Source organism: Methylocystis silviterrae (assembly GCF_013350005.1).
Lineage (GTDB): Bacteria > Pseudomonadota > Alphaproteobacteria > Rhizobiales > Beijerinckiaceae > Methylocystis > Methylocystis silviterrae.
The window spans coordinates 167552-221764 of the sequence record NZ_JABVWW010000005.1 but is presented as its reverse complement, the minus strand read 5'-3'; the positions used below and the strand labels follow the sequence as shown (position 1 = coordinate 221764).

Annotated in this window: 60 protein-coding genes and 1 riboswitch (2 of these 61 only partly in view); of the genes, 40 read left to right on the top strand and 20 right to left on the bottom strand. The window is 63.7% G+C overall.

Annotation, left to right across the window (positions count from 1 at the left end; genetic code table 11):
* The 3 genes in view from HUN39_RS08085 to HUN39_RS08075 are tightly spaced (at most 57 nt apart) and all read right to left on the bottom strand, a layout consistent with a single transcriptional unit that may run on beyond the window.
* Window positions 1-437, bottom strand: the 5' portion of a protein-coding gene (locus HUN39_RS08085; RefSeq protein ID WP_175093945.1) for an FTR1 family iron permease. It extends 397 nt beyond the left edge of the window; 437 of the gene's 834 nt are visible here — the first part of the coding sequence; the start codon lies at window positions 435-437; its stop codon lies off the left edge, out of view.
* A 2-nt stretch (window positions 438-439) separates the two neighbouring features.
* On the bottom strand, window positions 440-847 hold the full coding sequence (locus tag HUN39_RS08080; RefSeq protein WP_232365980.1) for a cupredoxin domain-containing protein: 408 nt from the start codon (window positions 845-847) through the stop codon (window positions 440-442).
* 57 nt (window positions 848-904) lie between these two features.
* Window positions 905-1246 carry a hypothetical protein gene (locus HUN39_RS08075; RefSeq protein WP_175093944.1) on the bottom strand — a complete coding sequence of 114 codons (342 nt, stop codon included), beginning with the start codon at window positions 1244-1246 and terminating at the stop codon, window positions 905-907.
* A 161-nt stretch (window positions 1247-1407) separates the two neighbouring features.
* Here HUN39_RS08075 and HUN39_RS08070 point away from each other — a divergent pair, with 161 nt between their 5' ends.
* The 3 genes from HUN39_RS08070 to nusG all read left to right on the top strand — a co-directional run bounded on the left by HUN39_RS08070 (window position 1408) and on the right by nusG (window position 3541).
* A complete protein-coding gene (locus HUN39_RS08070; protein ID WP_175093943.1) occupies window positions 1408-2607 on the top strand; it encodes a DUF2235 domain-containing protein in 1200 nt (399 codons plus the stop codon).
* Window positions 2608-2794: 187 nt separating this feature from the next.
* A complete protein-coding gene (gene secE / locus HUN39_RS08065) occupies window positions 2795-2986 on the top strand; it encodes a preprotein translocase subunit SecE (RefSeq protein WP_175093942.1) in 192 nt (63 codons plus the stop codon).
* 24 nt (window positions 2987-3010) lie between these two features.
* Entirely contained in the window at window positions 3011-3541 is a 531-nt protein-coding gene (gene nusG / locus HUN39_RS08060) for a transcription termination/antitermination protein NusG (protein ID WP_018406586.1), read from the top strand.
* 3 nt (window positions 3542-3544) lie between these two features.
* On the opposite strand, the gene HUN39_RS08055 is transcribed toward nusG, so the two are convergent.
* Entirely contained in the window at window positions 3545-3805 is a 261-nt protein-coding gene (locus HUN39_RS08055) for a hypothetical protein (RefSeq protein ID WP_175093941.1), read from the bottom strand.
* Between the two features lie 99 nt (window positions 3806-3904).
* Here HUN39_RS08055 and HUN39_RS08050 point away from each other — a divergent pair, with 99 nt between their 5' ends.
* The 7 genes from HUN39_RS08050 (at window position 3905) to HUN39_RS08020 (ending at window position 11520) form a co-directional block, all read left to right on the top strand.
* Window positions 3905-4252: a hypothetical protein gene (locus tag HUN39_RS08050; RefSeq protein WP_232365979.1), complete on the top strand. Its 348-nt coding sequence runs from the start codon at window positions 3905-3907 to the stop codon at window positions 4250-4252.
* Between the two features lie 219 nt (window positions 4253-4471).
* On the top strand, window positions 4472-4918 hold the full coding sequence (gene rplK / locus HUN39_RS08045) for a 50S ribosomal protein L11 (RefSeq protein WP_123174332.1): 447 nt from the start codon (window positions 4472-4474) through the stop codon (window positions 4916-4918).
* A 4-nt stretch (window positions 4919-4922) separates the two neighbouring features.
* Window positions 4923-5627, top strand: coding sequence for a 50S ribosomal protein L1 (gene rplA / locus HUN39_RS08040; RefSeq protein ID WP_175093939.1), 705 nt, complete (start codon window positions 4923-4925; stop codon window positions 5625-5627).
* Window positions 5628-5883: 256 nt separating this feature from the next.
* Entirely contained in the window at window positions 5884-6768 is an 885-nt protein-coding gene (sucD, locus tag HUN39_RS08035; RefSeq protein WP_175093938.1) for a succinate--CoA ligase subunit alpha, read from the top strand.
* A 69-nt stretch (window positions 6769-6837) separates the two neighbouring features.
* Complete coding sequence (locus HUN39_RS08030) at window positions 6838-9825, top strand: 2-oxoglutarate dehydrogenase E1 component (protein ID WP_175093937.1); 2988 nt, start codon at window positions 6838-6840, stop codon at window positions 9823-9825.
* Between the two features lie 26 nt (window positions 9826-9851).
* Entirely contained in the window at window positions 9852-11147 is a 1296-nt protein-coding gene (gene odhB, locus HUN39_RS08025) for a 2-oxoglutarate dehydrogenase complex dihydrolipoyllysine-residue succinyltransferase (protein ID WP_175093936.1), read from the top strand.
* Window positions 11148-11250: 103 nt separating this feature from the next.
* Window positions 11251-11520, top strand: coding sequence for a BQ00720 family protein (locus HUN39_RS08020; protein ID WP_175093935.1), 270 nt, complete (start codon window positions 11251-11253; stop codon window positions 11518-11520).
* 68 nt (window positions 11521-11588) lie between these two features.
* On the opposite strand, the gene HUN39_RS08015 is transcribed toward HUN39_RS08020, so the two are convergent.
* Both HUN39_RS08015 and HUN39_RS08010 read right to left on the bottom strand, forming a co-directional pair.
* Window positions 11589-12899 carry a hemolysin family protein gene (locus HUN39_RS08015; protein WP_175093934.1) on the bottom strand — a complete coding sequence of 437 codons (1311 nt, stop codon included), beginning with the start codon at window positions 12897-12899 and terminating at the stop codon, window positions 11589-11591.
* Window positions 12900-13058: 159 nt separating this feature from the next.
* Window positions 13059-13484 (bottom strand): Hsp20 family protein, encoded by a 426-nt coding sequence (locus HUN39_RS08010; RefSeq protein ID WP_124739604.1) that lies wholly within the window; start codon window positions 13482-13484, stop codon window positions 13059-13061.
* A 173-nt stretch (window positions 13485-13657) separates the two neighbouring features.
* Between HUN39_RS08010 and HUN39_RS08005 the strand changes: the two genes are divergently transcribed.
* Window positions 13658-14092, top strand: coding sequence for a hypothetical protein (locus HUN39_RS08005; protein WP_175093933.1), 435 nt, complete (start codon window positions 13658-13660; stop codon window positions 14090-14092).
* Between the two features lie 36 nt (window positions 14093-14128).
* Complete coding sequence (locus HUN39_RS08000; protein ID WP_175093932.1) at window positions 14129-14539, top strand: DUF6460 domain-containing protein; 411 nt, start codon at window positions 14129-14131, stop codon at window positions 14537-14539.
* 22 nt (window positions 14540-14561) lie between these two features.
* Here HUN39_RS08000 and HUN39_RS07995 read toward each other — a convergent pair whose 3' ends face one another.
* On the bottom strand, window positions 14562-15521 hold the full coding sequence (locus tag HUN39_RS07995) for an extensin-like domain-containing protein (protein ID WP_175093931.1): 960 nt from the start codon (window positions 15519-15521) through the stop codon (window positions 14562-14564).
* Between the two features lie 1387 nt (window positions 15522-16908).
* Between HUN39_RS07995 and HUN39_RS07990 the strand changes: the two genes are divergently transcribed.
* Complete coding sequence (locus tag HUN39_RS07990; RefSeq protein ID WP_175093930.1) at window positions 16909-17394, top strand: SH3 domain-containing protein; 486 nt, start codon at window positions 16909-16911, stop codon at window positions 17392-17394.
* Between the two features lie 117 nt (window positions 17395-17511).
* Here the strand turns inward: HUN39_RS07990 and HUN39_RS07985 are convergent, their stop codons facing one another.
* Complete coding sequence (locus HUN39_RS07985) at window positions 17512-17922, bottom strand: DUF2852 domain-containing protein (RefSeq protein WP_232365978.1); 411 nt, start codon at window positions 17920-17922, stop codon at window positions 17512-17514.
* 511 nt (window positions 17923-18433) lie between these two features.
* Here HUN39_RS07985 and HUN39_RS07980 point away from each other — a divergent pair.
* Complete coding sequence (locus HUN39_RS07980) at window positions 18434-19474, top strand: Fic family protein (protein WP_210266886.1); 1041 nt, start codon at window positions 18434-18436, stop codon at window positions 19472-19474.
* Window positions 19475-19570: 96 nt separating this feature from the next.
* Here the strand turns inward: HUN39_RS07980 and minE are convergent, their stop codons facing one another.
* From minE to HUN39_RS07955, 5 genes are all read right to left on the bottom strand, one after another.
* Window positions 19571-19891, bottom strand: a complete 321-nt coding sequence (gene minE, locus HUN39_RS07975) for a cell division topological specificity factor MinE (protein WP_175093928.1) — start codon at window positions 19889-19891, stop codon at window positions 19571-19573.
* Complete coding sequence (minD, locus tag HUN39_RS07970) at window positions 19888-20703, bottom strand: septum site-determining protein MinD (RefSeq protein ID WP_014891484.1); 816 nt, start codon at window positions 20701-20703, stop codon at window positions 19888-19890. Before minD ends, minE begins: the two co-directional genes overlap by 4 nt.
* A gap of 13 nt (window positions 20704-20716) precedes the next feature.
* Window positions 20717-21517, bottom strand: a complete 801-nt coding sequence (gene minC / locus HUN39_RS07965) for a septum site-determining protein MinC (protein ID WP_175093927.1) — start codon at window positions 21515-21517, stop codon at window positions 20717-20719.
* Window positions 21518-21622: 105 nt separating this feature from the next.
* Window positions 21623-22243, bottom strand: a complete 621-nt coding sequence (locus HUN39_RS07960) for a TetR/AcrR family transcriptional regulator (protein WP_123174345.1) — start codon at window positions 22241-22243, stop codon at window positions 21623-21625.
* Between the two features lie 43 nt (window positions 22244-22286).
* A complete protein-coding gene (locus HUN39_RS07955; protein ID WP_175093926.1) occupies window positions 22287-23033 on the bottom strand; it encodes a YebC/PmpR family DNA-binding transcriptional regulator in 747 nt (248 codons plus the stop codon).
* Window positions 23034-23137: 104 nt separating this feature from the next.
* Between HUN39_RS07955 and HUN39_RS07950 the strand changes: the two genes are divergently transcribed.
* The 8 genes from HUN39_RS07950 (at window position 23138) to HUN39_RS07915 (ending at window position 30557) form a co-directional block, all read left to right on the top strand.
* The gene (locus tag HUN39_RS07950) at window positions 23138-24076 is read left to right on the top strand and encodes an LOG family protein (protein ID WP_175093925.1); all 939 of its coding nucleotides are present in this window, start codon (window positions 23138-23140) and stop codon (window positions 24074-24076) included.
* Between the two features lie 133 nt (window positions 24077-24209).
* Window positions 24210-24554: a YidB family protein gene (locus tag HUN39_RS07945; protein ID WP_175093924.1), complete on the top strand. Its 345-nt coding sequence runs from the start codon at window positions 24210-24212 to the stop codon at window positions 24552-24554.
* Between the two features lie 212 nt (window positions 24555-24766).
* A complete protein-coding gene (gene gmd, locus HUN39_RS07940) occupies window positions 24767-25750 on the top strand; it encodes a GDP-mannose 4,6-dehydratase (protein ID WP_175093923.1) in 984 nt (327 codons plus the stop codon).
* Between the two features lie 19 nt (window positions 25751-25769).
* Complete coding sequence (locus tag HUN39_RS07935; protein ID WP_175093922.1) at window positions 25770-26759, top strand: NAD-dependent epimerase/dehydratase family protein; 990 nt, start codon at window positions 25770-25772, stop codon at window positions 26757-26759.
* Complete coding sequence (locus HUN39_RS07930) at window positions 26756-28177, top strand: glycosyltransferase family 4 protein (RefSeq protein WP_175093921.1); 1422 nt, start codon at window positions 26756-26758, stop codon at window positions 28175-28177. The genes HUN39_RS07935 and HUN39_RS07930 overlap by 4 nt, the downstream gene beginning before the upstream one ends.
* Window positions 28178-28364: 187 nt before the next feature.
* On the top strand, window positions 28365-28895 hold the full coding sequence (locus HUN39_RS07925) for a hypothetical protein (protein ID WP_175093920.1): 531 nt from the start codon (window positions 28365-28367) through the stop codon (window positions 28893-28895).
* Between the two features lie 160 nt (window positions 28896-29055).
* Entirely contained in the window at window positions 29056-30057 is a 1002-nt protein-coding gene (locus tag HUN39_RS07920) for an adenosine kinase (RefSeq protein WP_175093919.1), read from the top strand.
* 62 nt (window positions 30058-30119) lie between these two features.
* A complete protein-coding gene (locus HUN39_RS07915) occupies window positions 30120-30557 on the top strand; it encodes an FKBP-type peptidyl-prolyl cis-trans isomerase (protein WP_175093918.1) in 438 nt (145 codons plus the stop codon).
* 141 nt (window positions 30558-30698) lie between these two features.
* Here the strand turns inward: HUN39_RS07915 and ubiB are convergent, their stop codons facing one another.
* Together ubiB and ubiE are read right to left on the bottom strand one after the other, a co-directional pair.
* On the bottom strand, window positions 30699-32264 hold the full coding sequence (gene ubiB / locus HUN39_RS07910) for a 2-polyprenylphenol 6-hydroxylase (protein WP_175093917.1): 1566 nt from the start codon (window positions 32262-32264) through the stop codon (window positions 30699-30701).
* A gap of 125 nt (window positions 32265-32389) precedes the next feature.
* Window positions 32390-33160, bottom strand: a complete 771-nt coding sequence (ubiE, locus tag HUN39_RS07905; RefSeq protein ID WP_175094027.1) for a bifunctional demethylmenaquinone methyltransferase/2-methoxy-6-polyprenyl-1,4-benzoquinol methylase UbiE — start codon at window positions 33158-33160, stop codon at window positions 32390-32392.
* A gap of 110 nt (window positions 33161-33270) precedes the next feature.
* Here ubiE and mutM point away from each other — a divergent pair, with 110 nt between their 5' ends.
* The 7 genes from mutM (at window position 33271) to HUN39_RS07870 (ending at window position 39699) form a co-directional block, all read left to right on the top strand.
* A complete protein-coding gene (mutM, locus tag HUN39_RS07900; protein WP_175093916.1) occupies window positions 33271-34140 on the top strand; it encodes a bifunctional DNA-formamidopyrimidine glycosylase/DNA-(apurinic or apyrimidinic site) lyase in 870 nt (289 codons plus the stop codon).
* A 40-nt stretch (window positions 34141-34180) separates the two neighbouring features.
* Complete coding sequence (locus HUN39_RS07895) at window positions 34181-34945, top strand: ABC transporter ATP-binding protein (RefSeq protein WP_175093915.1); 765 nt, start codon at window positions 34181-34183, stop codon at window positions 34943-34945.
* On the top strand, window positions 34942-35754 hold the full coding sequence (locus HUN39_RS07890; protein ID WP_175093914.1) for an ABC transporter permease: 813 nt from the start codon (window positions 34942-34944) through the stop codon (window positions 35752-35754). Before HUN39_RS07895 ends, HUN39_RS07890 begins: the two co-directional genes overlap by 4 nt.
* Window positions 35755-35756: 2 nt before the next feature.
* Window positions 35757-36485, top strand: coding sequence for a TlyA family RNA methyltransferase (locus tag HUN39_RS07885; protein ID WP_175093913.1), 729 nt, complete (start codon window positions 35757-35759; stop codon window positions 36483-36485).
* A gap of 183 nt (window positions 36486-36668) precedes the next feature.
* A complete protein-coding gene (locus tag HUN39_RS07880; protein WP_175094026.1) occupies window positions 36669-37937 on the top strand; it encodes a class I SAM-dependent RNA methyltransferase in 1269 nt (422 codons plus the stop codon).
* A gap of 152 nt (window positions 37938-38089) precedes the next feature.
* The gene (locus HUN39_RS07875) at window positions 38090-38239 is read left to right on the top strand and encodes a hypothetical protein (protein WP_175093912.1); all 150 of its coding nucleotides are present in this window, start codon (window positions 38090-38092) and stop codon (window positions 38237-38239) included.
* Between the two features lie 35 nt (window positions 38240-38274).
* Complete coding sequence (locus tag HUN39_RS07870) at window positions 38275-39699, top strand: FAD-binding oxidoreductase (RefSeq protein ID WP_175093911.1); 1425 nt, start codon at window positions 38275-38277, stop codon at window positions 39697-39699.
* On the opposite strand, the gene HUN39_RS07865 is transcribed toward HUN39_RS07870, so the two are convergent.
* Together HUN39_RS07865 and HUN39_RS07860 are read right to left on the bottom strand one after the other, a co-directional pair.
* Window positions 39696-39980, bottom strand: coding sequence for a hypothetical protein (locus HUN39_RS07865; protein WP_175093910.1), 285 nt, complete (start codon window positions 39978-39980; stop codon window positions 39696-39698). The genes HUN39_RS07870 and HUN39_RS07865 overlap by 4 nt on opposite strands.
* Window position 39981: 1 nt before the next feature.
* Window positions 39982-40431: an RT0821/Lpp0805 family surface protein gene (locus HUN39_RS07860; RefSeq protein ID WP_175093909.1), complete on the bottom strand. Its 450-nt coding sequence runs from the start codon at window positions 40429-40431 to the stop codon at window positions 39982-39984.
* Between the two features lie 101 nt (window positions 40432-40532).
* Here HUN39_RS07860 and pdxH point away from each other — a divergent pair, with 101 nt between their 5' ends.
* The 4 genes from pdxH to HUN39_RS07840 all read left to right on the top strand — a co-directional run bounded on the left by pdxH (window position 40533) and on the right by HUN39_RS07840 (window position 43498).
* Window positions 40533-41147, top strand: coding sequence for a pyridoxamine 5'-phosphate oxidase (gene pdxH / locus HUN39_RS07855; RefSeq protein ID WP_175093908.1), 615 nt, complete (start codon window positions 40533-40535; stop codon window positions 41145-41147).
* Complete coding sequence (locus HUN39_RS07850; RefSeq protein ID WP_232365977.1) at window positions 41144-41737, top strand: TIGR02301 family protein; 594 nt, start codon at window positions 41144-41146, stop codon at window positions 41735-41737. The genes pdxH and HUN39_RS07850 overlap by 4 nt, the downstream gene beginning before the upstream one ends.
* 187 nt (window positions 41738-41924) lie before the next feature.
* On the top strand, window positions 41925-42179 hold the full coding sequence (locus tag HUN39_RS07845; protein ID WP_018406540.1) for a hypothetical protein: 255 nt from the start codon (window positions 41925-41927) through the stop codon (window positions 42177-42179).
* 224 nt (window positions 42180-42403) lie between these two features.
* Entirely contained in the window at window positions 42404-43498 is a 1095-nt protein-coding gene (locus HUN39_RS07840; RefSeq protein ID WP_175093907.1) for a histidine phosphatase family protein, read from the top strand.
* A gap of 205 nt (window positions 43499-43703) precedes the next feature.
* Here HUN39_RS07840 and HUN39_RS07835 read toward each other — a convergent pair whose 3' ends face one another.
* Window positions 43704-44810 (bottom strand): cupin domain-containing protein, encoded by a 1107-nt coding sequence (locus HUN39_RS07835; protein WP_175093906.1) that lies wholly within the window; start codon window positions 44808-44810, stop codon window positions 43704-43706.
* Between the two features lie 365 nt (window positions 44811-45175).
* Here HUN39_RS07835 and HUN39_RS07830 point away from each other — a divergent pair, with 365 nt between their 5' ends.
* The 7 genes from HUN39_RS07830 (at window position 45176) to gcvPB (ending at window position 52951) form a co-directional block, all read left to right on the top strand.
* On the top strand, window positions 45176-46507 hold the full coding sequence (locus HUN39_RS07830) for an Nramp family divalent metal transporter (RefSeq protein ID WP_175094024.1): 1332 nt from the start codon (window positions 45176-45178) through the stop codon (window positions 46505-46507).
* A gap of 85 nt (window positions 46508-46592) precedes the next feature.
* Entirely contained in the window at window positions 46593-47636 is a 1044-nt protein-coding gene (locus tag HUN39_RS07825; protein ID WP_175093905.1) for an HpcH/HpaI aldolase/citrate lyase family protein, read from the top strand.
* A 93-nt stretch (window positions 47637-47729) separates the two neighbouring features.
* The gene (gene hspQ, locus HUN39_RS07820) at window positions 47730-48062 is read left to right on the top strand and encodes a heat shock protein HspQ (RefSeq protein WP_175093904.1); all 333 of its coding nucleotides are present in this window, start codon (window positions 47730-47732) and stop codon (window positions 48060-48062) included.
* A 105-nt stretch (window positions 48063-48167) separates the two neighbouring features.
* Window positions 48168-48258, top strand: a riboswitch (glycine riboswitch).
* Between the two features lie 154 nt (window positions 48259-48412).
* Window positions 48413-49570 carry a glycine cleavage system aminomethyltransferase GcvT gene (gene gcvT, locus HUN39_RS07815; RefSeq protein ID WP_175093903.1) on the top strand — a complete coding sequence of 386 codons (1158 nt, stop codon included), beginning with the start codon at window positions 48413-48415 and terminating at the stop codon, window positions 49568-49570.
* Entirely contained in the window at window positions 49567-49941 is a 375-nt protein-coding gene (gene gcvH / locus HUN39_RS07810) for a glycine cleavage system protein GcvH (protein ID WP_175093902.1), read from the top strand. The genes gcvT and gcvH overlap by 4 nt, the downstream gene beginning before the upstream one ends.
* Window positions 49942-50069: 128 nt before the next feature.
* On the top strand, window positions 50070-51410 hold the full coding sequence (gene gcvPA, locus HUN39_RS07805) for an aminomethyl-transferring glycine dehydrogenase subunit GcvPA (protein ID WP_175093901.1): 1341 nt from the start codon (window positions 50070-50072) through the stop codon (window positions 51408-51410).
* A complete protein-coding gene (gcvPB, locus tag HUN39_RS07800; protein ID WP_175093900.1) occupies window positions 51410-52951 on the top strand; it encodes an aminomethyl-transferring glycine dehydrogenase subunit GcvPB in 1542 nt (513 codons plus the stop codon). Before gcvPA ends, gcvPB begins: the two co-directional genes overlap by 1 nt.
* Window positions 52952-52954: 3 nt before the next feature.
* Here the strand turns inward: gcvPB and HUN39_RS07795 are convergent, their stop codons facing one another.
* Together HUN39_RS07795 and HUN39_RS07790 are read right to left on the bottom strand one after the other, a co-directional pair.
* Window positions 52955-54037 carry a cytochrome-c peroxidase gene (locus HUN39_RS07795; RefSeq protein ID WP_175093899.1) on the bottom strand — a complete coding sequence of 361 codons (1083 nt, stop codon included), beginning with the start codon at window positions 54035-54037 and terminating at the stop codon, window positions 52955-52957.
* A gap of 104 nt (window positions 54038-54141) precedes the next feature.
* Window positions 54142-54213 carry the 3' portion of a S24 family peptidase gene (locus tag HUN39_RS07790; protein WP_175093898.1) on the bottom strand. It continues 573 nt past the right edge of the window, so the window shows 72 of its 645 coding nt (coding positions 574-645); the start codon falls outside the window, past its right edge; the stop codon is at window positions 54142-54144.

Sequence of the window (54213 nt, the reverse complement as noted above, 5' to 3'; positions counted from 1 at the left end):
CAGCCGGATTCGCCCGAGGCCAGAATGCCGTAAAGAAACAGCGCCACCTCGGCGCCTTCGCGCAGCACGGCGAGTCCCACGACGGCGGTCAGCGCGAAGAGCGTCTCGTCGCCGCGCGCGACCGCCCGCCCGACATCGGAAAGGTTCTGCGCCAGCTCGCGCCCATGCTGCGCCATCCAGATATTGTGCCAGACGAGCATGACGACCGCGACCGCGAGGATGGCGGCGTTAAAGAGTTCCTGGCCGCTGCCGGCGAAGGCTTGCGAGAGTCGATCGGCGAAGGCGGCGACGACGATTGCGCCGAGCGCGCCGATTCCGACGCCGGCGGCGACGAAGCCGCGCGACCCGGCGACGCCGCGCGTCACGGCCAGAACGACGCCAACGATGAGGCCGGCCTCGATGGCCTCGCGAAAGACGATGATGAGCGCGCCGAGCATGGCTATTCCGCGATGACCTCGCCCTTGGCGGCGTCCTCGTGGAACTCGCCGACGAATTTGTAGCGGCCGGCTTTCAGCGGCCGAAGCGTGAAGGTCGCCTCGCTGTTGCCGGGGATCACTTTCTCGATCCGCAGGCTCTTGCTTTCAAACTCTTCGGGCGTGGCGTCGAGATTCTTCACGGTCAGCGTCGCCGGCTGATTGGCTGGAACGCGAAGTTCCGCCGGTTCGAAGCGGTGATCCTTGATCGTGAGCGTGAAGGCGTTCTCAGCCGCAGCGGCGGCGGAAATGCCCAAGACCGAGGCCACGAGGACCCCCACAAAATGGTCGCGCTTCAAAAACCGCATCTCCCGAGTTTGCTGGGCGCCGACGGTCCCGCCGCGTCCATATCGAAAGTAAGAAGGCCAAAACATGAGGTCAATCAATCTAGTCTGGAGCGCTTCCAAGCTGATGTCGCAGGGGCGCGCGCCTTACCCTGGATAGCCATGCCGAGATTTCGAGGCGCGCAGCAGCGACAGCGCGCGGCCGTCCTGGCCGTTGGAACAGGCTGACGCCGCCTCGCCGATCTCATTCGAGATCTGGGCGTGGACGCTCCTGTTGACGTGTCCCATCGCGAGATCATTGTCGATGACGGAGCGATAGCGCGCCACGGCGCCGGCGCACCCGGGGGCGTCCGGCGGAGGCGCTTCGCCCATCCGCGCTGGCGGCGGGCCCGCTGGTCCGGAAGGAACGATCTGCGGTTGGCGCGCGGCGTTGCAGCTGGCGAGGCCAGCCGCGGCGCATGCGGCCAAGAATAGCAAACCTGCGCGCATCCGTTTCTCCAATGCTTGGCTGAAGTTTGGCTTCTCATAACGGCGAGCGCCCTTCCTGGGCAAATATTTCCTCTTCGCTTGCCGGGGCCGCCAAACCGCGTCAGCATCGCAAAGCGCCTTGACGCCCTTTGTCCGCAGTTGCTTAAGCTGTTGGAGGAAAAATGATTCGCAACATTGTCTTGCTCGACGGCACATGGAATACGCCGCACGATTTCACCAGCATCTGCAAGAAGTCCTGGGACGAGAAAGTCTCCGAAAAGCTCATCCCTCCGGAAGGCGCGGACGGCGTCGAGCAGAACGTCCGCTACTTCTCGGGCGTCGGCGCCGAAGGATTCAAGATCGTCGGCGGCGCAGCCGGCCTCGGGCTGCGGACCATCGTCCAGGACGCCTACAATTGGGTCGTCGACAATTATCGGGACGATCAGGAGCTGTATATCTACGGGTTTTCGCGCGGCGCCTATGCCGCCCGCGCCTTGGCCGGCCTGATCGGCGACTGTGGCATCCGAAAGACCAGAGACAAAAGCATCTTCGACATCGCGCGCGCCAACAAGAGCGCGAAAAAAGCCTCGCAGTTGGGCGCGCCGCCGAACGGCGCCGACATTCAAGCGAACAATCGCATCAAGCTGCTCGGCGTGTTCGACACCGTCGGCTCCTATGGGGTGCCCGCGGGGTTTAGCGGACTGGCCCCGCTCGGCCGCTACGTCACGCTGATGGTGTTCGGCGGGTTCGAGGACACGCAGCTCGGGGCGCATGTCGACCACGCGCTGCACGCAATCGGGGTCGACGAGCGCCGCCGTCCGTTTACGCCGACCTTCTGGACGGTGAAGAAGGGGGCGCCGCATCCCTCGAACGTCGAGCAGAACTGGTTTCCCGGCGTTCATTGCAACGTCGGCGGCGGCTATCCGGAATCGGGGCTTTCCGACATTGCGCTGATCTGGATGATCGCGCGCACGCAGGCGCTGACGGGACTTTCCTTCGACGCGGCCGCAATTAAGCGCGCGCTGAAGCCCAACATCGACGGCGACATTCCAGACTCGGCCGAGAAGTTTCCCATCGACAGGAATTTTCCGCGCGCGCGAGAGATGTTTCCTGCCGGCGCGCCGGCGAATAGTTTTGTCAGCGCCGGCGGGGATCCCGCGGAGGAGCAGGTCAACGAAAAGGTCCATTGGAGCGTGCTCGCCAAGCTCGGCCGGAGCTGCAACATCTATGGCGCGGCGAACGCCCGTTACGACCCTCCGAATCTGAGGGAGGCGATGGCGCGGCTTGGCCCCGACCTCGCGGGAAAGATCGCCGCAATCACGCCCGAAGAGCAGGACCTGCTGCCGCCGGAGCTGGCGTCGCTCGCCCGAGTCAGCGCGTGACCCCTTCGGCTCGATCGTCGCGACCGAGCGTTTTTCCGCTTGGCGGCGTGGCGGCGAGAGGTTATAAGCGCAGGAATTCGTGGCGCGCGGCCGGCAGGTCCCGCGCCGCGATCGTTTTGCGGCGCGAGTCATTCGCGACGCGAGTCAGAGGGGCGGATCGCACGCCCCAGCACAGCCCGGTAGCCGAATGGTCAATCCGTTTCAATTCCTGCAGGGAGTCCGCGCCGAAGCGGGCAAGGTCACCTGGCCTTCGCGGCGCGAGACGCTCATCACGACCGGCCTCGTCATTCTGATGGTGCTATTCGCAAGCCTGTTTTTCGTCGTCGTCGATTCGGCGCTGCGTTTCGGCGTTGGGCTGATGCTGGGCGTCGGTCAATAGACAATTGGAGCTAGTCGCGCCGCTATGAGCATGCGCTGGTATATCGTTCACGCCTATTCGAACTTCGAAAAGAAGGTCGCCGAGGCGATACGCGAGGGCGCGGCGCAGCGCGGACTCGCCGACCAATTCGAAGAGATTCTGGTCCCGACCGAACAGGTCATGGAAGTGCGGCGCGGACGCAAGGTCTCTGCCGAGCGCAAATTCTTCCCCGGCTATGTGCTGGTGAAATGCGAACTGACCGATCAGGTGTTCTCGCTCATCAAGAATACGCCGAAGGTCACGGGCTTTCTCGGCGCCGACAACAAGCCGATGCCGATCAGCGAGGAAGAGGCCCTGCGCATCAAGGGCCAGGTCGCCGATGGCGTCGAGCGGCCAAAGCCGACGATCATGTTCGAGGTGGGCGAGACGGTGCGCGTCGCCGACGGGCCTTTCGCCTCTTTCAACGGCCTCGTCGAGGAGATCGACGAGGCGCGTTCGCGCCTCAAGGTCGCCGTGTCGATCTTCGGCCGGCCGACGCCGGTCGAGCTGGAGTTCGCCCAGGTCGAGAAGGTTTAAGGCCTATCGCGCGGGCGATCTATCCGGCCCGCTTTCTCCCTTGGCGCCGCCGTCCGCGGGCGCATCATTCCGCTCAGGGGGCGCCACGGCGCAACGCTGAGCTCGGCACGCCGGGCAAACGCCGCGCCATCCGTAATAATAGAAGCCGATCCCAGCGAGCAGGCCAGCCCAGCCGAGCAGCGTCTCTCCCATGTATAAATTGGAGAAGATCATCGCCGCGAGTCCGGCGGCCATGAAGGCGAGGCGCTTTGCGTAATCTGACATGCAGGCTTCCTTTCCTCGATGGAGGTGGGAAGCCGGAGACAAAGGCGCAATGCGGCGCTATGTTGGGTCGGCGGATTGCCGCAGTCGATGGGAGCCGCGATGAGCGACGAGCCCGAGAATTTCACGCTGGCGCTGCTGCGCAAGATCGACGGCAAGGTGGACAGCCTTCGCGAAGAGATGGCGACGAAGAGCGACGTCGCTGACGTCCGCTCCGAGGTCCATTCGCTGCGCGCGGATGTCGCTTCCGACCTGATCAATCTGGAAGAGCGCATCGATGAGCGCTTTATGGCGCAGGAGAAGCGCCTGAGCGATCAGATTTCCGGACTGCGCCGTTCGGTGATGGAATATCACTCCTCCGCCATCGGCCACGGCGTTCTGCTGACCGAATTCAAAGAGCGCCTGCGCCGCCTCGAACAGCATGTAGGACTCACGCCCGAGGGGCATTGAGGCTCGCGTCAGCAGCAATCAGTTGCTTTTCCCAGTCTCGTCAGTATAAGTCGCAGGCCCTCTCGCCGAGGGCTTTTTTCGTTTCCTCCAATGGAGACGAAAAACCATACGTGGCGGGTCTGCCCTGACGCCATCGGGGAGCTCCAGACCGGACCACGAACTGCAACCGGCGCCGACGCGTGAAAAATCGCGGCGGGCGCCTTTCGTTGGAGAAAGCAAATGGCGAAGAAAATCGCCGGCTATATCAAACTGCAAGTGCCGGCCGGCGCGGCCAATCCGTCGCCGCCGATCGGACCCGCGCTCGGCCAGCGCGGCCTCAACATCATGGAGTTCTGCAAGGCGTTCAACGCCAAGACGGGACAGATCGAGAAGGGGACGCCGATCCCCGTCGTCATCACCGCCTATCAGGACCGCTCCTTCACCTTCGAGATGAGGCAGCCGCCGGTCAGCTTCTTCCTCAAGAAGGCGGTGGGCCTCAAGATCGGCAAGAAGCCGGCCTCCGGCTCCAAATTGCCGGGCCGCAACGTCGTCGGGAAGATCACACAGGCGCAGATCCGCGACATCGCGGAAAAGAAGATCGTCGATCTCAACTGCGCCTCGATCGAATCCGCGATGTCGATGATCGCCGGCTCCGCCCGCGCGATGGGCCTCGAGGTGGTGGAGTAAGACCATGGCGCACATCGGAAAACGCATTGCCAAGTCCCGCGAGGGCATTGAACGCACCAAGCTCTATCCAATCACCGACGCCGTGAAGCTGGTGCGCGAGCGCGCCAAGGCGAAATTCGACGAATCCGTCGAGATCGCCATGAATCTCGGCGTCGACCCCAAACACGCCGACCAGATGGTGCGCGGCGTCGTCAATCTGCCGAACGGCACCGGCCGCGTTCTGCGCGTCGCGGTCTTCGCGCGCGGCGCCAAGGCGGACGAAGCCAAGGCGGCGGGCGCCGACGTCATCGGCGCCGAGGATCTCGTGACGACGGTGCAGGGCGGAACGATCGACTTCGACCGCTGCATCGCGACGCCGGACATGATGCCGCTCGTCGGCCGGCTCGGCAAGGTGCTCGGCCCGCGCGGGCTGATGCCGAACCCGAAGGTCGGCACGGTGACGATGGACGTCGCCGGCGCGGTCAAGGCCTCAAAGGGCGGCGCGGTCGAGTTTCGCGTCGAGAAGGCCGGCATCGTTCAGGGCACCGTCGGCAAGGCCTCTTTCGACGACGGCAAGCTCGTCGAGAACATCAAGGCCTTCGTCGACGCCGTGGCCAAGGCGAAGCCGCAGGGCGCCAAGGGCACCTATATTCAGCGCGTCGCGCTCAGCTCCACCCAGGGGCCGGGCGTGAAGGTCGACGTGTCGAGCCTGGGCGCAGCCCCGCACTGAGCGGAGGCCTTTCGACAAAAAAGCCGGCGGGTGACCGCCGGCTTTTTGTTTTGGTTCATCCAACGTAAAGACTCGCCGCGCCAAAACAGACGGCGAGAACGCGTCGCGGCCCCCTGTCGCAGGGGCTTTCGCCGCCTTGTGCGGCTGAGCTTTTGTCAATAGGTTCCGCGCGGGCGACGACGGGCGGCGGCTCCGGTTTTTCGCTTCATTCAAAGGCGCGCGCGCCGTTTTCGCTTGCTTTCGGGATTTGCGCTTCATGTCCGTGCTGATCGACAAGAACACCAAAGTCATCACTCAAGGCTTCACCGGCAAAACCGCCACCTTCCACTCCGTCCAGGCCCTCGACTACGGCACCAAAATGGTCGGCGGCGTCTCGCCCGGCAAAGGCGGCTCGATCCATCTCGATCTCCCGGTCTTCGACACGGTTCTCGAGGCGCGCGAAAAGACCGGCGCCGACGCCTCCGTGGTCTATGTGCCCCCGCCGGGCGCCGCCGACGCCATCTGCGAGGCGATCGAGGCGGAGATCCCGCTGATCGTCTGCATCACCGAGGGCGTCCCCGTTCAGGACATGATCCGCGTCAAGCGCGCGCTTTGCGGCTCGAAGTCCCGCCTCATCGGCCCCAACTGCCCCGGCGTCGTCACCGCCGGCGAGAGCAAGATCGGCATCATGCCCGGCAATATTTTCTCGCCCGGCTCGGTCGGCGTCGTGTCGCGCTCCGGCACGCTCACTTATGAGGCCGTGTTCCAGACGACGCGCGAAGGCTTAGGTCAGACGACAGCCGTCGGCATCGGCGGCGATCCCGTCAAAGGCACGGATTTTATTGAAGTGCTGGAGTTGTTTCTCGCAGACGAGGCAACTAAGTCCATCATCATGATCGGCGAGATCGGCGGGGCGGCGGAGGAAGACGCGGCCCAATTCTTGAAAGACGAAGCGAAGCGCGGCCGCAAGAAGCCGGTGGTCGGGTTCATCGCAGGCCGCACCGCGCCTCCCGGCCGCCGTATGGGCCACGCCGGCGCGATCGTCTCGGGCGGCAAAGGCGACGCCGAAAGTAAAATCGCGGCCATGGAGTCGGCGGGCATCAAAGTGTCGCCCTCGCCTGCGAGGCTGGGAAAGACCTTGGTCGAAGCGCTGAAGGGCTAGCGCTGGCCCGCTCATCGCTTCGAAAGTCGTCGGCGGCCTTGAGCGCCGGCGCTTTTGGGAAAGATTGAGATGGCGCGTTTTGAAACCAATGGCGGCGCCGGACCCGCCGCGCCGGTGGGCGCGCGCTCGCCGCAAAATGACTTTCTCGCGTCGACATCCTTTCTGCAAGGCGCGAACGCCGGCTATCTCGAGAGCCTGCTTGCGGCCTATGAGGCTGATCCCTCCTCGGTCAGCGCCGATTGGCGCAATTTCTTCGCTGAGATGGGCCTGCGACCGCAGGAGCAGGTCGCCGCCCACGGCCCGAGCTGGGCGCGGCGCGACTGGCCGCAGCCGCAAAACGGCGAGTGGGTGAGCGCGATCATCGGCGAGGCGCCGACGCCTGTTAAATCGCCAGTTGCCGTCCCCGCGCCGACGCCCGGCGGCGAGGACGTGTTGCGGGCGACGCGCGATTCCGTCCGCGCCCTGATGATGATCCGCGCCTATCGCATGCGCGGCCATCTGCACGCCAATCTCGATCCGCTCGGATTGGAGCAGCGCTACGATCACGGCGAACTCAATCCGCAGACCTACGGGTTCACCGACGAGGACTACGAGCGCAAAATCTTCCTCGATGGCGTGTTGGGGATGCGATACGCCACGCTCTTTGAAATGGTGACGATCCTGCGCCGCACCTATTGCGGGACGATCGGCTTCGAATTCATGCATATCTCCAATCCGGAGGAGAAGGCCTGGCTGCAGGCGCGCATCGAAGGTCCGAAAAAGGAAATCGTCTTCACGCCGGAAGGCAAGCGCGCGATCCTGAACAAGCTCGTCGAGGCGGAAGGTTTCGAGAAGTTCCTCGACGTCAAATACACCGGCACCAAGCGTTTCGGTCTCGACGGCGCTGAGTCCATTGTCCCGGCGCTGGAGCAGATCATCAAGCGCGGCGGCGCGCTCGGCGTGAAGCAGATCGTGCTCGGCATGGCGCACCGCGGCCGTCTCAATTTGCTTTCGCAGGTCATGGGCAAGCCCCACCGCGCCCTCTTTCACGAATTCAAGGGCGGCTCCTTCCTGCCCGACGAAGTCGAAGGCTCCGGCGACGTCAAATATCACCTCGGCGCGTCGTCGGATCGCGTGTTCGACGACAACAAGGTGCATCTCTCGCTCACCGCCAATCCGTCGCATCTCGAGATCGTCGATCCGGTCGTGCTCGGCAAAGTGCGCGCCAAGCAGGACCAATATCATTGCGCAGACGGCGACCGCCGCGCGGTGATGCCGCTGCTCATCCACGGCGACGCGGCCTTCGCCGGCCAGGGCGTCGTCGCGGAATGTTTCGGCCTTTCCGGATTGAAGGGGCATCGCACCGGCGGCTCGATCCACTTCATCATCAACAATCAGATCGGCTTCACCACCTACCCACGCTACTCGCGGTCCTCGCCCTACCCGTCCGACGTCGCAAAGATGGTCGAGGCGCCGATTCTTCACGTGAACGGCGATGACCCGGAGGCGGTCGTCTTCGCCGCGCGCGTCGCCGCCGAATTCCGTCAGCAGTTCCAAAAGCCCGTCGTCATCGACATGTGGTGCTATCGCCGCTTCGGCCATAATGAGGGCGACGAGCCGGGATTCACCCAGCCGCTGATGTATAAGAAGATCCGGGCGCACCGCACGGCGCTCGATATCTATGCGGACCGTCTGATCGCGGAAGGCGTGACGACTCGCGACGACGTCGATCGCATGAAGGAAGACTGGCGCACGCGGCTCAACGAAGAGTTCGAAGCGGGCCAGAGCTACAAGCCCAACAAGGCGGATTGGCTCGACGGCCGCTGGGCGGGAAAAAAATCCGGCTGGCAACTCTCGGAGAACGAGCGGCGCGGGCAGACCGGCGTGGCGCTCGAGACGCTGCAGCACATCGGCGCCGAGATCACGTCGACGCCGCCCGATTTTCACGCCCACCGCACGATCCAGCGTTTTCTCGATAATCGGAAGGCGGCCATCGAACATGGCGGGCCGATCGACTGGGCCACGGCCGAAGCGCTGGCGATCAGTTCACTGCTCTATGAAGGCTACAATGTGCGGCTCTCCGGGCAGGACAGCGAGCGCGGCACCTTTTCGCAGCGTCACAGCGTGCTCATCGATCAGGAGAACGAAGCGCGTTATCTGCCCTTCAATCACATCGCCGAAGGCCAGGGCCGCTACGAAGTCGTCAACTCGATGCTTTCTGAAGAGGCGGTGCTCGGCTTCGAATATGGCTATTCGCTGGCCGAACCGGACGCGCTGGTGTTGTGGGAGGCGCAATTCGGCGATTTCGCCAATGGCGCGCAGGTGGTCTTCGACCAGTTCATTTCATCGGCCGAGCGCAAGTGGCTGCGCATGTCGGGACTCGTCTGCCTCTTGCCGCATGGCTACGAAGGTCAGGGTCCGGAACATTCCTCCGCGCGGCTCGAGCGCTATCTGCAGCTGTGCGCCGAAGACAATATGCAGGTGGCCAATTGCACGACGCCCGCGAACTACTTCCACATCCTTCGCCGTCAGCTGCACAGAAGCTTCCGCAAGCCGCTGGTGCTGATGACGCCGAAATCGCTGCTGCGCCATAAGCGCGCCGTCTCGCGGCTCGGCGAAATGGGCATGGCCTCGAGCTTTCAGCGACTGCTCCTCGACGACGCCGAGACGGCGCCGAACGAGACTTTCGTTCTTCAGGCCGACGAGAAGATTCGCCGCGTCATTTTGTGTTCGGGCAAGGTCTATTACGATCTCCTGGATGAACGCGAGAAGCGCGGCGTCGACGACGTGTATCTGCTGCGGGTCGAGCAGCTCTATCCTTTTCCGCTCAAAGGCCTTGTCGCGGCGCTCGGGCGCTTCAAGAACGCCGACGTCGTGTGGTGTCAGGAAGAGCCCAAGAACATGGGCGCCTGGTCCTTCGTCGACTCCTATCTCGAATGGGTGCTGACGCAGATTGGCGGCAAGTCGAAGCGCGCCCGCTATGTCGGACGCCCCGCTTCGGCCTCGACCGCGGCGGGCACGATGTCCCGGCACCTCGCACAGCTGAAATTGTTCCTGGAGGAAGCGTTCGCGCCGTAGACGCGACGCGAGCGAAGAGAGAGCCGATGGCTGAAATACGCGTGCCGACCTTAGGCGAATCGGTGACTGAAGCGACGATCGGCCGCTGGTTCAAAAAGGCGGGCGACGCGGTGCGCGCGGATGAGGCGCTCGCCGAGCTTGAAACCGACAAAGTCACGCTCGAAGTCAACGCCCCCGCCGCCGGCGTGCTCGCCGAGATCGTCGCCAAGGAGGGCGAAACTGTCGCTCCTGGCGCGCTGCTCGGACAGATCGCCGAGGGCGCCGTCGCGCCGGCGAAGAGCGGCCAGACCGCCGGCAAAAGCCCCGCGCCTAAACCGGCGCCAGCCCCCGCAGCGCCTGCGCCCAAATCGGCTCCGGCGCCGGCTGCGCCCGCGCCCGCCGCGACCGAGATGCCGCCCGCGCCGTCAGCCGCCAAGATCGCCGTCGAGCAAGGGATCGACATTGCTCAGGTTCCGGGCAGCGGCAAGCGCGGCCAGGCGCTGAAATCGGACGTCGTTCAATTCGCCGCGCGTCAGGCGGCTGCGCCGCAGCCCGCGCAAGAAGGCCGCGTCCAGGAGCTTCCGGCGCAGGAAGCGCGAATCGAGGCGCCCGCGCCCCGCGTCCCGATTCCGCAGGAAGACGCCCGCCGCGAAGAGCGGGTGAAGATGACGCGCTTGCGTCAGACGATCGCGCGCCGGCTGAAAGAAGCGCAAAACACCGCCGCCATGCTGACCACGTTCAATGAAGTCGACCTGTCGGCGCTCATCGAATTGCGCAAACGCTACAAGGAGGCGTTTGAGAAGCGGCACGGCGTGAAGCTTGGCTTCATGGGCTTTTTCGTGAAGGCCTGTTGCCAGGCGCTGGAAGAGATCCCCGCCGTCAATGCGGAGATCGACGGGACGGACATCATCTACAAGCGCTTCTGCCACATCGGCGTCGCCGTCGGCACGGAGAAGGGACTCGTCGTGCCGGTGGTGCGCGACGCCGACCGTCTGTCGCTCGCCGAGATCGAAAAAACCATCGCCGAACTCGGCCGCAAGGCGCGCGAGGGCGCGCTCGACATCGCCGATCTGCAGGGCGGCACCTTCACGATTTCGAATGGCGGCGTCTATGGTTCGCTCATGTCCACGCCGATCCTGAATGCGCCGCAATCGGGCATTCTCGGCATGCACAAGATTCAGGAGCGCCCTGTGGTCGTCGACGGCAAGATCGAAGCGCGGCCGATGATGTATCTGGCGCTGTCTTACGATCACCGTGTCGTCGACGGGAAGGAGGCCGTGACTTTCCTGGTGCGCGTCAAAGAGTTGCTCGAAGATCCTGCGCGGCTGGCGCTCGGCCTGTAGCCGCGACCCCTTCAAAATCTCCAAAGGCTACACATCTAATTTCAGACGGCGCGCCGCCTAAGGGCGCCGTCGGCGGGGCGAAAGGACCGCCATGGAGGTAGAGATGGAAATGAAAACCGCCACCGAAACCAGAGAGTCTCCGCTGACGCCCGAGCAGTTCGCGCAGCTTGGCGATGGCCTCATCGCTTATGTGCGGTCAATGCGCTCGGAAGACGTCAACCGGCTTTACCCGCAGGCGCCGCAGATTGCGCCAGGGCTGACGATCTTTGCGCTTTTCGGCGCGGATGGCGCGCCGATCGTGCTTGCGGATTCGGAAGAAGGCTGCATCGGCAACGCCCGCGAAAACCATCTCCAGATGGTGAGCCTGCACTAACCGCCCCACGCAGAGGCGCGCCGCCGGCGCGCCTGCCCGCCCGGCCCAAATTAAGCGCAACTCATCCGTTAGCTTCTCTGCTGTGCGCCGGTGTGGCTCTCGGCGGTGAGCTTGGACGCGAGCACCTTGTCGAGTCGGCGTCCGTCGAGGTCGATGACCTCGAAGCGCCATCCGAGCTTCTCCACCGTTTCGCCGAGAGTCGGAAACCGAATGAGCCCGTCGAGGACAAGGCCGGCCACCGTTTCAAAGCTCCTGTTCTCGGGGAGCGCAACGTGCAGGAGCTCGGCCATTTCGTCGACCGGCATCCAGCCGGCGAGCAGCCAGCTGCCGTCTTCGCGCTGAAGCGCCTCGGGCTCCTCGTGCCCCTCGTCGGACCTGAACGCGCCGGCGATGGCGTCGAGAATATCCGCCGGCGTCACCACGCCTTCGAAATGGCCATATTCGTCGTGCACGAGCGCCATCGGCGTCTCGGCTTCGCGCAAAACATTCAGCGCGTCGAGCGCGTCGATCGAATCTGGCACGACCGGCGCAGACCGGACATGGGATTCAAGGTCGAGCGGCTCGCCGCGTAAGGCAGGCCCTAGCAGGTCTCGGATCAGCAGGACGCCGATCATGTCGTCCATATCGCCCCGGCTGACGGGCAGGCGCGCATGGGAGGTCTCGATGAGCTTCTCCCGCAGAAGGTTCTCCGGCTCGCCGAGATTGAGCCAGTCCACCTCGGTGCGCGGGGTCATCAACGCACGCGCGGCGCGGTCGCCCAGCCGCAGCACGCCAGCGATCATCTGCTGTTCGTCGGCCTCGATCGCCCCCGCGGAATGCGCCTCGGCGACGAAGGTCTTGATTTCCTCGTCGGTGACCGAGGACTGAAGCTCGTTGGCTTGGCCGATGAACAGCAAGATGAGCTTCGTCGACTCATCGAGCAGCCAGACCACCGGCGTGACCAGAGTGGAAAGCAACGCCATCGGCGCCGCCATGCGGCAGGCGATGGCTTCCGCATGGCGCAGCGCGATGTTCTTGGGCAGCAATTCGCCGATGACGACGGAAAGATAGGTGATGACGCCGATGACGCCGCCATAGCCGATCCAATCCGCCGCAGGTTCCGATAGGCCAAGCGCACGCAACTCTTGCGAAAGCCGCTGACCAAGCGCGGCGCCGGAAAAGGCGCCCGCGAGGATTCCGACGAGCGTGATCCCGATCTGCACGGTGGAGAGGAAGCGTCCCGGATCTTCCGCCAGCGCCAGGGCGGCGGCGGCGCCGCGGCGACCTTCGGCGACCAAAGTCTTCAGCCGCACTTTGCGCGACGAGACGATGGCGAGCTCGGACAACGAGAAAATCCCGTTGATGACTATCAACACAAGCGCGACGGCTAGCTCGAACATGACACCTGATAGGGCTTTCTGCGCAGGCTCTCAAGCAAATGGCGTCGGCAAGCGGTGACGGCGACGACATTTGTCCCCTGGGCGTCGATCCTGCCGAAAAGGAGGGCAATCGAGCGGTCTGAAAACTACATCACAGGATACCATGTGATCGGGAAGCGCTCAGTCGCGGGCCGCGATTTCGATCTTCTTGATGACCCGCTCCGGCTCGGGCCGCGCCAGATCGATGGAGAGCAGCCCGTTGACGAGATCGGCGCCGAGCACCTGCATCCCTTCGGCCAGGAGAAAGGCGCGCTGAAACTGCCGTGCGGCGATGCCGCGATGCAGGAAATGGCGCTCTCGATCCTCGGTTTGGCGCCCGCGAATGACGAGCTGATTTTCTTCGAGCGAGACGTCGAGCTGGTCGCGGGTGAAGCCCGCGACGGCCAGGGTGATCCGAAGCCGCTCCGGCGCGCTCTCGACGCGCGGAATGCGCTCGATATTATAGGGCGGGTAGCCGTCGGAGGCGGTGCGGGCGACGCGGTCGAGCGCCCGTTCGATCTCATCGAAGCCGAGCAGAAACGGCGAATTGAGCGGCGGACGCGACATGTCTCTGAAGCCCTGTTGGCGCCTCTTCGGCCAGAGCCCGTGAAGCGCTCCGGCTACAGCTATATGATCGAGCCGGCCGCGCCATTCAAGCGCGGCCGATGCGCGCGGCCGCCATTGACGCGAGAACGACAAACGCCCATGTGCGAGCAAGCTTCCCCTTAAGAGCGGCGACCATGGGCAAAGCACAGCATCTCTTCCTCGCGATCGTCCTTGCCGCGTCTTTCGGAGCGCCGGCGGTCGCCGAAACGCCGCCGCCGATCATCGCGCCGGACGGCGAACGCTTCACGCTGACCCCCGCCGAGGGCGGCTACGTCCGGCTGAATAAAGAGACCGGCGCCCTGTCCTATTGTTCGGTGAAGGACGGCGTCACGGCGTGTCGGCTCGGCGCCGAGGAGCGCGCCGCGTTTGAGGCGGAGATCGAGCGTCTGCGCAAGGAGAACGCCGCGCTCAAAGCGCGCGCCGAGGCTGCGCCCGTCCCGCCCACGGCAAGACCGAACATGGCGCCGAGCGAAGAGGAATTCGAGCGCGCGCTCTCCTTTACCGAGCGCTTTCTGCGCCGCATAATGCGCCTCTTCCGCGAAGAGACGTCGCCTGGAGGCGCTCTGTGAGGGCCAGAGGGAAGATGCATCCGCAGGAGCGCCCCAATGGCTGATCAGGGACCTTTCGCCAATTGGCCGCATCTCGACAAGCCGCGCCGGCCTGAGCGGCCGGAGGCCCCGCGCGACGTGCTGCTCCTGCCGAGTTCCGACAAAATATCACAGGAAACTAACCAGATGGCGTCGAACAATACGCTTGAAAACTTCCTCGGCGGCTCGCCGCTCAACACTTTCGCGCGGTTGCTCGTCATTTCGCTGGTCGTGGGCGCCCTGCTGATGTGGCTGGAACTGCGGCCGATCGACATTTTTCGCGGCGTCCAGGCTTTCTTCGACCGCATCTATCAGCTGGGGTTCGGCGCGGTGCGGGAGCTTGTCAGCTATGTGCTCGCCGGCGCCATTTTCGTCGTGCCGGCGTGGCTCGTTCTGCGGCTCATCAATGTGGGCGCGACCAAGCGCTGAGGAAGGGCCGGCCTGCAGCGATCTAAAAGGTTCGACGCCGGTGGCCGATGCTCGACGTCTGATCCGGGTCGTCGATGAGCTGGCCGATGCCGTCGCGGCGCGGCGGCAGCGGCGACGGTGGAGGCGGCGCATAGGCCTCCGGTCCAGCGACGGCTCCAAACCCCTCCCGCGCGCCAACTCCAGGCCCCTCGAAGGCGGCGAGCGGCGGCTGGCCCGTCGTGTCATTGTCGGTCTCGTCGTCCGGCGCAGGCGACGCGCGCCGCCCCTGAGCGATCAGCGGCGACGGTTCGGGCGGCGGCAGCGTCTCTTGCGGCTCGGGCTTGCAGATGCTGCGTCCCGAGCGGCCGTGCAGCGCCAGATCGACGTGAATATGGTTGTAGTGGAAGGCGTTGGAGCCCGGCGACAGCACCGTCGAGAAATGCCCGCATGAGCCGCGATGCACGTCCATCAGGAAGGCGCGCGTCTGTTCGTCGCCGCGGCGCCAGTCGCGCACGAGCGTGATCTCGCGGCCGTCGGCGAGCACGAAGCCGCCGATGTCCAGCGCATTGCCGAAGGAATGTTCAGAAAGCTGCGCGCCGCGCTGATTGTTCATGCCGCGGCAGGCGTAAGAGCCCATCGAATTGATCTGGACCACCTGCTGTCCGAAGCGCGCCTGCGCGGCGGGCTGGACGCTGTCGGCGAGCCAGGCGTCGAGCTCGGCGACCATCGAGCAGTCGAGGGTGGCGGTCGCGTTGAAGGAAACCGCCCCGCCCTGCAGCGCCGTCACCTTGAACGGCCTGGTGAGGCCGCAAATGCCCGGACCGTCGACTTCGGGCGCGAGCGCGATGAATTCGGAAGGGTTGACGCGTCTTTCCGCGAGACAGGCGTTCTCAGCCTGCGTGCGCCAGGCCGGCCGCTGCGGCTTCTGCCCGATCGAGCACGCGGAAAGCGTCGCCGCGACGAGCGCCAGCACAAGCAGCGAGTGATGGGCGCGGCGGACCATGCCGCGAGGATGGGCGCCGGGCCGTTAATTCAGGGTCGAGAATTGTGGTTAATGCTCAAATATTTGAGGACTGTTGCGGGCGATCCACACACCCGCGCAAGCTGCACGGATACGCTGCGCATGAGGGCGGTAGCGCGGGAGGCGTGATCAGCGAGCAAATCTGCTCAAGCGCCGCTTCCATGTTTCGCCGGCCTTGAGTTCAGTCTTCAACACCCATTTCCTTCGAATCGTCCTGATCGCCCGCGACGATGTCTTGAGAATGACTTCCGGTTCCGGTTCTTTCACGCGCGGTGCCGTGAGAATCGGGGTCGCCACTGCTGGCTGCGGCTTCACCTTTTTGGGTTCCGCAGGAACGGCCTCTGCAACTTTGGCCGGCTGACGCACACGACGCGTCCGAGTTGATGCGACTCTCGCCGGAGGATCGCTAATGACGTCGTTTTCCAGCAGGTTCGGCAGCACGCGCCCCCGAGGGCCATTCGGCTCCGGCGGAATTTGGGAACGTTCAGCCGCTCTGCCGCCGAAAACCGCGTCCGCCGCGTCTAAAGCCGCCAAATATGTGGCGTCACGTTCGACCTCGACGGCCGCCGCAGCGCCCGGGTCCCGAAGAGATATGCTCCCAGCAGCATTTTCAGCCTCATTGATCTTCCAGGGATTCGAAATCCGAGATTTGGGAGACCGACCTTTATATGCCGTTATGAACGGACGCGTGGGCTGGCGCATTGAAGCTGAAGATCTTTCTGTTGACGTATATGGCAAGGAAGGTTGCTCGAAAGACCCGCCTCGGCACAAGCGTAATTGAGTATTGAGAACATGCCCGGGCATGACGCTCAGTCCAAGCGTCTGGGACGAAGGACGTTCGCTCCATATAACGGAAAAGGCGCAACACGTCATCGTCATGGCGCACTCATGGCGTAAATCGGACATTGCCGATTTGCGCCTTGTTCAGCTCCTTAAACCAATTGCGCGCTCCCCTTTTGCTTCCCTTTGCTGGCGGCGACCCTAGCTTCGTATGGGTCGGAGGCGCCTCCATAGCGGATCATGTAGAGTCGGAACTTAAATTCGTCTTTCGCCAAGACGTGGCGCGCTCAAATCCGTTTTTAGCCGCTCAGTCTGGTTGCAGACACACGCTGCGGCTGTGGGCGTGGTTGCGTCCTGCTATCTCGGAAATATTGTGCAACCCCTCTAGAAAAGCTTCAGGTCTATCCCAACTGAAAAACCATCAAGCGCTGCGGTTTGCTTTTTCTTGTCTCCTGAACAACGAATGAGTCGGAGCGTTGCTGAAAGACCCGTTAAACGATCTCAGTAAAACCCTCCACCCGCTCGCCTGATATGTCGGCGCAACGTGAGAAGACAGAAGTCCGTTGTCGTTCACTTGGGAGATTTAGTCATGCGAAACATGCTCATTGCAGCGACGGTCGGCCTCGTCGCTTTTCTTGTCCAGGACATTGCCCAGGCGACCCCCGCCCAAAGTCCAGCCGAACTGCGCGCCGGACCAGGAATGTCGTGGAAAAAAATCGGTCAGATCCCGGCCGGCGCCGATGTAGAGGTGTTGAGCTGCAACGAGGGGTGGACTCACAGCTGGTGCCAGGTCCGCTATGGTTCGAAGACCGGATGGGTGAATGCGCCTGTGCTCGGGACCTCGCGATCAGAGGTCGTCATCGCGCCGGTCGTGACGACCAACGCCGCCAGTCTGAAAAAGCGGGCGAGCATGTTTTCACGGGTTATCGAGACGATTCCCGGCGGCGAAAAGGTCGACGTCCTTGGCTGCCCGCATGGACTCGGCAGCGGCTGGTGCCACGTCTCCTACAATGGCAAGACCGGATTCGTCAGAGGGGGTCTTTTGACGCGCCAACGGTCCGTCATTCCCCGTTAAGAACGCACGCGAGGCGAGAAAATTCGGCCGCGCAGCCACCGAAAAAAGGCGCAAACCGGACATCGCCGATTTGCGCCTCTTCTGTTCAGGTCGGCGTTTGCGCAGCCTTAACCGGCCTTACGCGCCTTTATCCTCGCCTTTGCGGCCGCGCATAAAGGATTCGAACTCATCGCGGTCGCGCGCGCGGCGCAGTTGGTCGATATGCTCGGCGAAATCGCGCTCCGCTTCGGCGACCTTGCGACGCTCTTCCTCGAGACGCGCGAGTTCGCCTTCGCGCCATTCGTCGAAGGCGACATTGCCGGTCGAACGCATGAAAGAGGGGCCGCCCCAAGCGGTCGATCCCTCTCTCGCGACGCCGCTCACGGCTTCCTTCACCCGCGCGCCCTGCTCCTGGGCAAAGGCGAAGAAGTCGCCTTCATAGCCCTGGCTGCGCTGCCAAAGCTTCCAGACCAGAATGGCGAGGCCGAGCGGCCAAAAGATGAAAAAGCCAAGGATCACCGCCGCGATCTCATAGGGCCTCCAGGACATTCGTCCGCAATGTCCCCAGGGCGAGCCGCCCTCTCCGGATGACGACATTCGAGAATAACGATGGCAGCTCATGATGGGCTCCAGTTTGTCAACGGCCCGCCCGCCGCAAAGCGGGGCCGACAGCAATGTAATATGCATTAACATTGGCGCAAGGGGAAAGGGCGCGAAGACCGAGGATGAGGGGAGAAACTGGGCGATTTAGAGAGGCCAGACTAAAAGTCCGTGACGTTCGGGCTTGACCAGCCGTTCTTATTAAGCGTCCGCCATAGTATGCAGCGATCTCATGCGCTTAAATTCGTCTGGCGTGTATATGGGGTTCCAAAGACCTCCATATTAATACGTCAGCATAATATAGGATCCTTTGTCGAATCATATTAAAGTATGCATTTAACAAGAATGGGTGACAAATTTGAGCGATAGATCGGGAAAATACGCGCTGCAGCCAAGCGGCTACAGAGCTTTCATACCGGCGCCTTTACCGCCCGACCCACCCGTGGAAATCGATTCCGAAATGCAATGGCTGCTGTCCGAGGCCGATCGCGCCTTGGGTCGGCTTGATGGCTCGATTCAAACTTTGCCTAACCCGGAACTGTTCGTATTTATGTATGTGCGCAAGGAGGCGGTTTTATCCAGCCAAATCGAAGGCACGCAAGCCTCGTTAAACGACCTTCTCAAAGCCGAGGCGAAGATATTCGACTCCGAAGCGCCAAACGACGTCGACGAAGTTTTGAACTATGTCGCCGGCATGAATTACGGACTGGCGAGACTGCGAGAAATCCCCCTATCCATAAGATTGATCAAGGAGCTGCATCAGCAATTGCTCAAAGGCGTCCGCGGACGAAATCTCCAGCCGGGAGAACTGCGTCGCAGCCAAAACTGGATCGGCCCGGCCGGCAGCACGCTTTTAACGGCGACATTTATTCCTCCTCCTTATCAAGAGGCGGAGGCGGCATTGGGCGAATTGGAAAAATTTCTCCATGCGAGCGACGAGCTTCCGCCCTTGATCAAGATCGGCCTGGCTCACGCTCAATTCGAAACCATCCATCCGTTTCTTGACGGCAATGGGCGCATTGGTCGGCTGTTGATCACATTCTTTCTCTGCCAGCGAAACATATTGCAGAAGCCCGTCCTTTATCTCTCTCATTATTTCAAGCAACATCGGAGCGAATATTACGAGAAACTGCAAAGAACGCGAGTCTCCGGCGATTGGGAGGGCTGGCTTAAGTTTTTCCTGAGAGGGGTGGCCGACGTCGGCCGACAAGCTACGGATACGGCGCGCGAAATCGTCGATCTGAGAGAAAAGCATCTACACATAATAATGAACGAATTTGGAGGAACGGCCGCGAACGCAAATAAGCTTCTTGAATATCTGTATTCGCATCCAACAGTCAGCGTGAATAGCGTAAAAGAGGTTCTACAAGTGAGTTTCCCGAACGCGAACTCTCTTGTAGAAAAATTCTGCAAAAATCAGATATTGTTTGAGATCACAGGCCGAGCAAGAAATAGGGTCTTCAGCTATTCGCCCTATATCAATCTGTTCGCCAATCTATAAGGCGATTCAGCGCTTGAAAGAAAGCCGAGACGGCGCGCGATGCGCGCCGAACTCGACTGCTTTTCCCTTGCCGCGCTTCGCAAGCGCCGCAAGCCGTCAGGCCGCCTTGCCGCTCAGATCCTCTTCAAGCACGGCGTCATCTGCGAATGGCGCGGTCGTTTCGCGCGTCGCCCCCGGCTCGATTTCGATGTCGATTTCGAGCAGCGACATGTCTTCCTTGCGATGCATCTTCACCATGACCTTTTCGGGGTCGACGTTGATGTGCTTGGAGATCGCGATGAGGACTTCCTTGTGCAGCACGGCGATCAGATCCGAATCGCGCGCCGATTTGCGTTCATGCGCGAGAAGGATCTGCAGGCGCTCGCGCGCAACCGGCGCGGTGGCGCCGCGACGCCCGAACAATCCAAAAATATTCATGCCGCCCTCCGACCAAAGAGCCGAACGAAAAGTCCCCTCTTGTCAGCGGGAATGTTCACCGGCAGTTTTTCGCCGCACAGCCTCTTCGCCGCTTCCGAATAGGCGCGCGCCGCGGGGCTCATGGCGTTGTGAAGAATGATGGGCGCGCCGACGTTCGACGCGCGCAGAACGTCTTCGCTCTCCGGCACGATTCCAAGCAGCGGTATCGAGAGAATTTCGAGCACGTCGTCAACGCTGAGCATCTCGCCGCGGCCCGCGCGCTGCGCGTCATATCGCGTCAGCAGCAGATGCTTCTCGACGCGTTCGCCCTTTTCGGCGCGTTCGGTCTTGGCGTCGAGCAATCCGATGATGCGATCGGAATCGCGCACCGAGGAGACTTCCGGATTGGCGACGACCACCGCGACGTCGGCGAAGCGCATCGCGAGCGTCGCGCCGCGTTCGATGCCGGCGGGACTGTCGCAGACGATCCAGTCGAATTTTTCGCGCAATTCGCCGATGACGCGCTGCACGCCCTCTTCGGTCAAGGCGTCCTTGTCGCGCGTCTGCGACGCGGGCAGCAGATAGAGATTGTTCAAGCGCTTGTCGCGGATGAGCGCCTGATGGAGCTTCGCGTCGCCCTGGGCGACGTTGATGAGATCAAAGACCACGCGCCGCTCGGCGCCCATGACGAGATCGAGGTTGCGCAGGCCGACGTCGAAGTCGACGACCGCGACCTTGTGACCCTGTTGGGCCAGCGCGGCCCCGAGAGCCGCGGTTGACGTTGTCTTTCCGACGCCCCCTTTGCCGGAGGTCACCACCAAAGTCTTGGCCATTTTTCGTCCTCTCTTAATCGAGCCGCGCGATCTTGACCGTCTCGTTTTCGAGCCAGGCCTGGATGGATTGGCTCTGAACATTCGCCGAGATCTCGTCGGCGGTCAGATAAACGCCGCAAACCGAGAGCAGCTCGGCTTCAAGCTTGCGGCAGAAAATTCGCGCGCGCTTTTCGCCATAGGCGCCGGCCATCGCGCGGCCGCGCAGCGTTCCGTAGATATGCACGGAGCCGCCCGCCATGATCTCCGCGCCCGACGCGACAGAGCCGATCACGGTCACGTCGCCGTCCGGGTGATAAATCGACTGGCCGGAGCGCACCGGCTCCAGCAGGATCAGCGGCGCAGCCGCCGGGGCCGGCGGCTCGGACGCTTTGGGATCGACGGCCTGCGCGCCGCCGGCGCCGAGCGCGTTGGCGATATCCTCGAAGGCTGCTTCTTCGCTTGGGGTCAGCGTTCCAGGATTTGCGTCTTTGGCGCGCGTTGCGCCGGCGTCCGGCGGCGGCTGCGGGGTGGCGCGACCGCCGGCCAGAATCGGCGGCAGATCGTCGCAGGCCCATGACGAGTCGACGCCCGACAGTCCCATGACGCGTATGCCGCGCCGGGCGAGATTTTCGAGAAGCTCGGTGAGTTGCGGCCGCTCGAGCGTCAGTTTGGTCAGGTCGATGACGATTGACTTCCGGCTGAAGAAGGCGGGCGACTGCTCAAGCAACGCGTCCAGCTGCTCGAACCAGCCTTCGATCGGCTGCTCAGGCTCCAGCGTCAGGACGGGAAAGGACCTGCCTCTGAAGCGGATGTGTCGGGATGACGCTTGCGTCACGGGAGCCCTCACGCAATTAGGATTTGCGTCATTTGAGGGCGTTAACGTTAATGAAGGATTAAAACGCGCGCGTAATTTGGCGCCCAGTCGCGCTTTATCAAGAGATTATGCCGGCGCGGCTTTGGCCCGCGCCGCAGCGCTTTCCATGACGCCTTGCGCGGCGCTCTCGAGCACCAGCGCCGGATCCGCGCTTTTGACGGGATCAAAATGGCCCGAGATGGTCAGCATCGCCACGCCATGCGCGAGCGACCATATTTGCAGCGCCGCGTAGCGCGCGCCCTGCGCCGGCGCGCCCGCCTGTTGCAGCCATGCGACCACGGCGCGCCAAAGAATCTCCAACGCATGGTCGGCGGCGCCGCCCGCTCCCGGATCGGCGAGCGTCTGCGCCTGCCCGAACATGGCTGCGTAAAGCCCCGGTTCGTCCCGCGCGAATTTGAGATAGGCGGCGCACATCGCCCGCATCGCGCTTTTGGCGTCGGGCCGGCCTTCGTCCCACGCCGTTTCAATTCGTGCGCCAAATGTCTCGAAACCGCGGCGCGCCAGCTCGCTCATCAGCGCGTCGCGTCCGCTGAAGTGACGGTAGGGGGCGGCGGGCGAAACGCCGGCGCGGCGCGCCGCCTCGGTGAGCGTCAGCGCCGATGGTCCGCCTTCGGCGAGAATCTCAAGAGCGGCGTCGATCAGCGCCTGTTTGAGCGACCCGTGGTGATAGCCTCGCTTATTGTGCATCTCTCACCCCGGCGCGGATCGGCGTCATCGCCCCGTCGCCGGGTTATCCCGAGAGCTTGGCGACGAGCGCGTCGGAAACCTCGAAATTGGCGTAGACGTTCTGCACGTCGTCATTGTCCTCGAGCAAACCGACGAGCTTGAGGATTTTCTCGCCGGAATCATCGTCGACCTTGATCGTGTTCTGCGGGCGCCAGATGAGCGCCGCCTTGCGCGGCTCGCCGAATTTCTCCTCGAGAGCCTTGGCGACGTCGCGCAGCGATTCGACGGACGTGATCACTTCATGCGTCTCGTCGGTCGTCGAGACGTCGTCGGCGCCGGCGTCGATCGCCGCCTCCATCATCGCGTCTTCCGTCGCCGCCTTCTTGTCGAATTCGACGAGGCCGACGCGATCGAACATGAAGGATACGGCGCCGGTCTCGGCGAGCGCGCCGCCGGCCTTGGTGAAATAGGAGCGCACCTCGCCAGCCGTGCGATTGCGATTATCGGTCAGCGCCTCGACGATCACCGCGACGCCGCCGGGCGCATAGCCCTCGTAACGCACTTCATCATAGTTTTCGGCGTCGGCGCCGGAGGCCTTCTTGATCGCGCGTTCGATATTGTCCTTCGGCATATTCTCCGCCCGGGCGGCGAGAACGGCGGCGCGCAGCCGCGCGTTCATATTCGGGTCGGGCAGGCCCATCTTAGCGGCGACGGTGATTTCTCGGGCGAGCTTTGAAAACAGCTTGGAGCGGATCGCGTCCTGCTTGCCCTTCTTGTGCATGATATTCTTGAATTGACTGTGCCCGGCCATGCGCTCTCGCCCTGCTCCTCGATCAATCTTCGCCTTTCGGCGTCCGGCGGGTCATATACGCCGGACGTATACGGAAATAAAGAAAAGCGCCAAGGAGAGCATGATTGAGCGCGAGCGATGAAGAACGAAATTCTCGGCCTGAGCCCGATGGGCGGGCTCCGTCCGCCCTCCCGGCGCCGCACATCCCGGACCTCGCCGCCGCCAAGCGGCTGCAGGCGATCCTCTCCAGTCCGTCCTATCGCAAGGCCGACGAGGACATTCATTTCCTGACGTCGGCCCAAGCGCGCGGTCCGCGCCTCGAGCTCGAATACCTCAAGGCCGAACTGCTGCTGCGACGCCATGGCGTCACCGATACGATCGTCGTCTTCGGCTCGACTCGCATCGTCGAGCCCACCTTAGCGGAAAGCCGCCTCGCCGAATCGCAGGCGCGCGCGACGGCCAATCCCGAGGACGCGACCCTCGCCAGACGGCTCGCGCTCGCGAAACGCGCCCGCGAAAATTCGCGCTATTATCAGATCGCCCGCGAGTTCGGCGGGCTCGTCGGCGCCGCCCGCGAGAGCGGGGACTGGCCGCGCCTCGCGATCGTCACCGGCGGCGGACCGGGCATCATGGAGGCGGCGAACCGCGGCGCCTTCGAAGCCGGGGCCGAAACGGTGGGGCTCAACATCACCCTGCCGCACGAGCAGTTGCCCAACAGCTATGTCACGCCGTCGCTTTGCCTGCGCTTCCGCTATTTCGCACTGCGCAAGATGCATTTCATGCTGCGCGCGCGGGCGCTGGTCGCCTTTCCCGGCGGCTTCGGCACTTTCGACGAATTGTTCGAGACGCTCACGCTTGTGCAGACCGGCAAGGTCAAGCCGATCCCGATTATTCTCGTGGGGGAAAACTATTGGCGACGCGCCTTTGACGTCGATTTCCTGGTCGACGAGGGCGTGATCGACGCGCAAGACCGCCAACTTTTCCGCTATGCCGAAACCGCTCCGGACATTTGGGCGGAAATCCGGCGCTGGGGCGAACGCAAGGAGGATCTCCTATTTGAATGAAGGCCTTAGCCTGTGTCGGCGATCGCCTGCCCGATCCCCTGCCCGATCCCCCGCCATTGTAAAGCCTATGCCCTGCCTTATCTCAGCTAACGCGGCGCAAGGCGCGCGCTTTTTTTAAAAAGGGAGAATGACCATGAGTTGGCTTAAAGCCATCGCGGGCGGCGTGATCGGCGCCGAAGCCCTGAGCCTTATTAAGGATTATGTGGAGAAGCAGGGCGGCCTCGACGGCGTCGTCAAGAATTTCGAGAACTCCGGACTGGGGAAGCAGATCCACTCCTGGGTCGGCCTCGGTCCCAATGAAAAGATCAGCGAGATGGACATCAGCAAGGTGGTCAACGCCGACAAGCTGATGGAAATCGCCAAGAACGCCGGCGTCGACATCGACAAGGCGAAAGCGCTTCTCGCCCAGTATTTGCCCGAGGCCATCGACAAGGCGACGCCGGAAGGCAAACTGCCGCCGCCCGACAGGCCGGCGTAAGCGGACCAACGCCGTTCTCGACGCTGCCGACGGCGGCGCCTGCCGCCGTCCGGCCTGTTCCCGCCCACGCTCTTGCTTCAGGCGCCCTGATTCTGTAATTGCGTCGCGCGCGCCCTTTTGCGCCGCGCCAGGGCGAGAAACGCCCTGAGGCCGCGCGGCGGCGGGGGCTTCGCCTTCGCCACGGCCGCCGGCCAATTTGAATAGGACCATTGATGACCAAGCGCGCGCTGGTGACCGGCGTTACAGGACAGGACGGCGCCTATCTCTCCCAGTTTCTACTCGACAAGGGCTATGAGGTGCATGGCGTGGTGCGGCGCTCATCGCACCGGGGCGTCGAGGACCATCGCCTGCGTTGGCTCGGCATCAGCGGCAAGCTGAATCTGCACGACGCCGATCTGGCCGATCTCTCAAGCCTGCTGCGCACCGTGCAGGACATTCAGCCGGACGAAATCTATAATCTCGCGGCGCAATCCTATGTCGCGTCGTCCTGGCGCCAGCCCCTCCTCACCGCGAACGTCACCGGCGTCGGCGTGACCAACGTGCTTGAGGCGATGCGGCTCGGCGCGCCCAAAGCGCGCTTCTACCAGGCGTCGTCCTCGGAAATGTACGGGCTCATCCAGGAGCCGATGCAGAGCGAGAAGACGCCCTTCTATCCGCGCAGCCCCTATGCCGTGGCGAAGCTCTACGGCCATTGGATCACGGTGAACTATCGCGAGAGCTTCGGCCTTCACGCCTCCTCGGGCATTCTCTTCAATCATGAAAGCCCGCTGCGCGGCGTCGAATTCGTCACCCGCAAGGTCACGACCGGCGTCGCCGCGATCAAACTCGGCCTCGCCACGGAGTTGCGGCTCGGCAATATCGACGCCAAGCGCGACTGGGGGCACGCCAAGGATTACGTGCGCGCCATGTGGTTGATGCTGCAGCAGGAGAAGCCGGACGATTACGTCGTCGCGACCGGCGTCACCACCACGGTGCGCGATATGTGCCACATCGCTTTCGAGCACGCCGGCCTCGACATGGAAAAATTCGTCATCATCGACCCGGCGTTCTACCGTCCGGCCGAAGTGGACGTTTTGCTTGGCGATTCCAGCAAGGCGCGGCAGGTTCTCGGCTGGACGCCCGAGATCAATCTTCGCGAAATGATTTGCGAGATGGTGGACGCCGATCTCGCGCGGCTGCGGCGCGAGTCGGCCTAACCAGAAAAGGGCGCCCGCGATGGCCGCCTTCGAGCGCATCTTGGTGACGGGCGGCGCCGGATTTGTCGGCGGCCACCTCTGCGCCGCCCTGGCCGAGGCCTATCCGCAGGCGACGCGGTCGCTGCTGCTGCGTCCCGGCGAACGCGGCGGCCATGAGGCTTTCGCCGCGGCCGTCGCCGATCTTGTCGACGAAGCGGCGATCGACGCGCTGATTGCGCGGGTGCGTCCCGATCTCGTCGTGCATCTCGCGGGTCAGTCGTCGATCGGTCAGGCGCCGCACGCCGCCGAAATGACTTGGCGGGCGAATTTTCACGGCTCCTTCGCGCTTGGGGCGGCGGTCGCCCGGCACTGCCCAACGGCGGCGTTTCTCTTCGCCTCGACGGCGGCCGCGTATGGCGCAAGCTTTCGCGACGGGGTCTTGAACGAGGACGCCCCGTTGCAGCCGATGGACGTCTACAGCCGCTCCAAGGTCGCCGCCGAGAGCGCGCTTTCCGATCTGCTGGCTCCCAAAGGGCGGCTCATTGTGGCGCGGCCGGTCAATCATTCAGGACCCGGTCAGCGCAATCGCAATTTCGCTCTCGCCTCCTTCGCCGCGCAGATCGCGGCGATCGAGGCCGGCCGCGCCGAGCCGCGACTCATGGTCGGCGATCTCTCCAAGGCCCGCGATTTCCTCGACGTGCGCGACGTCGTCGACGCCTATATGCGGCTGATCGAAAAAGCGCGGGATCTGCCCGCCTCCGTCTCGATCTTCAACATCGCCTCCGGAACGGCGCATCGCCTGGAAGCGCTGCTCGAGCGGCTGCGCGGACGGGCCAAGGCGCAATTTGCGATCAAGGTCGATTCGGCGCTGCTGCGCCCTGCAAGCGACATCGCCAGCGTCGCCTGCGACGCGACGCGACTGACCGAAGCGACCGGCTGGCGTCCCCGCCACGACATTGACGACATGCTGCAGGCGCTTCTCGACGACGCCCGCGCGGCGGAAACGCAGGCCGCACCGGCGACGTCATGAGCGAGCGGCAAAACCGAGAGCAGGACCGGGAACGCATCCGCCTGCTCGAATTTCAGCTCGATCATTTGCGCGCCGAACTCCTGCATCTGACTCATGAGCGCTATCGGCTGATCTACTCGGTCTCCGGCCATATCTATCGCTTTCTCCGACCGATCGAAGCGTTCTTCGCCGACGCCGCGAACGCACTCAGAGCGCGCTTTCGCCCGCCGCCGCCCGACGCGACGACGCCAGTGGCCTCCGACCAGGGCTCTCCGCCCGCTCGAGGCGCGCCGCTGCCGGCGCGACGGCTGCTGGTTGATGTGACCGGAACGATCAAGCGCGACGCCGGCACCGGCATTCAGCGCGTCGTCAAGGAAGTGACGCGCGGCCTCTCTAGCGGTGAAAGCTTCGACCTGCCCGCGGTGGCGGTTCGCTGCGAGGGCGGCCGGCTGCTGACCGCCAACGGCTTCGTCGCGGAGCTTGTCGGCGGCGACATTGCGCCCGACTCTGAGATCGCGATCGCCGGAGGCGACCGCTTTCTGATGCTTTCCGACAGCTGGAACGCCTTCGACGAACTCGCGCCGATTTTCGCGAAGATTCGCAACGAGGGCGGCGAGGTCGTCACCTGCATCTTCGATCTCATTCCAGAGCTTTATCCGCACGCCTGCCACGAAGTGACGGTGCCGCGCTATCGCGCCTGGCTGCGCAAGGCGCTCCTCGAGAGCGACAGTTTCCTGGCGATTTCGCAAACGGTCGCCGACGAACTCGCCGACTATGTCGCTGCGCAAGGGCTGCCGCATCGTCCCGGCCTCAAGATCGGCTGGTTTCACTGCGGCTCCGATCTTGCGCTGCGCGCAGACGCTGCGCCGCGCGACAAGGTCAAAGCGGCGGTCGCCGGCGATGCGCCGGTCTTTCTCGCCGTGGGCACGATCGAACCGCGCAAGGGTCAGCGCGTCGCCCTTCGCGCTTTTGAAGAACTCTGGGCGAGGGGGCGCGACGTCCGCATCGTCTTCGTCGGCCGGCGCGGCTGGTTTGAAGAAGCGGTGGTGAGCGAAATTCTCGGACATAAGGAATTCGGTCGTCGGCTGTTCTGGTTCGACGATTCGGACGACGACGAGCTTTCGTTTCTCTACGATCACGCGGCGGCGCTGATCTTCCCGTCCTATGCGGAAGGTTTCGGCCTGCCGATCGTCGAGGCGGCGCGGCGCGGCCGCCCGGTGATCTGCAGCGATATCCCGGTCTTCCGCGAGGTCGGAGGGGCCGGCGCGCTCTATTTTCAGGTCAATGACGCCAGGGCGCTGGCCGAGACGATCGCCGACTTTCTCGACGGCCGCCGCGCCGCCGACCCGGACCAGGTCTTGCGCGTCGCCTGGCGCGACGCCGCACGGCGCATCGTCGAGGTGGTCGCGCGCGAGGATTGGAGCCGGCGCCTGCATTAGCCTGCCGGTTTGCGCTGCAGCATGGGAATCGCCGTATTTCCGCGCTCCGTGAAAGCATGGTAGATAGGCGCCAATTGGTCGTGCGGCCCGGCCAGCGCTCTTGCGGCGCGCTGGGCCGCACGACTTTTCGCTTCCAATGCGGGTAGGGCTTTCGCCTTCTCCCACGCCAAAAACGGAAACGCTCTCCATGCAGATCAATATTCCGCTTCTCAATCAGCAGACGCCGCAGACCGTGCTCAAGATGATCAATCTCGAAGCGTCGCAGCTCTCGCTGCCGGATTCGCGCGAGTTGATGTGGGGCGCTTTCGGCGCTTATGGCGTGCTTCAGGCGATCGCGCAGTCGTTCAACCACTCGCTGCTCGGGAGCCTGATCTACGGCGTGATGAGCGTGGTCCTTCTCTACGGCGGCACGTACGGCCTGCTGCGCGTTCTGAAAGAGGACGCAAAGTTTCAGCGCACCGCCACGGCGCTCGCCATCATGAGCGGGCTTGCGGCGCTCATCTATACTGTCCTGCACCTCCTCTTCGGCATCGCCCTGCCGCCGCCCTTGCCGACCGAAAAGCTGCTGCGCTTTCTGCTCTTTCCGATCCTGATTTGGATGGTGTTCATGTACGCCTTCGTGTTCCGGCACGTGTCGCTGCGCCCGGCGCCGGCCTTCTTCGCGGCGGCGCTGTTCGTCATCGTCATCGAAGTGATCCTGTCGCCGATTAGCAGATAGCCGCAAATCCATACTCGGAAGGCGCGGCGCTCGGTCGCCTGATTTCGCGGATTTCGCGAATGCCTCCCATGTGATCGACGGGACTGCGGCGCAATGCTAAACAACGCGCCAGCGGCGCGCAGACGCCCGATTGCCTACGCTAAACGGATTAACGACGCTCATGACCCTATCATTTGATGTTCTGGGCATTGGCAACGCCATCGTCGACACGATCGCGCGCGCCGAGGACGACGATTTGCTGCAGGCCGGACTGCGCAAAGGCTCGATGATGCTGGTCGACGAAGCGCGAGCCGCTGAACTTTATACGGCGATGGGTCCGACGACGGTTATTTCCGGCGGCTCGGCCGCCAACACCATGGCGGGCCTTGCCAGCCTGGGGCGCGCCGCGGGATTCGTCGGCAAGGTCAAGGAAGATGACGCGGGCCGTGAGTTCGCGCATGACATCCGCAAGGCCGGAGTCGTCTTCGACACGCCGGCGGCCGCTGACGGCGCCGCGACCGCGCGCTGCTTGATTTTCGTGACGCCGGACGGTCAGCGCACGATGAACACGTTTCTGGGCGCCTGTCAGGCGCTCGCCCCGACGGACATCGACGAGGGGACGGTCGCGCGCGCGAAGGTCCTCTATATGGAGGGCTACCTCTGGGACCCGCCCGGCGCCAAGGAAGCTTTCCTGAAGGCGGCGAAGATCTCGCGCGCCAACGGACGCAAGGTTGCTATTACCCTTTCCGACAGTTTCTGCGTCGATCGCTATCGCGGCGAATTTCTCTCTCTCATCCGCGATCGGGTGGTCGACATCGTTTTCGCCAATGAAAGCGAATTGCACGCGCTCTATCAAACCGGCGATTTCGAGACGGCCGTCGCGGCGCTGCGCGCCGAAGACGGGCTGCTTGGCGTCGTCACGCGGTCGGAAAAGGGCTGCGTCGTGGCGAATGGCGCGAGCGCCCTCGCCGCGCCGGCCTGTTCTGTCGATGCGGTCGTCGACACGACCGGCGCTGGCGACCTCTTCGCCGCCGGTTTTCTCGCCGGCTACACGCAGGACTTGCCGCATGAACGCAGCGCGATGCTCGGCGCGCTCGCTGCGGCGGAGATCATCTCTCACGTCGGCGCGCGGCCGCAGAAGGATTTGCTGCAACTCGCCCGCGATGCTGGCGTGCTGGAATAAGTTCGGGTTTCCTCGACCTGAGGCGCTCGATCGGCGATTCAAACAAGCTGGAGGAACGAAAGATGCGCCTTGTCTCCAAAGCGGTTCTGGCCGCATTTGCCGCAGTCGCGAGCCTCGCGCTCACCGTTGAAGCGCGCACTGAGGAGCAGATGACGAAAAGCCTCACCGGCCTTCAGTACAAGGACACGAAGGTCGGGACCGGCGCGACCCCAAAGATCGGCCAGACCGCGGTCGTGCATTACACCGGCTGGCTCTACAACAATGGCGAGAAGGGCAAGAAATTCGACTCTTCCCGTGATCGCGGCCAGCCCTTCGAATTCCCGCTCGGCCAGGGGCAAGTGATCAAGGGCTGGGACGAGGGCGTCGAAACCATGAAGGTCGGCGGCAAGCGCACGCTCGTGATTCCGCCGGAACTCGGCTATGGCGCGCGCGGCGCCGGCGGCGTCATTCCGCCGAATGCCTGGCTGATCTTCGATGTGGATCTGGTCGGGGTGAAATAGACGCCGCGTCGGTTGTTGACCGACCAAAGCGCCGCCCGCCATATTTGATGCGGGCGGCGTTTTTATGGAAGCGGACTGAAAGGCCTTCGCTCAAGGAGCAGGGCAAAAGATGAATCTTCGCATTACGCCTAGGCCTTGAGATTAGCGCCCGAAAATCCACATAGCGGCAAAGAGCACTAAGGCGAGGCCGATCAGCATCGTCCTGTCGGAGCGCCGGCGCGTCTCGCCCAGCGCCTCGATCGAGCGCGGCGAAAGATCGACTCCGCGCTCGGACATGTCGCTCACCCGCTGAATCGCCGTTTCGGCTTCCTGCAGCGTCTGCGGCAGGCGCGTCGCGAGCTTCGCCAGCTCCGTGAGACTTCTGCTCGCGTCCTCAATCTTCGCCTTGACGCCAAGATTCTCCTCAATCCAGGAGCGCACCACGGGATCGCAGGTCTTCCAGATGTCGAGCTTGGGATCGAAGGCGCGGGCGACGCCCTCGGCGACGACCATGGTCTTTTGCAGCAGCACCAGCTCGGTGCGCGTGCGCATGTCGAACAGCGCCGTCACTTCGAAGAGCAGGGTCAAGAGACGCGCCATCGAAATATCGGCGGCGTTGATCATGTGCATCGGCTCGCCGATGGCGCGCAGCGCCTGCGCAAACTCTTGAATGGAATGGGCGGCGGGGACATAGCCCGCCTCGAAATGAACCTCGGCGACGCGCTTGTAGTCGCGAATGATGAAGCCGTAGAGAATCTCGGCGAGGAACCGGCGCTCCTTCAATCCCAGCCGGCCCATGATGCCGAAGTCGATGGCGACGAGACGGCCCTTCTTGTCGACGAAGAGATTGCCCTGGTGCATGTCGGCGTGAAAGAAGCCGTCGCGCATGGCGTGGCGCAGGAACGACTGCAGCACATTGCGGCCGATCGCCTTGAGGTCATAGCCCTCGGCCGCAACGCGCTCGATGTCCGAGAGAGGAACGCCGTCGACCCATTCGAGCGTCAGCACTTCGCGATCCGTGCGGCTCCAGTCGACGCTGGGCACGTGAATCTCCGGATCGCCGGCGACATTTTCGGCGAATTCGGACGCGGCCGCCGCCTCGAGACGAAAGTCGGTTTCAAGCCTTACGGTGCGCGCGAGCGTATCGACGACCTCGATCATACGCAGCCGGCGCGCCTCGGAGGAATAGCGCTCAGCGAATCGCGCCACGCGATACATGTCGCGCAGATCGAGCGCGAATCGGCCTTCGATGCCCGGCCGCAGCACTTTCACCGCAACCTTGCGCACGCCCTCCTTGTATTGCGCCTGGGCGACATGCACCTGCGCGACGGACGCGGCGGCGACAGGCTCGCCGAAAGACACAAACAGCTCGTCTATGCTTCGGCCCAGCGCCTTTTCGACGATCGCGACGGCCTTGTCGCGGCCGAACGGCTCCATCCGGTCCTGCAGCGCGGTCAGCGCATCGGCGATCTCGCCCCCGACAATGTCGGGGCGCGTCGCCAAAAACTGCCCGAGCTTCACATAGGAGGGGCCGATCTGCGCTAGCGCGCGCACCAGCGCCCGCCCGGTCCCGTCGCGCTTGCCGCCCGCGAAGAGATTGGCGAAGCGCACGAGCGGCGCCGCCGCAGGCGGCAGCAGCGCCGGATCGAGGAGCGCAAAGACGCCTTCGCGCGCCATGATGTAGCCGGCGCGCGCAAGACGATAGAAATGACCGACGCCAAGGATCACGAACGCCGCCGCTCTTTAGACCACGCTGCATTTGGACGGTATCGCCCAAAATAGCGTGATCGAATCCAAAAGATTAGAGCGCGGCGTCACCGGGTCCCGATTTTTCGCAGCGCGCTGTTGAGAGATCAGCTCTTCCAGCCCGAATGGATCGCCACCACGCCGCCCGTCAACCGCTCAAAACCCGTGCGCCGAAAGCCCGCCTTGCGGATCATCCGTTCGAATTCTTCCGCGCTGGGGAATTTGCGGATCGATTCGACGAGATAGCGGTACGGCTCCGAATCTCCCGCGACAAGCTTGCCGATCGCCGGAATGACGTTGAACGAATAGGCCTCATAGAACTTGTCGAGGCCCGGAACGGCGACCTGCGAAAACTCAAGGCACAGGAAGCGGCCGCCGGGTTTCAGCACGCGATGGGCTTCGGCAAGGGCGACGTCGATGCGCGGCACGTTGCGAATGCCGAAAGCGACCGTGTAGCTGTCGAAATGCGCGTCGGGAAAAGGCAGCGATTCGGCATTGGCCTGCACGAACTCGACGCCGGAAACGCCGCGCTCGCGGGCGCGATCGCGGCCGACTTCGAGCATGTCGCCATTGATGTCGAGCACGACGATTTCCGCGTCATGCGCCGCGCCGGCGGCGATGCGGAAGGCGACATCGCCCGTGCCGCCGGCGACGTCGAGATGGCGAAAGCCCTTGCGCCCGCGCGCATTGACCTTGGCGGCGAGCGTGTCCTTCCACAGCCGGTGCATACCGCCCGACATGAGGTCGTTCATGATATCGTAGCGCCGCGCAACCTTGTGGAAGACGTCGTCGACGAGGCCCTGTTTCTCGTTCAAGGGAACCTCGGAATAGCCGAAATGGGTCGAGCCCTCTCGCTCGGAAGTTCGATCAATCATCAGGCGCTCGGGTGACGAGGAAGGAAGGGGACGGTATAGCCTGTCGCCGAGCCGGTGGCTACGCCCGCGCCGCCCCAGCCCGCCGGGCCTTTTTGACGAGATCAGCCCAATTAATGCCAGAGCTGCCCGAAGTCGAAACCGTGCGACGGGGATTGGGGCCCGCGCTCGTCGGCGCGACGATCGAGCGCGTCGAGCTGAGGCGCCGTGATCTGCGCTTTCCTTTCCCCGAACGCTTTGCCGCGCGTCTTCAAGACCGGCGCGTCCTCGACCTTCGCCGTCGCGCGAAATATCTCCTCGCCGATCTCGACGACGGCCATTCGCTGATCATGCATCTTGGCATGAGCGGCTCGTTTCGCATCGACGAAGAAACGCCAGGCGCGTTTCACCACAAGCGCGACAAAAACGCCGCGCATGACCATGTCGTCTTGCATCTCGATCATGGGCGGCGCGTCGTCTACAACGACCCGCGCCGTTTCGGCTACATGCTGCTCATCGCCACGCATGCGATCGACGAGGACAAGCTGTTTCGCAGCCTCGGGGTGGAACCGTTGAGCGGCGCGCTCGACGCCGCCTTCCTTGCCCGCGTCTTTCGCGGACGCGCGGCGCCGGCGAAAGCGCTGCTGCTCGACCAGCGCCTGATCGCCGGCCTCGGCAATATCTACGTCTGCGAGGCGCTGCATCGCGCGCATATTTCGCCGCTGCGCGCGGCGGGATCGCTTGTTCTCGCAAGCGGCCGGCCGACGGCGGCGTTGGCGCGGCTGCCGCAGTCGATCAAGGATGTCTTGACCGATGCGCTGAAAGCGGGCGGCTCGTCCTTACGTGATCATCGCCAGATCGACGGCTCCCTTGGCTATTTTCAGCATAGTTTCCGCGTCTACGACCGCGAAGGCGCCGCCTGCCCGACGCCGGGCTGCAAGGGTATGATCACGCGCGTCGTTCAATCCGGCCGCTCGACGTTTTATTGTCCCGCGTGTCAGACGTGACGCCCTTGCGAGGCGGCCCGCTGCGAGCTTAATACTCTCCATGTCCCAAAATGCAGTCGCGCCAAGGCCGACGCTCGCCGTCGCCGGCCTTTCGAAGAGTTACGACAAGCGTAGAGTGGTCGGCCCGCTCGATTTCTCGCTTGAGGCCGGCTCCGTCACCGGGCTGCTCGGCGGCAACGGCGCCGGCAAGACCACGACGATCGGTATGGTGATGGGGCTGATCGAACCGACGCAAGGTTCGGTCCACGCTTTCGGCTGCGACATGTCGCGCGAGCGCTACGGCGCGCTCGGCCGGATGAACTTCGAAAGTCCCTATGTCGACATGCCGCATCGCCTCACCGTGCGGCAGAATTTGCGCGTCTTCGGCATGCTCTACGACGTCGAGGATCTCGACGCGAAGATCGAGCAGCTTGCGAAGGATCTGGCGCTTGGGGATTTTCTCGACCGCCAGACCGGACGTCTCTCCGCAGGCCAGAAAACGCGCGTCGCCATCGCCAAATCGCTGATCAACGACCCGCAGCTCCTGCTGCTGGACGAGCCGACGGCGTCGCTCGACCCCGACACGGCGGACTGGGTGCGGGCGCGGTTAGAGGCGCATCGGCGCACGCATAATTGCGCCATTCTGCTCGCCTCCCACAATATGAGCGAGGTCGAGCGTCTATGCGACCGCGTGCTGATGTTGAAGGACGGGACGCTCGTCGACGATGATTCGCCCGCAAGTCTCCTGGCGCGCTATGGCCGCGACACGCTCGAAGAAGTGTTTCTCGACGTCGCCCGCGGCCGCGTGGACGGAGCGCCGGCATGAATGTTTCCTTCAAGCGCATCGGCGCGATGGTGCTGCGCTACGCCTATCTCTTACGCGCGTCCTATACGCGCGTGCTCGACATCATCTATTGGCCGACCGTCCAGCTCCTCACCTGGGGATTTCTGCAGACCTATCTCGTGCGCGCCGGGGCGCTCGCAGCCCCTGGCGGGGCGGCGCAGGCCGCCGGCACGCTGATCGGCGCCATCCTTCTATGGGACATTCTGCTGCGCGGGCAACAGGGCTTCTGCTTCTCCTTCATCGAGGAACTGTGGTCGCGCAATCTCCCCAACATTCTGATGAGCCCGCTACGGCCGACGGAGTTCGTCGGCGCGCTTGTCGCCATGAGCCTCATTCGACTTGCTGTCGGCGTGCTTCCCGTCACGATTTTTGCGATCCTGTTCTTCGGCTTCAATCTCTGGTCGCTGGGGATCGCCTTCGCCGCCTTCTTCGTCGTGCTGATGTTGTTCGCCTGGAGCATCGGCCTCTTCGTCTCCGGCATTCTGCTGCGTTATGGACTTGGCGCGGAAAACCTCGTCTGGTCGCTGATGTTCTTCGTGCAGCCGCTCGGCGCCGTTTATTATCCGGTGACCACGCTGCCCAACTGGCTGCAGCCGATCTCCTGGATGCTGCCGCCGACCTATGTGTTCGAAGGGCTGCGGGGCGTGTTGATCGATCACGTCATCCGCTGGGATCTGCTGGCGCAGGGCTTCGTGATCGACGTCGTTTTGTTCGCGGCCGCATCGGCGGCGTTCGGCCTGCTGCTGAAAAGCGCGCGGCGCGCCGGCACGCTGCTGCAGACCGGAGAGTGACGATGGTCGCGAGCCGCGCCGACACAGCTCTCCATGCGAGAGGGCTTTTCGAGAGTCGCGCCAAGGCGCGCGAGGCGATCGAAGCCGGTCTCGTGAGCGTCGACGGCCGCATTGTCAAAAAGCCCTCCGAGCCAATCGCCGCCGACGCACATATTGTCGCGCGCGCGGCTTACCCCTGGGTGTCGCGCGGCGGCGTGAAGCTGGCGCATGCGCTCGACCAGTATGGCGTCGATCCTCACGGGCGCTTCTGTCTCGACGTCGGCGCCTCGACCGGCGGCTTCACCGACGTTCTGCTGACGCGCGGCGCGCGCCATGTCGTCGCGGTCGACGTCGGTCACGGGCAATTACATGCGCGGCTGCTCGGAGATCCGCGCGTGACATCGCTCGAAGGGCAGGACGCCCGCACGCTGACGGCTGAGCATCTGGTCGAGGCGCCGAGCCTGATCGTGATCGACGCGAGCTTCATTTCGCTTAGCGTCCTGCTTCCGCATGTTCTTTCGCTCGCGGCGCCACGCGCCGATTTTGTCGCGCTGATCAAGCCGCAATTCGAAGCCGGCCGCGCAGCCGTAAAGAAAGGCGTGGTGCGCGACGAGAGAATTCACGCACAAGTTTGCGCGCGCATCGAAGGCGAAATCGAAGCTTTGGGCTGGCGTGTAAACGGCGTCATTCCTTCGCCGATCGAGGGCGGCGACGGCAATCGTGAGTTTCTCGTTCACGCCACGCTTGGATAGGACAAACGGATTGTTTGAAAGTCAGGCCAAGCCCTCGGCTCCTCATCTCACTTCTCCCCGCAAGCGGGGAGAAGGGATATCGGCGCCACGCCTTCGGGACAGAGCAAGCGCGCGATTTTTTCGCGGAACGCCTGCCGTCCCCTCTCCCCGCTTGCGGGGAGAGGTAAGGTGAGGGGCTTGGTGATTGGCTCGCAGCGTCTCGTCATCGAGCGGCTCGGCAATCGCGGCGAGGGCGTGGCGCTACTTGGCGAGCGGCGCGTCTTCATTCCTTATGCGCTTGCCGGCGAGACCGTGATTGCGGAGGTCGGCGGCGAGCACGCGCGCCTCATCGAAATCATCGAAGCGTCGTCGCAGCGTATCGCGCCGATCTGTCCGCACTTTGAGGATTGTGGCGGCTGCGCCGTTCAAACGCTGCGCGCAGACGGCTATGCGGAGTGGAAGCGCAGTCTCGTCGAGACGGCGCTCGCAAATGCGGGTCTGACGCTCGACGTCGCGCCGACCGTCGACGCACATGGCGCCGGCCGGCGGCGCGTGACGTTCCACGCCCGGTTCGACGCCGGCAAGGCGCGCGTCGGCTATATGGCGGCGCGCTCGCATCGAATCGTCGAAATCGAGACCTGTCCAGTGCTCGCGCCCGAACTTGCCGGAGCGCTGCCCGCCGCCCGCGCGATCGCCGCGATTCTCGCGCCGCGCGGCAAGCCGCTCGACATCGCCGTCACGGCGACCCTCGGCGGTTTGGACGTCGAGTTGCGCGGCGCCGGGCCGCTCGACGAGGCCGAAACCCGCGCGCTGCTCGCCGCGGCTGACGCGCATGATCTCGCGCGGCTGACGAATCACGGCATGCTTGTCGCGCTACGCCAGGCGCCGCAGGTCAAAATCGGCGAAGCGGCGCTCACGCTCCCGCCGGGCGCCTTCCTGCAGGCGACCCAGGCCGGCGAAGAAACGCTCGCGGCGCGCGTTCTGAGCGCGACGGCGAAAGCGCAAAATGTCGCCGACCTGTTCTGCGGCGTCGGCGCCTTCGCGCTTCGGCTGGCGCGGCGCGCGCAAGTGAAAGCCTATGATATGGACGCCGGAGCACTCGCGGCGATGCGCGCCGCGGCTCATGCGACGCCAGGCCTACGCACACTCGAAGGCATCACGCGCGATCTCTTCGCGCGTCCGCTCAGCGCCAGCGAACTCAATGGGTTCGACGCCGTCGTGTTCGATCCGCCGCGCGCCGGCGCCGCCGCTCAGGCGGCTGAAATCGCGCGATCGGAAGCTCCGATCGTCGTCGCCGTCTCCTGCCATGCACAAAGTTTCGCCCGTGACGCCGCAATTTTGCTCAAAGGCGGGTACGTCATCCGGGAGATCACGCCGCTCGACCAGTTCCGCTATGCGGCGCATGTCGAGATCGTGGCCGTTTTCGAGAAGTCGAGTGGACGCAAATCCGCAAAACGGCGTCTGCTTGGATGAAATTGTCGGGGCCTGCGCCGCTCTTGCGTGCCAAGAATGTCACAGGATAATCAAGAAACGCCGAGGCGCGGCGGGGTTCTGGCAAAGCGGAGTTGCCGGCCGCCCAAATCAGGCATAGGATTTGCGAGTCGTCCAGCGTAGCCGGAAATTCAATGATTTCCGTGGTCTGGAAGGAGAACGTCATGATGAATGCGCTTATCGCCGCGACATTATGCAGTATCGTCCTCGCAAGCGCGCCGGTCGCCATGCGCGCTTATGTCTACGCCCTCCGCAAAGATGATCGCCGCCGTCACTATCGCTAAGGACAGCGCGACAAAAAGGGCGCATCTTACTGACTGTGACAGCCATTCGGTCTGACGCGCCTCTTTTGCTTTCTCGTCTCGCGGCTATTGTCGGCGAGGCGGCCGTCGTAACGGATGCGACGGCGATGTCCCCTTACCTGGCTGAGCCTCGCGACCTCTATCATGGCCGCGCGCTCTGCGTTCTCAAGCCAAGCGCCCCGCAAGAAGTCGCTCGAATCCTGGCGCTGTGCAATGAAACCGGCGCATCCGTAACGCCCCAAGGCGGCAACACCGGACTCGTTGGCGGACAAACCCCCGATCGAAGCGGCGCATCCGTCGTGCTTTCGCTGGAAAAGCTCAATCGGATTCGCGCCGTCGACGCGACGGCCGACGCGATGACGGTCGAGGCCGGCGTAACGTTATCGCAGGCGCAAGACGCCGCGCAGGCCGCCGACCGCTATTTCCCGCTTTCGCTGGCCTCCGAAGGAAGCTGCACCATCGGCGGCAATCTCGCGACCAACGCCGGCGGCGTGCATGTCCTCGCCTATGGCTCGATGCGCGATTTGGTGCTGGGCGTTGAGGTCGCGCTTGCCGACGGACGGCTGCTCTCGACCCTCGGCGCCCTGCGCAAGGACAACACCGGCTACGATTTGACGCGCCTTTTTGTGGGCTCGGAAGGCACGCTCGGCGTCATCACCGCCGCAACGCTGAAGCTTTTCCCGCCCCCGCGCTCCCACGCCGTCGCCTTTCTCGGGCTTCGCGATCCCGCTCAGGCGCTGCAATTGCTGAACTTCGTCAAAGGCCGCGCGGGTCCGATGCTCAACGCCTTCGAGCTCGTGTCGCGGCAGGGCCTCGAGCTCGTCCTGCGTCACATTCCCGGAACGCGCGATCCTCTGGCGCAGCCGCACGACTGGTACGCGCTGATCGAGCTCGCCGCCTTCGCCGATGGCGAAGCGGAGCGCGCCGCCGCCGACATTCTCGCCGCGGCGATCGAGGCGGATTTGGCGCAAGATGCAACGCTCGCGCAATCGCTGGATCAGGCGCGCGCCCTGTGGAAGCTGCGCGAAAGCATGTCGGAAGCCCAGAAGCGTGAAGGGGGCTCGATCAAGCACGACATCGCCGTTCCGGTGAATACGATTCCGCGCTTCATCGAGGAGGCTGGGCGACGGCTGCGCGCCGCCTTTCCGCAGGCGCGGCCCGTTCCCTTCGGCCACATGGGCGACGGCAACATCCACTATAACGTCTCGCAGCCTGTCGGCGCCGATAAGGCGGAATTCATCGCGCGCTGGGCCGAGGTCAACGCCATCGTGCACGGCGTCGTGCACGAGTTCGGCGGTTCGATTTCCGCCGAACATGGGATCGGACGGCTGAAGCGGGATCTCCTGAGCGAAACGAAAGACCCCGTCGCGCTCGACGCCATGCGCGCCATCAAGGCGGCGCTCGACCCGAACGGCATCCTCAACCCGGGTGTGTTGCTTTAGCTTCGGCGTTGCGGACAGACGATCTTCACCGTGATGCCGTCCCTATAGATGAAATATTCGACGCAAGACTGACCATTGACGTCGACCGGCCGCTTGCCCACGTCAGCGGCGCGCAGGAAATCCGTCATCGACGTATGGCCCTTGTCGTCCCAATCCATTTCCGCCCAGTCGTAGCCTTGCCGCCAGGCCGTGATGGCGCGCGCGACGAAAAAGAACGCCGGAATCGCGAGGATCGCGGCGATGGTCGTCACAATGAGCCATTTGCCGAAGGGCGCCGACATGTCATCCTTTCCTGGAGCGCTTCACCTCGGTGAGCGCCCATTCGGCGGTTTTTTCCCGACAGGCCGCGCCCTGAAAGCTTTCCTCAGTCTCTTTCACGACGATGTCGCCATGAAAGGCGCGGCAGATTCTGCCTTCCAGCGGATAGGGCTGGCCCACCGGCGTGAAGGAGCCCTTGGCGCCGCTCTGCGGATTGTCCCAATTGACGCTCGTCCCGCTTCCTTGCGGATCGAGCGCGGTGCTCAGCGCCGCGATGGCCCGGCGCTGATCTTCCGAATCGAGCGCGCCGGAGAGTTTGGGAGGAGATTTTGGAATCGCGCTTGTGACGTCCGACGTGACGCGCTCCGAATTCCACATGACGGAAGGGTCCGAGGCCATGGGCACGGCGATCGAGCAGCCGGCGAGGCCGCCGGCCGTCGCCGTCAGGACGATGAGCGTTGCGCCGCGCGACATTTGAGCAATGACGCAAGCGGCGGTATGTCTGACGCACTGGAAGTGCAAAGCGCCACCTTTGAAGCGCCGATCTTTGAATCGGCTTGAGAAAGGATTTTCGCTTGAACGCGTTAACGCCGGGTGACTTTGTCGAGGCCGCCGAACCTTTCGCATTGTTTGGCCAATGGTTCCAGGAGGCCAAACTCAAAGAGCCGAACGATCCCGAGGCGATGGTCTTGGCGACGGCCGACGCGCACGGCCTGCCCGACGCGCGCATGGTGCTCCTGAAGGAATGGACGCCAGAGGGCTTCGTCTTCTACACCAACGCCGAGAGCGCCAAAGGGCGCCAACTCGAGGCCAATATGCAGGCGGCAGGGCTCTTTCATTGGAAGTCGCTTCGCCGGCAGGTGCGGCTGCGCGGACCCGTCAGCCGCGTCAGCGACGCCGAGGCGGACGAATATTTCGCCAGCCGGCCGCGCGATTCCCGCATTGGCGCCTGGGCGAGCCAACAGTCGCGCCCGCTGGAAAGCCGGTTCGCGCTCGAAAAGTCCGTCGCCGTCTTCGCCGCAAAATATGCGTTGGGCGGCATTCCCCGCCCGCCTTATTGGCGCGGCTTTCGAATCGCGCCGGTCGCGATGGAATTCTGGTCCGATCGGCCGTTCCGGCTCCACGACCGCGTCCGCTTTTTCCGGGCCGAGCCGGGCCAAGATTGGCAAAAGGAGCGGCTCTACCCATGACGGCACCCATGAGGGCGCGTGCAAAGCGCGCGACGGCGGCGCTCGCTGCGGCGGCGGCCGCGGCGCTTTTTTCGGCCGAGGCCGCCGCCCAGGACCCCTTCGATTTCCTCTTCGGCGGCTTCGACGGCTCCCGCCGTTACCGGCGGGCGCCCGAACCGCGGCGATCCGAGCGTCCGCCGCCGCGCAAGCGAGACGGCGCCGCGCAGACCCAGACGAAGGGTCAAAATCAGCAGGCTCCGGGCGCGCCAGGGGCGACCGGAGCGCCGAGCGGGCCGGAGGGGCCGCCGCCACCCTATGATCCCCAGATCACGCGGCTCTCGGAGGTCCTCGGCGCGCTGGCCTTCCTGCGCGACCTCTGCGGGTCGGGCGACGGCGAGGAATGGCGGGGGAAGATGTCGGCGCTGCTCGACGCCGACGCCCCCAGCGGCGCGCGCCGCCAGAGGCTCATGGCGTCCTTCAACCACGGATTTCGCGGCTATGAGCTGACCTATCGCGCCTGCACGCCCAACGCCAAGACGGTGATCTCCCGCTATCTGGCGGAGGCCTCCCGGCTGACCCGCGACATCACCTATCGCTACGGAAACCCCTAGAGCGCTTCCCGATCGCATGGAATCATGTGATCGATAAGGAATCGCTCAAAATCAAAATATTGGAGCAGGTTCTCATCGAAAAAGTCTGTCAACTTTTTCGGAACCTGCTCTAAGCGCCGATGTGCGAAATTAACCTTTCGGCGAGCGTCGCCTCGCGCGGCGCGGGCGGCTTCTCTAGAGTGGCGTCATGAACGAATTGAACGTCGCCTCGCTCTACGACTTGGGCGGGGACCAGCACCGAGCGGCCCTCGCCTATGTCACCGAGGCTTTCGCCGAGGCGATTCTCGCGGGGATCGAAAGCGATTCCTTCGCGCATGCCGCCCTCTGCGCGGCGTTGCGCGAACTGGTGGCGACCTATGGCGAGGAATCGGTGGCGGTCTTCGCCGAAACGCTGCCCGCGAGGCTGCGGGCGGGGGAATTCACCACCGGCTTGAGACATTAGATCACGCCAAATGCGTGATCTATATCAAAGGCTTATAGCAGGCCTGCGCGATAACGCGAGGGACTCTTTTGCGCGGCGCGCGCCCATGCGCTTGCGATTATTCGCCGCGACCCCGCGAATGCGGACTGACTTTTGCACTGCAAGGCCCTAGAACGCCGGACGCCGCAGGCGTAGACGCCCGGCGGCGTTGCACAGCGACCCCTGCGCCTTAAATCCGAAACGACATGCCTCGCACGCTTCTGTGTCTCGCGCGCCACGGCGAGACCAATTGGAATATCGAAAGGCGCTTTCAGGGCCAGTTCGACATTGCGCTGAACGCGCGCGGACGCGCGCAGGCGGCCGCCCTGGCGAAGGAACTCGCCGGCGCGCATTTCGACAGAGTCTATTCGAGCGACCTGCGCCGCGCGCTCGCGACAGCGACGCCGATCGCCGGCGCGCGCGGCCTCGACGTCGCCAAGACCCCGGCCCTGCGCGAGAAGGACGACGGCATTTGGCAGGGCCACACGCATGCGGAAGTGCAGGCGACGCACGCCGACATCTATCCGAACTATCTGACGCGCCGGCCGGATTTCGCCGCGCCGCAAGGCGAAAGCCTGGAACATTTCGCCGCGCGGGTGCGCAAGGCCTTGACCCAGATCGCCAAGGAAAGCGCCGGCGAGACCGTGCTGGTCGTCGCTCATGCCGGCGTGCTCGACATCGCCTGGCGGCTCGCCGCGGGCAAGAGGCTCGACGAAAAGCGCGAGCATCCGGTGCTCAACGCCACGCCGAATTGGATCGCCTATGACGACGGCAAATGGACGCTCGTCGACTGGGCGACGCCGGAGGGACGCGCCGAAATCGCCGCGCCATGGGATGGCCGCGCGCTGCCGCGCCGCGAGGCCGCGCGCGCGCTGATCGTCGACCAGGATGACGACGTCCTGCTGATGCGCTACGCCGGCGGGCTCACGCCGCATTTTCTCGCGCTCGGACATCATCACTTCTGGGCGACGCCGGGCGGCGCGGTGATGGAAGGCGAGAGCTTCGAGTCGGCGCTGCGTCGGGAGGTCTATGAAGAGACGGGCCTCACCGTTCTCGATCCCGGTCCGGTCGTCGCGACGCGCGAATTTCCGATGGAGATCGGTGACGACTGGCATCAGGCGGTGGAGCGCTACTATCTCATCCGCACCGAACGCTTCGCGGTCGAGCCGCGCGACCTGACCGAGGAGGAAAAAATCCATGTGCTCGGCTGGCGCTGGTGGAGCGCGGACGAGATCGCGGTCTCGCACGATCTGATTTTCCCCGAAGGGCTCGAGGCGCTGCTGCGAAAGATCAGCAAGTGACGGGCGCGGTCGAGGCGCGCTCACACGCGCCTCTTATACGGAAACCGGCTCATCCGTTTGCTCGGAGAGTGTCATTCCCGGCAGGCCAAAGGCCTGACCGGGAATCCAGAGTCACAACAAGGATCGTGGCGCTCTGGATTCCCGATCGCGCGCATTGCGCGCGTCGGGAATGACATCCGCGCCGTTCAAACGGATTTCGTATTACTCACTTCGTCATGAAGACGTCCCTGCGCGGGAATTTCTCGAAGACCGACGCATCCTGCCCGAAATTCGTCGCGAGAATGTCCGTCGGATTGCCGGCGATCCATTGTGACAGATCGATCGTCTGATAATGGGCGTTGTTGAAGACGATCAGCACGCGCACCTTCTCAGTCCCGACATTTTCGAGCGAATGACCCATGCCCTGGGGAATATAGCCGACGTCGCCCTTCGAGAACGTCTCCTGGCGCCAGCGGCCCTTTGATCCAAACAGCGTGACGCAAAGCTGTCCGCTCAGCACATATTGCCATTCGGAAGCATTGGGGTGCCAATGCAATTCGCGAAGCGCGCCGGGCTCCATTTCCAGAACGACGCCGGTCATCGTCGTGGAAATCGGGAATTGCGATCCGTCGACGCGCCACTCGATTCCACCCGGAAACGTCTCATAGGGCTTTTGCGACAGAAGGCTGTATTTGTGGGTCAGCGGCGGCGGCTTCCATCCCTGCAGCGGTCGCGCGGGGGTCTCCGGCGGAATATTGCCCCTGGCGAAATAGACTTCCTGCTTGGGGAAACTGTCGAAAGTCGACGCCGGGACGCCGAAATTCTTGGCGAGCAGCTCCTTGGGCGCATGGCCGATCCAGTCGCTGATGCTGAACGTGCCGAACTCCGAGAAGTAGCCATTGTCGAAGACAAGGATGAAATGACACAGGTCTTTTCCCAGCGTCTCGATGACATGGCCATGGCCGCGCGGAAAATACCAAAGATCGCCCGCCTCGAAGTCATTGGTCTCCGAGCATCCCGCCGGATCAATGACGGTGGTGCGCACGCGTCCCTCGGTGACGAACCCCCATTCGGCCGCGGTCGCGTGCCAGTGCAGCTCGCGCATCACGCCTTGCTCCATGCGCATTGAAACGCCGGCGATATCCTTGGAGATCGGCAGCTGAGCGACGGTCGCTTCCTTGCCATAGCTGGCGCCGTCGACGCGTCCTTGAGATTTTTCAAGCTCGAATTTGAACGTCGGCAGCTCGGCGCCCGATGTCACGGGATCGGGCACATTATTATGGAAGCTCGTATGTCCGCCTTCCGAGCTTATCGGGATCGTCAATGAGAACATTACCAGCCCCCGCTGTTCTGACTCTGTGTCGCAATCGGGACGGCGATCGCCGTCCCAGTGGTTCCGCTTCGAGCGCTCAGCCCTATCGGCCAAAGCAAACGACGCAGCCCATGAGCTCGTCGCATGACAAGCGTATCGACTGATCTGAATCGCGACGGCTCAGCTTGCTGAGCATGCCTGCTCGGATGGCGCGCGACAAGGCGCGGCTGCGGCGGCCCCGGTTCGCCCGCAGATGACATTCTCCCGTCGCGATTTACATTGGTGACAAAGGGAAGCCTTAAGGTGAAAACTTCTCGCCGAGAAGAAGCGGCCCTTTGCGCGACCCTTGCCGAGAAAATCCTGTGTCCGGCCGCCGCCGGCGCCTCGTGGAGACAAATGTGACGCCAGCGACGACCGCCAACGCGCCCGCTCCGCAACGCGGCGACATGCGCCGCTCCGTGCATGTGCCCGAAGGTGGCAGATTTCTCCGGCGGCTCTTCGTGTTTCTGGGTCCCGGCTATCTCGTCGCCACCGGCTATATGGACCCCGGCAACTGGGCGACGGCGCTCGCCGGCGGCTCGAAATTCGGCACGGCTCTGCTTTTCGTCGCCGTGTTGTCGAGCCTGATGGCCATCGTCTTGCAATCCCTCGCGGCTCGGCTCGGCGTCGGCGCGGAGCTGGATCTGGCGCAGGCCTGCCGGCGGCATTATCCCTTCCCGGCCGCGGTCGGGCTCTGGCTCCTGGCGGAAGTGGGCATTTTCGCCACGGATCTCGCGGAAGTGATCGGCACCGCCATCGGCCTGCAATTGCTGTTCGGCCTGCCGCTCGCGGTCGGCATCTTTATCACGGTGCTCGACACGTTTCTCGTCCTTGCTTTGGAGCGCGCCGGCTTTCGCAAGATCGAGCTTTTCGTCGTCGCGATGCTTGCGCTCATCGCCTTTTCGTTCTTGGCGCAACTCATCATGGCGCGCCCCGATCTGGCGCAGATCGCGCAAGGACTCGTGCCGACGCGGCGTTTTTTCACTGACCCCGAGATGCTCTACATCGGCCTGGGCATCCTCGGCGCGACGGTGATGCCGCATAATCTCTTTCTGCATTCTTTCGTCGTGCAAACGCGCGCCGTCGCCGAGCCGCTCGATAAGAAACGCGAGGCGATTCGCTTCGCGGTGATCGACAGCACGCTGGCGCTGTTTCTCGCCCTGTTCGTCAACGGCGCCATCCTCGTTCTCGCCGCCGCGGTCTTCCACGCGACCGGCCATACCGAAGTCGCGGAGCTTGGCGAGGCCTATAGGCTGATCGCGCCGCTGCTCGGGCAACCGGTCGCGGCGACGCTCTTCGCCGTCGCGCTCATCGCCTGCGGGCTCAATTCGACCGTGACCGCCACCCTCACCGGCCAGATCGTCATGGAAGGATTTGTGCGGCTGCGGATGAAACCGGCGACGCGTCGGCTCATCACCCGCTGCATCGCGATCGCTCCGGCGATCGGCGTGACGCTCTACGCCGGCGAATCGGCGACGGCGCAGCTGCTCGTCCTGAGCCAGGTGGCGCTGAGCGTGACGCTGCCCTTCGCCGTCGTGCCGCTCGTGGCCTTCACGGCGCAGCGTAGCGTCATGGGCGAGCTGGTGGCGCCGCGGCGCACCACCGCGCTTGCGGCGATCATCGCCGTCGTCATCATCGCGCTGAATGCGAAGCTTCTGTGGGACGCCGTCGCCGGCTGAGCGCCTTGCGGACGTGACAGACCGCGCCATTGCCAAGCCGACGCATCTGGCTTAACTCGACGCAGTTTTTTGGAGCTGCGCCGAAATGAAACTTCCCAATCAATTCTACCGTCCGCTCGCCATCGGCGCCCCGGCGCCGCTGCGCGAACCGCCCGTCAAGGTCGAGCGGATGATCCATTTCGTTCCGCCGCATCTTGAAAAATTCCGCGCCAAGGTTCCCGATCTCGTCAAACAGGTCGACGTCGTTCTCGGCAATCTCGAAGACGCCATTCCGGCCGACGCCAAGGAAGCCGCCCGCGCCGGCTTTATTGAAATGGCCAAGGCGACCGACTTCGGCTCGACTGGACTGTGGACGCGTATGAATGCGCTGAACAGCCCCTGGGCGCTCGACGACATGATCGAGATCGTTGGCGCGGTCGGAAGCAAGCTCGACGTCGTCATGCTGCCCAAGGTCGAAGGCCCCTGGGACATCGCCTATCTCGACCAGCTCCTGGCGCAACTCGAGGCGCGGCATGGCGTGAAGAAGCCGATCCTCATTCACGCGATTCTGGAGACGGCGGAGGGCGTCAAGAATGTCGACGCCATCGCTTCGGCTTCGCCGCGCATGCATGGCATTTCGCTTGGACCGGCCGATCTCGCCGCTTCCCGGGCAATGAAGACGACCCGCGTCGGCGGCGGTCATCCGGACTATAAGGTGATCGCCGACGCCGAGCCCGGCCAGGGCCTGCGCGCCTCGTTCCAGCAAGACCTTTGGCATTACACCATCGCCAAGATGGTCGACGCTTGCGCTTCCGCCGGCATCAAGGCTTTCTATGGCCCCTTCGGCGATTTCTCCGACGCCCCGGCCTGCGAAGCGCAGTTCCGCAACGCCTTTTTGCTCGGCTGCGCCGGCGCTTGGTCGCTGCATCCGTCGCAAATCGCCATCGCCAAGAAAGTCTTCTCGCCCGATCCGCAGGAAGTCGCCTTCGCCAAGCGGGTGCTCGAAGCGATGCCGGACGGGACCGGCGCGGTGATGATTGACGGCCGAATGCAGGACGACGCCACCTGGAAACAGTGCAAGGTCGTCGTCGACCTCGCCAAGCAGGTCGCCGCCAAAGACGCCGACCTCGCCAGGATCTACGGATTCTGAAAGGATTTGGCTGTGGCGCGACGCCCGATTGACGGCTGCGCCCCTGCTGCGTTACTAAAAAGCAAGTAAACAGCGTGTTAAAGGCGCTTTCGAATGCCGCGAGAGAACGTCGCTAAATTCGGTATTGGCCAAGTGGTCAAGCATCGCCGCTATCCCTTCCGCGGCGTGATCTATGACGTTGATCCGGTGTTCGCCAACACCGAAGAGTGGTGGCTTTCGATTCCGGAAGAGCTGCGTCCGAACAAGGATCAGCCTTTCTATCACCTCTTCGCCGAGAACGCCGAAACCGAATATGTCGCCTATGTGTCGGAGCAAAATCTGCTGCCCGACAACACCAACAAGCCGGTGCGCCATCCACAGGTCGACGAGACCTTCGAGCGCGATGACGACGGCGTCTATCGCATGCGGGCGCCTAAGCGCCACTGAGCGGCGGCGCTTCCGATCGGACCGAACGCTGCCGCATTGCGAAAAAAACGCGCAGTCGCTGGGATTGACGATCGGGCGAATCGACCACATTTTGGTGGCAGGTCGAACTTCATCGCGGGAGAGACCGGCGCTCGCGCCGGCGCCGAAGGCGAAACCGCCCCGGAAACGCTCAGGCCCAAAGGACCGCGAGGAAGTAGAAACTCTGGAAAGCGGCGAAGCGCGCAAGCGTTTCGCCCACCGAAGGGCGTAACCTGTCGCTTTTAGCGCAGGGAAATCTCTCAGGTCACCGGACAGAGGGGGCGCGTAGCGAAGTTTAAGCTTTGCTGCGCCAACCATGTCTGGCGGAGTTGATGGTGACCGAACTCGACGTCGCGACCGCTGCGCCTCCTGCGCTGTCCAAACTTCCGCTCGATGCGGTGCATCGACGGCTCGGCGCGCGCATGGCGCCTTTCGCCGGCTACGATATGCCGCTGCAATATGAGCAGGGCATCGTCGCGGAAACGCTACATACGCGACGTCGCGCGAGTCTGTTCGACGTTTCGCATATGGGTCAGGCGATCCTCGCCGGCGCGCGCGCCGCCCGGGCGCTTGAAAGCCTGACGCCGGCGGATTTGGCGTCGCTTTCGCCGGAGCGCACGCGTTACACGCAGCTGCTCAACGAGAGCGGCGGCATACTCGACGATCTTCTCGTCACCCGTCTGCCGGGCGTCGAGGAGCGGCTGTTGCTTGTGGTCAACGCCTCGCGCAAGCAAGAGGATTTCGCGCTTATCGCGACCGCGTTGCCCCAGTTCGACTTCAATCCTTTGGACCGCGCGCTGCTCGCCCTTCAGGGCCCGCGCGCGTCCGCGGTCCTCGGCGCACTCCTCCCCGGCGCCGAGGACCTTCCTTTCAGGGGCTGGCGCGCCTTCGACTTCGGCGGCGCGCCGCTCTTCGTGTCGCGCAGCGGCTATACGGGCGAAGACGGATTTGAGCTGTCGCTGCGCGCCGAGCATGCCGAAGACCTCGCGCGCCTCTTGCTCGCGCATGAGGACGTCGCGCCGGCGGGCCTTGGCGCGCGCGACGCCTTGCGGCTGGAGGCGGGCCTGCCGCTCTATGGCCACGACCTCGATGAAACCACCGATCCCGTCGAAGCGCGACTGAGCTGGTCGATCGGCAAGCGCAGACGCGCCGAGGGCGGATTCCCCGGCTTCGAGCGCATACGGAACGCGCTTGAGCAGGGTCCTTCGCGCATGCGCGTCGGGCTTCTACCGCAGACGAAGGCGCCGCTGCGCGAAGGCGCGCAACTTTATGCCTCCGACGACCAAGCCGTGGGCCATGTGACGTCGGGCGGCTTTTCGCCGACGCTGCAGCGTCCGATCGCAATGGGCTATGTCGCAAGCGCATACGCCAAAGTCGGCGCGACGCTTTCGGCGCCGCTGCGCGACAAGCGCGTCGACGTCACTGTCGCGACTCTGCCCTTCGTGCCGCACCGCTATTTTAAACCATCAGCTGAAAAGGAAGCGAGATGAACGATCTCCGCTACTCCAAGGACCATGAATATGTCGCGCTCGAGGGCGACGTCGCGACATTGGGCATATCGGACTACGCGCAGTCCCAACTCGGCGACATCGTCTTCATCGAACTGCCCGAAGTCGGCAAGAAGGTCGCGAAGGGCAAAGAGATCGCGGTCATCGAGAGCGTGAAGGCGGCGAGCGAAGTCTATTCGCCGGTGAGCGGCGAAGTCGTCGAGGTCAATCCGGAGCTTGGCGAAACGCCGGCGCTCGTCAACGACGATCCGCTTGGACGCGGGTGGCTCATCAAGGTGAGAGTCAGCGACCCGGGCGAATGCGCATCGCTGATGGACGACGCCGCCTATTCGAGCTTCCTGAAGACGCTCTAGAGCAGGTTCCGAAAAAGTTGACAGACTTTTTCGATGAGAACCTGCTCCAACATTTTGATTGCGAGCGATTCCTGTCGATCACAGGATTCCATGTGATCGGGAAGCGCTCTAAGCGCAAGGAAAAAGCGATGCGCTATCATCCGCTGTCGGAGGCCGACAGAAACGCGATGCTCGCGACGATCGGCGTCTCGTCGATCGAAGCGCTCTACGCCGATGCGCCGCCCGCGACGCTGCTCAGGACGCCGCTCGACCTGCCGTCCGGCAAATCGGAGCTCGACGTCGAGCGTTTCTTCGCAAGGCTTGCCGCCCGCAACATGCCTGCTTCGCGCGCGCCATTCTTCGTCGGCGCCGGCGCCTATAAGCATCACATCCCCGCGAGCGTCGATCATCTCATTCAACGTTCGGAATTCTTGACGAGCTACACGCCCTATCAGCCGGAGATCTCGCAAGGCACGCTGCAATATCTCTTTGAGTTCCAAACCCAGGTCGCTCTGCTGACGGGCATGGAGGTCGCCAACGCCTCGATGTACGACGGCTCAACGGCGACCGCCGAAGCCGTGCTCATGGCGCATCGCGTGACGAAGCGACGCAAGGCGCTGCTCTCCGGCGGGCTACATCCGCATTACGCTGAAGTCGTGCGCACCATCTCGCGGCTTGCCGAAGACGAAGTCGAGACAATGGCGCCCGACGTTCGCGCCACTGAAGATCTCATCGCGCGCATCGACGACACGCTTTCTTGCGTCGTCGTGCAGACGCCCGACGTCTTCGGCAATCTGCGCGATCTGACAAAGGTTGCGGAAGCCTGCCATCGGAACGGCGCGCTTCTTGTCGCCGTCTTCACCGAAGCCGCGTCGCTTGGTCTCCTCAAATCGCCGGGCGCGATGGGCGCCGACATCGTCGTCGGCGAAGGCCAGTCCATCGGCAATTCGCTCAATTTCGGCGGGCCTTATGTCGGGCTCTTCGCGACGCGACATGAATTCCTGCGGCAGATGCCCGGCCGCCTCGCCGGCGAAAGCGTCGACGCTGACGGCAGGCGCTCCTATGTGCTGACGCTTTCGACGCGTGAGCAGCATATCCGCCGCGACAAGGCGACGTCCAACATCTGCACCAACTCCGGCCTCTGCGCGCTCGCTTTCACCATTCATCTAACGTTACTTGGCGAAGCCGGACTGACGCGGCTCGCGCGCGTCAATCACGCCAATGCGGTTTTGCTGGCGCACATGCTCGCCGACGTTCAAAACGTCGAGGTTCTCAACGAGACCTTCTTCAACGAGTTTACGCTTCGCGTCGAAGGCGACGCCGCCGCGCTTATTGAGAGAATGGCGGCGCGCGGCGTTCTCGCCGGCGTTCCCGTCTCGCGGCTCCTGCCGCACGCCGGGCTTGACGATCTCCTCCTCGTCGCCACCACCGAAGTGAATACGCAAGAAGATCGCGACGCGTTCGTCGCGGCGCTTAAGGAGTCGCTCTGATGCTCGACAGACCCGCGGTCGTCGAACCGCTCGATGACGACAAAACGCCTGCGACCTTCACCGGCAATCGCGGGCTCGATCAGGAAGAGCCGCTGATCTTCGAAATCGGTCGGCTTGACGCGACCGGCGTCGATATCGACGATCCTGCGCCGCTCGCGACGCGGCTCGGCGCGCTGGAGCGCAATGCGCCCATCGGTCTTCCGGGCCTCACCGAACCGGAGACGATGCGCCATTACGTGCGTCTGTCGCGCAAGAATTATTCGATCGACGCCGGGCTCTACCCGCTCGGCTCCTGCACGATGAAGCATAATCCGCGCAGCAACGAGAAGATCGCGCGCTATGAAGGTTTCGCGGATCTCCATCCGCTGCAGCCGCAGTCGACCGCGCAGGGCGCGCTGGAGTTGATGCAGATTCTCGCCGACTGGCTGATGACGCTCACCAACATGCATGCAGTGGCGATGTCTCCGAAGGCCGGCGCGCATGGCGAACTCTGCGGCATGATGGCGATCAAATCTGCGATCGCCGCCAGAGGCGAAAGCGCGACGCGCAATGTCGTCCTCATTCCGCAGTCGGCGCATGGCACCAATCCGGCGACGGCGGCGCTGCTCGGCTTTTCGGTTCGCGTCGTTCCGGCGGCGGCGGATGGAACCGTGCGGGCCGAGGCTGTCAAAGAGGCGCTCGCTCCCGACGTCGCCGCGATCATGTTGACCAACCCCAACACTTGCGGGCTGTTCGAGCGCGACATCGTCGACATCGCCGACGCGATGCACGAGGCCGGCGGCTACTTCTATTGCGACGGCGCGAATTTCAACGCCATCGCCGGCGTCGCGCGGCCCGGCGACTTTGGCGTCGACGCCATGCACATCAATCTGCACAAGACCTTCTCGACGCCGCATGGCGGCGGCGGACCTGGCGCCGGTCCGGTCGTTCTCTCGGAACGTCTTGCGCCTTTCGCGCCGGTCCCGTTCATCCGCCGCAACGGCGATGCGTTGGAGCTTGTGGAAGACGCCGAAGGCACGCAGAGCTTCGGACGGCTCACCGCCTTCCATGGCCAGATGGGCATGTTCGTTCGGGCGCTCGCCTATATGCTCGCGCATGGGACCGACGGGCTTGCGCAGGCGTCGAAAGACGCCGTGCTGTCGGCAAATTATGTCCGCGCGTCGCTGCGCGATGTGATGACTCAGCCGTTCGGCGATCGCATCTGCATGCATGAAGTTCTGTTCGACGACGCCTGGCTGCGCGGAACCGGCGTGACGACGCTCGATTTCGCCAAGGCGATGATCGACGAAGGCTACCATCCGATGACGATCTATTTCCCGCTCGTCGTCCATGGCGCGATGCTCATCGAGCCGACGGAATCGGAATCGAAAGCCTCGCTCGATCTCTTCATCGCAACGCTGCGCGATCTCGCGCGGAGCGCCAAAGCCGGTGACATGACGCGTTTTACCCAGGCCCCGCGGCTCGCGCCGCGCCGACGCGTCGATGAAGCGCTCGCGGCGAGAAAGCCGGTGTTGCGCTGGACGCCGAACGCCGCGGCCTGACCGTTACTGCTCCGGAACGAACGGCGGCCCGGTGCGCGGCGGGAGGATCGGCAGAACCACCTCAGGCTGGCGTCCCGTCAGCGCATTGAGGAAGGCGACGATCTTGTCGGTTTCGTCGGCGCTGAGCGCGACGCCGAGCTGGCTTTCGCCCATTACCGCCACAACCTTCTTCAGGTCAAAGGTCGAGCCGGTGTGGAAATAGGGCGCCGTCAGTTCGACATTGCGCAGCGAAGGAACTTTGAAGGCGTATTTGTCGGCGATCGCCTTGGTGACCGCGAAGCGGCCTAAATCGTCCGACGGCAGAAATTCGGCCGAGGGCTGTTTGACCACGCCGAAACGCGCATACATGCCGCCGCCCACATTGACGCCGTTGTGGCAAGTCGCGCAGCCCTTCTCGATGAAGAGCTTCAGACCGTCCTTCTGTGCATCGGACAGCGCCTGATCGTCGCCCTTGAGCCAGAGGTCGAAGGGCGCGTCGGGCGTGATGAGCGTCGCCTCGAAAAGCGCGATGGCGCGGCCGATGTTGTCATAGGCGACGGGATCGCCCTGCTCGGGAAAGGCCTGCTTGAAAGCCGCCACATAGCCCGGGATCCGCTTGAAGTGTTCAACGGCGTGCTGTTTCGCCGCAGCGTGCTCGATCGGATTGATCGCCAGCGGGCCGCCCCGCGTCTTCAGCATCGCCTTGGGATTGGCCATGACCGAATTGACCACCTGATCGGCGAGATTGGCTGCACGCCCATCCCAATATTGGGTCTTGTTGAATATCGCGTTCATGACGGTCAGCACTTCGCGGCCGGCGAGCTGCGCATTCCGCCCGCCCGAAAGCTTGCCGCCATCGACGCCGCCCATGCTCAAATTGTGACAGTCGGCGCAGCTGATGTCGCGCGTTTCGGAAAGTCGCGGCTCGAAATACAGCATTTTGCCGAGCGCGAGTTTTTCAGGCGTGGACGTCTCGCCAGGAATCGGCGGCGGCGCCGAAGGAATCGGCTCGAACAGCGCCTTCGCGCGATCCCTTAAGGGGACATCGGCCAGCGCCGGGCCGCCGACAAGGAACGCGACAAGAAAGGCGATAAGAGTAAGAGGCATGGGAGCATTCACCTGACGAAAGCATGCGCAAGAGGCGAGGGTTATATAGCACAGCTGCATCGGCGCGAGGCTAGATGCGTCGGTCGGCGGCTAAGCGTCACACGTCATTGGCTCGCCCAGAGAATGCGGGCCATCCAGCTGACCTCGTCACGCGGAATCGTGCGGTCCGGATAGGC

Coding starts and splice junctions, on each gene's coding strand:
- HUN39_RS07935 (WP_175093922.1), top strand. CDS start 25,770: ATGGCCGCCTTCGAGCGCATCTTGGTGACGGGCGGCGCCGGATTTGTC.
- HUN39_RS07865 (WP_175093910.1), bottom strand. CDS start 39,980: ATGTCGGCGCCCTTCGGCAAATGGCTCATTGTGACGACCATCGCCGCG.
- HUN39_RS07890 (WP_175093914.1), top strand. CDS start 34,942: ATGAATGTTTCCTTCAAGCGCATCGGCGCGATGGTGCTGCGCTACGCC.
- HUN39_RS07915 (WP_175093918.1), top strand. CDS start 30,120: ATGCGCCTTGTCTCCAAAGCGGTTCTGGCCGCATTTGCCGCAGTCGCG.
- secE (WP_175093942.1), top strand. CDS start 2,795: ATGGTCAATCCGTTTCAATTCCTGCAGGGAGTCCGCGCCGAAGCGGGC.
- gmd (WP_175093923.1), top strand. CDS start 24,767: ATGACCAAGCGCGCGCTGGTGACCGGCGTTACAGGACAGGACGGCGCC.
- gcvPB (WP_175093900.1), top strand. CDS start 51,410: ATGCTCGACAGACCCGCGGTCGTCGAACCGCTCGATGACGACAAAACG.
- HUN39_RS08055 (WP_175093941.1), bottom strand. CDS start 3,805: ATGTCAGATTACGCAAAGCGCCTCGCCTTCATGGCCGCCGGACTCGCG.
- HUN39_RS07840 (WP_175093907.1), top strand. CDS start 42,404: ATGCCTCGCACGCTTCTGTGTCTCGCGCGCCACGGCGAGACCAATTGG.
- HUN39_RS07875 (WP_175093912.1), top strand. CDS start 38,090: ATGATTTCCGTGGTCTGGAAGGAGAACGTCATGATGAATGCGCTTATC.
- HUN39_RS07945 (WP_175093924.1), top strand. CDS start 24,210: ATGAGTTGGCTTAAAGCCATCGCGGGCGGCGTGATCGGCGCCGAAGCC.
- HUN39_RS07795 (WP_175093899.1), bottom strand. CDS start 54,037: ATGCCTCTTACTCTTATCGCCTTTCTTGTCGCGTTCCTTGTCGGCGGC.
- HUN39_RS07930 (WP_175093921.1), top strand. CDS start 26,756: ATGAGCGAGCGGCAAAACCGAGAGCAGGACCGGGAACGCATCCGCCTG.
- HUN39_RS08070 (WP_175093943.1), top strand. CDS start 1,408: ATGATTCGCAACATTGTCTTGCTCGACGGCACATGGAATACGCCGCAC.
- odhB (WP_175093936.1), top strand. CDS start 9,852: ATGGCTGAAATACGCGTGCCGACCTTAGGCGAATCGGTGACTGAAGCG.
- HUN39_RS07920 (WP_175093919.1), top strand. CDS start 29,056: ATGACCCTATCATTTGATGTTCTGGGCATTGGCAACGCCATCGTCGAC.
- HUN39_RS08080 (WP_232365980.1), bottom strand. CDS start 847: ATGTTTTGGCCTTCTTACTTTCGATATGGACGCGGCGGGACCGTCGGC.
- nusG (WP_018406586.1), top strand. CDS start 3,011: ATGAGCATGCGCTGGTATATCGTTCACGCCTATTCGAACTTCGAAAAG.
- HUN39_RS08005 (WP_175093933.1), top strand. CDS start 13,658: ATGGGCAAAGCACAGCATCTCTTCCTCGCGATCGTCCTTGCCGCGTCT.
- gcvT (WP_175093903.1), top strand. CDS start 48,413: ATGGTGACCGAACTCGACGTCGCGACCGCTGCGCCTCCTGCGCTGTCC.
- gcvH (WP_175093902.1), top strand. CDS start 49,567: ATGAACGATCTCCGCTACTCCAAGGACCATGAATATGTCGCGCTCGAG.
- HUN39_RS07955 (WP_175093926.1), bottom strand. CDS start 23,033: ATGGCCGGGCACAGTCAATTCAAGAATATCATGCACAAGAAGGGCAAG.
- minE (WP_175093928.1), bottom strand. CDS start 19,891: ATGAATATTTTTGGATTGTTCGGGCGTCGCGGCGCCACCGCGCCGGTT.
- HUN39_RS07825 (WP_175093905.1), top strand. CDS start 46,593: ATGAAACTTCCCAATCAATTCTACCGTCCGCTCGCCATCGGCGCCCCG.
- HUN39_RS08030 (WP_175093937.1), top strand. CDS start 6,838: ATGGCGCGTTTTGAAACCAATGGCGGCGCCGGACCCGCCGCGCCGGTG.
- HUN39_RS07925 (WP_175093920.1), top strand. CDS start 28,365: ATGCAGATCAATATTCCGCTTCTCAATCAGCAGACGCCGCAGACCGTG.
- gcvPA (WP_175093901.1), top strand. CDS start 50,070: ATGCGCTATCATCCGCTGTCGGAGGCCGACAGAAACGCGATGCTCGCG.
- HUN39_RS07960 (WP_123174345.1), bottom strand. CDS start 22,243: ATGCACAATAAGCGAGGCTATCACCACGGGTCGCTCAAACAGGCGCTG.
- HUN39_RS07995 (WP_175093931.1), bottom strand. CDS start 15,521: ATGGTCCGCCGCGCCCATCACTCGCTGCTTGTGCTGGCGCTCGTCGCG.
- HUN39_RS07860 (WP_175093909.1), bottom strand. CDS start 40,431: ATGTCGCGCGGCGCAACGCTCATCGTCCTGACGGCGACGGCCGGCGGC.
- HUN39_RS07985 (WP_232365978.1), bottom strand. CDS start 17,922: ATGTCCTGGAGGCCCTATGAGATCGCGGCGGTGATCCTTGGCTTTTTC.
- rplK (WP_123174332.1), top strand. CDS start 4,472: ATGGCGAAGAAAATCGCCGGCTATATCAAACTGCAAGTGCCGGCCGGC.
- HUN39_RS07850 (WP_232365977.1), top strand. CDS start 41,144: ATGACGGCACCCATGAGGGCGCGTGCAAAGCGCGCGACGGCGGCGCTC.
- HUN39_RS07895 (WP_175093915.1), top strand. CDS start 34,181: ATGTCCCAAAATGCAGTCGCGCCAAGGCCGACGCTCGCCGTCGCCGGC.
- rplA (WP_175093939.1), top strand. CDS start 4,923: ATGGCGCACATCGGAAAACGCATTGCCAAGTCCCGCGAGGGCATTGAA.
- HUN39_RS08015 (WP_175093934.1), bottom strand. CDS start 12,899: ATGTTCGAGCTAGCCGTCGCGCTTGTGTTGATAGTCATCAACGGGATT.
- HUN39_RS07990 (WP_175093930.1), top strand. CDS start 16,909: ATGCGAAACATGCTCATTGCAGCGACGGTCGGCCTCGTCGCTTTTCTT.
- sucD (WP_175093938.1), top strand. CDS start 5,884: ATGTCCGTGCTGATCGACAAGAACACCAAAGTCATCACTCAAGGCTTC.
- HUN39_RS08075 (WP_175093944.1), bottom strand. CDS start 1,246: ATGCGCGCAGGTTTGCTATTCTTGGCCGCATGCGCCGCGGCTGGCCTC.
- HUN39_RS07835 (WP_175093906.1), bottom strand. CDS start 44,810: ATGTTCTCATTGACGATCCCGATAAGCTCGGAAGGCGGACATACGAGC.
- HUN39_RS08020 (WP_175093935.1), top strand. CDS start 11,251: ATGGAAATGAAAACCGCCACCGAAACCAGAGAGTCTCCGCTGACGCCC.
- HUN39_RS08000 (WP_175093932.1), top strand. CDS start 14,129: ATGGCTGATCAGGGACCTTTCGCCAATTGGCCGCATCTCGACAAGCCG.
- HUN39_RS07980 (WP_210266886.1), top strand. CDS start 18,434: ATGCAATGGCTGCTGTCCGAGGCCGATCGCGCCTTGGGTCGGCTTGAT.
- minD (WP_014891484.1), bottom strand. CDS start 20,703: ATGGCCAAGACTTTGGTGGTGACCTCCGGCAAAGGGGGCGTCGGAAAG.
- mutM (WP_175093916.1), top strand. CDS start 33,271: ATGCCAGAGCTGCCCGAAGTCGAAACCGTGCGACGGGGATTGGGGCCC.
- hspQ (WP_175093904.1), top strand. CDS start 47,730: ATGCCGCGAGAGAACGTCGCTAAATTCGGTATTGGCCAAGTGGTCAAG.
- HUN39_RS07885 (WP_175093913.1), top strand. CDS start 35,757: ATGGTCGCGAGCCGCGCCGACACAGCTCTCCATGCGAGAGGGCTTTTC.
- HUN39_RS08050 (WP_232365979.1), top strand. CDS start 3,905: ATGAGCGACGAGCCCGAGAATTTCACGCTGGCGCTGCTGCGCAAGATC.
- HUN39_RS08010 (WP_124739604.1), bottom strand. CDS start 13,484: ATGTCGCGTCCGCCGCTCAATTCGCCGTTTCTGCTCGGCTTCGATGAG.
- HUN39_RS07845 (WP_018406540.1), top strand. CDS start 41,925: ATGAACGAATTGAACGTCGCCTCGCTCTACGACTTGGGCGGGGACCAG.